The sequence below is a fragment of the Pseudomonas sp. FYR_5 genome (assembly GCF_043106315.1).
Lineage (GTDB): Bacteria > Pseudomonadota > Gammaproteobacteria > Pseudomonadales > Pseudomonadaceae > Aquipseudomonas > Aquipseudomonas putida_Y.
Genome location: NZ_JBICMK010000040.1, coordinates 1 through 57,419, shown reverse-complemented (window position 1 = coordinate 57,419; position 57,419 = coordinate 1). Strand labels below are relative to the sequence as shown.

The window sequence follows — 57,419 nt, the reverse complement described above, 5'->3', positions numbered from 1 at the left end:
TGTCGAAATTTTATGCGTTGACATATCTCTGACTCCGTCAGATCTGGCACTTGGCATCAGTGATTACCCATTAGCCATTCGTGCTGTTTCGACGTCTTTTCGCTGCCAGGCCTGCAGGCTTCAAAGTAAGGTGAGCTCCTACAGTCCTGCCCGATCTTTCACTGCCAGGGATCAAGGCGGACATTCCGATGAAGTACCCAAGGCGCCGGCAAATTTTTTAGTGCGCGAGGGCGCAACCTACGCACAAGAGCAGGTTGGTGAGACTCAATCGTTCGCGGGATACGCTGCCTCCGATATTAGCTTTGTTGCCGAACACGAACACGTTAGAGACGTGCTGCATAGCCTTTAGAAGGCTTATTCTCCCTCAAGCTCGTTACTGCTATACCGAGCGACTCAAGATGGGCTTGCGCGGGTTTCAACTGCTCAACCGAAGGCATATAGTGTCCGGAAGAGCTGTCTAAAGTATAACCGTTGCCGTCTTTCATGATGCTTCCTGCACTGACAACGTCACTCTTGGTTCCGGTTATCCATTGACCAAGATGGGCGATACTTGGATGGCTGGGTTCATCTGCGCTGTAACTGCCTATGAAGAAATTTTTAGCGCGTGTAAAGATAAATTTATGTTTGAATTGAGAATCATTAAGTCTGGATAAGCTGGCGGGGTTTTCGACCAGGGTGATGTGGGTTGTTTGATTTTTTATTGATTGGATTGCGAGCTTTACGTCCTCACTCAACTCATCGGCATACCAGTTGCCAAGTGCTTTCCAGTGACTGGTGTTTTCTGTCCTCGATGAAAGATTTTTCTTAAATTTGACCGCTGCCAAGGCTACAGTGCCCGCCGTCTTGAATCGGGATTTTCCGCTAGGGTCTGTTGCATTGATTGGGTCGTTCAGGCAGTAGGCATAGCAATTTAGACCGCCACGATAAAAAGGGCTCAGTGTGTCTGCGCTTATGAATCGCATCAAACGGGGGCTATAGATTCGGTGTCCATTACCGAGGGCGTAGCATTCCCTCAGGATAGATAGAGGCTCGCCATTGTAGCCTAAGATTCCGATCGGCTGCTTTTCGGCGTTTCGATAGCCATAGGGCAAGTAGTTGTTTGGCACGCGTTTTGATATATGCCTGGAGTAAGTGTCTGTAGACATGGTCTTGAGGAACCCAAGCTGAAGGAGGTATGAGTGTGCCTCACAGGCCACAAGTTCGACACTGATAAAATTGTCAGGTGATTCCGGTTTAACGATGTCGTGATTGCCTCGCGCTACCACCTCAACGTCTATCAGCAGCCAGGGGGTGCCAGCAACATTCTGCTGCCATGCCTGTTGACCTCAAGTTAAGTTGAGCTCTTATAGTCCTGCCCGATCTTTCCTGCAACTGCTTTCCCTGTGATCGGAGCTGTGCATGAACAAACGGATGTTACTGGCCTGGGCTGGCGCTGTTGCCGGTGCGCTGGCCGCTGCCTATGCGCTGGTGGGAAGCGGCTCGGCGCCACCCGCCGCGGCGGTGTGGCCGGCGACCAAGGTGGCGCTGGCCACGGTCGAGCAGGTGCAACTGGCGCGGCAGCGCTTTGCTTCGGGGGAGTTGGAGGCGGTCAACCAGGTGCAGGTGGCGGCCGAGATGGCAGGGCGTATTACCCGCATCGCCTTCGAGTCGGGGCAGACAGTAGCGGCCGGGCAGTTGCTGGTGCAGCTCAACGACGCACCCGAGCAGGCCCTGCGCGTGCAGTTGCAGGCCAGGTTGCGTAACGCTGACGTGGTGCTGCAGCGTAGCCGCAAACTGCGCGCGATGAATGCCGTGTCGCAAGAGCTGCTGGACAACGCCGCCACTGCCGTGGACGTGGCCCGCGGTGAGCTGCAGCATGTCGAGGCGCTGATCGCGCAGAAGGCCATTCGTGCACCGTTTGCCGGCAAGCTCGGCATCCGCCGTGTGCATCAGGGGCAGTACCTGGGCGCTGGCGAGACCATCGTCAGCCTGGCCGACATCAGCCAGTTGCATGTGAACTTCGCCTTGGGCGAGCAGGCCGCCCCCGAAGTGCACGCCGGGCAAGTGCTGGCACTGACGGTGGACGCGGTGCGTGGGCAAGACTTCCAGGCCCGGGTGGTGGCGGTCGACCCGGTGGTCAGCAAAGCGCGCCTTGTGCAGGTACAGGCGGCCTTGGCGAACCCGCAAGGGCAGTTGCAACCGGGTATGTACGCCGGCGTGCGGCTGGAAGCTGCGCAGCCGTCGACCGTGCTGGCCGTGCCGGAAACCGCGATCACCTACACCGCCTACGGGCAGACGGTATTTGTCGCGACCCAGGACCCGCAGCATGGCACCCGGGTTAACCGGGTGCAGGTAACCACCGGTGAGCGTTGGCAGGGGCGGGTGGAGATTACCTCCGGCCTGACACCCGGTGACCGGGTGGTGGTTTCCGGCCAACTGAAACTGAGTGATGGCATGCCGGTCGAGCCAGTGGCGCAGGACAGCCTGCAGGTCAGCCAGGGAGGGCGGCAGTCGTGAGGTTTACCGATGTCTTCGTGCGCCGCCCGGTGCTGGCGCTGGTGGTCAGCAGCCTGATCATCCTGATGGGGCTGTTTGCCATGGGCAAGTTGCCAATCCGCCAGTACCCGTTGCTGGAAAGCTCGACCATTACCATCAGCACCGAGTACCCCGGTGCCTCCGCCGAGTTGATGCAGGGTTTCGTGACGCAGCCGATCACCCAGGCGGTGTCGTCGGTCGAAGGCATCGATTACCTGTCCTCGTCGTCGCAGCAGGGGCGCAGCCTGATCACCTTGCGCATGGTGCTCAACCGCGATTCGACCCAGGCGCTGGCCGAAACCATGGCCAAGGTCAACCAGGTGCGCTATCGCCTGCCGGAAAAAGCCTACGACCCGGTGGTGGAGCTGTCGGCAGGCGACTCCACTGCCGTGGCCTATGTGGGGTTTGCCAGCGACAGCCTGTCGATACCGGAACTGAGCGATTACCTGTCGCGGGTGGTGGAACCGCAGTTCTCCGGTATCGACGGCGTGGCCAAGGTGCAGTCGTTCGGCGGGCAGCGCCTGGCCATGCGCCTGTGGCTGGACAGTGAGCAGATGGCCGGGCGTGGGGTGACGGCGGCGGACGTGGCGCAGGCGGTACGTGCCAACAACTACCAGGCAACGCCGGGCCAGGTGCGCGGGCAGTACGTGCTGGCCGATATCCAGGTGGACACCGACCTGACCCGGGTCGAAGACTTCCGCGAGCTGATCATCCGCAACGATGGCACCGACCTGGTGCGCCTGCGCGATATCGGCACTGTCGAGCTGAGTGCGGCGGCCACGCAGACCAGCGCCACCATGGACGGCAAACCTGCCGTGCACCTGGGGCTGTTCCCCACGCCCAGCGGCAACCCTCTGGTGATCGTCGAGGGAATTCGCCAACTGCTGCCACAGATCCAGCAGACCTTGCCGCCTGGCGTGAAAGTGGCGCTGGCCTATGAAACCGCACGCTTCATCGATGCGTCGATCCATGAAGTGCTGCGCACCTTGGTGGAGGCGATGCTGATCGTGGTGTTGGTGATCTGGCTGTGCCTGGGTTCGCTGCGCAGCGTGCTGATCGCGGTGGTGGCCATTCCGCTGTCGATGCTGGGGGCCGCGGGCCTGATGTTGATGTTCGGTTTCAGCCTCAACCTGCTGACCTTGCTGGCGATGGTGCTGGCCATCGGCCTGGTGGTGGACGATGCGATTGTGGTGGTGGAAAACGTGCACCGGCATATCGAGGAGGGCAAATCGCCGGTCGCGGCAGCATTGGCCGGGGCGCGGGAAATTGCCGGGCCGGTGATCGCCATGACCCTGACCCTGGCGGCGGTGTATGCGCCCATTGGCTTGATGGGCGGACTGACCGGCACGCTGTTCCGTGAGTTTGCCTTGACCCTGGCGGGGGCGGTAATCGTGTCCGGCATTGTGGCGCTGACCTTGTCGCCGGTGATGAGCTCGCTGTTGCTGCAATCCGGTCAGCAGCATGGCGCAATGGCCACTCTCGCCGATCGGTTGTTTGGTGCGCTGAGCGGGGCCTATGGACGGGTACTGGCCTACACACTGGCACACCGTTGGATCAGTGGCGGCGTGGCGTTGCTGGTGTGCCTGAGCCTGCCCTGGCTGTACCTGCTGCCACAGCGCGAGCTGGCGCCGCCCGAGGACCAGGCGGCGGTGCTGACCGCCATCAAGTCGCCGCAGCATGCCAGCCTCGAATACGCAGAACGCTTCGCGCTGAAGCTCGACCAGATAATGAAGTCCATTGCCGAAACCACCGACACCTGGATCATCAACGGCACCGACGGCCCGGCCGCCAGTTTCGGTGGCATCAACCTCAGCGCCTGGCAGGCGCGCGAGCGTTCCGCCGCACAGGTGCAGGCGCAGTTGCAGCAGGCCGTTGCGGATATCGAGGGCAGCAGCATCTTCGCCTTCCAGGTCGCGTCGCTGCCGGGCTCCAGCGGTGGCCTGCCGGTGCAGATGGTGCTGCGCAGCGCCCAGGATTACCCCGAGCTGTTCCAGACCATGGAAGTGCTCAAGCAACGCGCCCGCGACAGTGGCCTGTTCGCCGTGGTGGACAGCGACCTCGACTACAACAACCCGGTGGTCAAGGTACGCGTGGACCGGGCCAAGGCGGCGAGCCTGGGCATCAGCATGCAGGCCATTGGTGAGTCGCTGGGCGTACTGGTGGGCGAGCAGTACCTCAACCGCTTCGCCCTGTTCGGGCGCTCTTATGACGTGATCCCGCAGAGTATCCAGGACCAACGCCTGACGCCTGCGGCGCTGAGCCGCCAGTATGTGCGCGCCGAGGATGGCAGCCTGGTGCCGCTGGCCACGTTAGTGCGCCTGGATATCGAAGTGGCACCCAACCGCCTGTTGCAGTTCGATCAGCAGAACGCCAGTACCCTGCAGGCGATCCCGGCCCCGGGTGTATCGATGGGCAACGCCGTGGCATTTCTGGAACAGCTCACCGCCGAGCTGCCACCGGGCTTCAGCCACGACTGGCAATCGGAATCGCGCCAGTATGTGCAGGAGGGCTTTGCCTTGATGTGGGCATTTCTCGCCGCCCTGGTAGTAATCTACCTGGTGCTGGCGGCGCAGTACGAAAGCCTGATCGACCCCCTGATCATTCTGGTGACCGTGCCGCTGTCGATCTGCGGTGCGCTGCTGCCGCTGGCGCTGGGCTGGGCCACGCTGAACATCTACACGCAGATTGGCCTGGTGACGCTGATCGGCCTGATCAGCAAGCATGGCATCCTGATGGTGGCGTTCGCCAACGAGATTCAGGTGCGCGACAACCTCGATCGTGCCGCCGCCATTGTTCGTGCGGCGCAAATACGCTTGCGGCCAGTGCTGATGACCACGGCGGCGATGACTTTTGGCGTGCTGCCACTGCTGTTCGCCAGCGGCGCCGGCGCCAACAGCCGTTTCGGGTTGGGGGTGGTGATTGTGTGCGGGATGCTGGTGGGGACCTTGTTCACCTTGTTCGTGCTACCGACGATCTACGCCTGGCTGGCACGCGATCACCGGGTGAGCACGGCGCGGGCGAGGCAGTTGGTCGAAGCTGAAAGGCAACTGGGGGCGCTTTAGGGGCAACGGCCTGTTCATTGGCTGAAAGTTGCACCATCCCTGTACGAGCGGGTTCAGGCGGGGGAGCGGTCGCGGCGCATCTGGGTGACCAAGGTAAAGCGGTCATCCGGGTGCACGGTCTCGGAAACCGCCATCAAATCACCATTTTCCTCGCGGTAGTGGCGGATGATCTTCAGCCCCGGCGAGCCCGCCTCGGCCTTCAGCACCCGGGCCATTTCCGCTGTCAGCAACACCGCGCGTACCTGCTGGTCGACCACTGCGATTGCCCGGCCATAGTGCTGCTCGATCAAGCCGGCAATCAGCTGGTCAGGGTGCTCGCGGGCCAGCTCGATGACCGCGGTGTAGTCGCGCTGTGCATACACGTCGGTCCAGCACAGCGGCGCGCAATCGTGCTGCCGGTCGACGCGGATGCTCGACACGCAGAAGTAATGCTCCCCCGGCACCAGCCCCAGCCTCGCCGCCTCGCTCAGGTCGGCGACAAAGTGGCGCACGCCCTGGATTTCCCGCTGCTGGGTGTCCGCCAGGTGCGCCAGCTCAGCCACACTGGCCAACGATTGCGAATAGCCGCCGCGTGGGCTGCTGGCCTCCACCCGGGTGCCCACGCGCTTGCGCCGCGACACCAGCCCTTGGGTGAGCAACTGGTCGATAGCGGCACGCACCGTGTGCCGGCTCACATTGTAAAGGTCGCACAGCTCGAACTCGGTCGGCAGCAGGCTGCCCACCGGGTAGCGGCCGCTGGCAATCGCTTGCATCAAGTCCTTTGCCACGGTGGAGTAGCGCGTTGGGTTCATACCTTTGCTCGGGCTCGCCAATTTCATCGGTTGACAGTGTAACAGCGGCCGAATGCCGAACGCTCCGGCCGCCCACAGAGGTCAATGCTGCTGCCTGGCCCGGAGCAGCAGCGCTGCCAGGGCACACCCGACCAATGCCAGGCACGCCAGGTAGAACGCATCACTGTAGGCCATCAGGTAAGCCTCTCGCCGAATGGTCGCCGCCAACGCTTCCAGCATTTGCTGCTGATGCGGCAGCCAGCTTTGCACCGTCTGGTTGATGCGCGCCTGCACGCTTGGCTCGAACAGCGTCACCTGCTCGTGAATGCGCTCACTGTGAAAGCGTTCACGGGTCGCCACCAGTTGCGTCAACCCGGCCGTGCCGATGGCGCCACCCAGGTTGCGCAACATCGAGAACACCGCCGAGGCTGAGCCGGCTTCACGCTTGTCCAGCCCGGCCACCGCCAGCACCGATAACGCAACCATGATGAAAGGCTGGCCAATACCACGCACCACCGTGGACGGGATGATCACGTTGTCGGCACTGTCGGCGCTCAGGCTGGCCCCCAGCCAGCAGCCCAGCGCCATGATCAAAAAGCCGCTGGCGACCATGAACTTGGCACTGGTCCAGCCCATCAGCCGGGGCATCAACGGCGCCAGCAGCAACTGCACCACGCCATAGGCGATCAGCGCTACGCCCACGTCGTGCGCGCTGAACCCCTGCAACTGCGAGAGGTAGTTGGGCACCAGGAACACCAGGCCGAACGTGGCAGCGCCAAAGATGAACATCGCCACGCTGGCAACGCCGAAGTTGTAGTGCCCCAGCAAGCGCAGATTGATGAACGCGCGCTGGCCGAACAGCTGGGTCACCACGAACACCACCAAGGCAATGGTGGCGACCACGCTCATGCCGACGATGAGCGGCGAGCCGAACCAGTCCAGCCGGCCGCCTTCTTCCAGCACGATCTGCAAGCCGCCCAGGCCGATCACCATGGCCGCGATACCCAGCCAATCACCTTTGCGTAACAGTTCGAGCTTCATCGGCTTGGCCTCGATCGACCAGGCGATGGCCAACAGCAGCGCAATGCCGGGGAAAAGTTGCAGATAGAAGATCCAGCGCCACGAATAGGCATCGGTCAGCCAGCCGCCAATCGACGGCCCGGCGGCCTGCGCCACGCTGTTGGCCAGGCTGAACAGCGCCATGCCCATGGCCATCTTGCTGGCCGGCAGTTCGGTGATGATCAGCTGGAACGACAGGGGAATCAGCACCGCGCCCGCAGCCCCCTGGATCACCCGGATTACGATCATCGCCTCCAGGTTGGGCGCCCATGAGCAGGCCACCGAGGCGATCAGAAAGATGAGCGAGCCGGTCCACATGACCCGGCGCAGCGAGAACACGTCCACCAACCAGGCCGTCAGCGGAATCATCACGATTTCCGCCACCAGGTAGGCGGTGGAGATCCATGAGCCTTCCTCGAAGCTGGCACCCAGCGAGCCGCGGATTTCTGGCAGTGCGGCGCTGGTGACATGCACGTTCATGCCCGCCATGAAGCAGCCGAACAGGCCGCCAAGCACCGCTACCCAGGCGCGCAGCGAGACCGTTTGCTCAGTGCGCATCGGCGACCTCTGCGGGGCGTGTGTCGACTGTACTGACCACTGACATGCCGGGCAGTACCTGCGGGCCGTCCAGCGGTTTGTCGAGCAAAATGCGCACCGGGAAACGCTGGACGATCTTGGTGAAGTTGCCGGTGGCGTTGTCCGACGGCAGCAAGGCGAAGACATTGCCCGAGGCTGGCGAAAAACTGGCCACATGGCCATGCAGTGGCTGGCTGGCGAAGCTGTCGACCCGTATTTCTACCGGTTGCCCGGGGCGCATGCGGGCCAGTTGGGTTTCCTTGTAGTTGGCCACCACATAGGCTTGCTGCAGGGGCACCACAGCCAACAGCGGCTGGCCCGGCACCACGTACTGGCCGGTGCGCACGCGGCGCTGGCCGACCACGCCAGTGATCGGCGCGCGGATCACGGTGTCCTGTTCGTCCTGCTCGGCGAGCTGCTGGTGGGCCTGGGCGCGTGCCAGGGCCGCTGCCCGTTGTTGCAGTTCGGCCTCGGCCTGGGCTGACCGGGCCTTGGCCATGGCCAGTTGTGAGCGTTGCTGGCGCAGCGCGGCCTGGGCACCTTGCAGCGCGGCTTGTGCCTGGCTGGCATGGGCACTGGCGGTTTCCAGGCGCTGCACGGTCGCTGCGTCGTCACGCACCAGGCCACGGTAGCGTTGGACATCCAGTTCACTGCGACGCTGTTCGGCGGTGGCGCTGCGCACGACGGCCTCGGCCTGCAGGATGGCTTGCTGTTGCTGGTCGATGCGCTCGGTCGCTACCTGTTGGCTGGCCTGGGCGGCGGCCAGTGCCGCCTGTGCCTCGGTCACACCAGCCCGGGCCTGGTCGAGGCGGGCGCGGTAGTCGCGGTTTTGCAGGCGCACCAGCACATCGCCGGCTTTCACCGGCTGGTCGTCAGCCACCTCGACCTCGGCTACGTAACCCGCCACGCGTGGGCTCAGGGCCACCCAGTCGGCGCGGACGTAGGCATCGTCGGTGGTTTCCAGATAGCGGCCGGTGCTGAACCAGTAGCTGGTGAAGGCCAGCAGGGTGATTGCGGCCAGGCTGCCGCTGGCGATGACTGCCAGGCGGCGACGGGTTTTAGCGCTCGGCCGCTGTTCAGTTTCGGCGGGTGAGGGTTTGTCTACGGCAACATTCATGGTTGGTTTCCAATCTCGAATTGGGCCTGCTGGCTGTCGGTTGTGGGAGCCACTGTCTTGCTCAATTTCTAAAAGCTGGCGCGATTGGGAGCGGGCTTGCCCGCGAACACGGGCGAAGCCCGTGCCATCCACCGCGGTGTATTCTTCGCGGGTAAACCCGCTCCTACAGTGGGCGGTGCTCGCTGCTGGTCTTGCTTCTCGCTACCACCGCCCGCCCAGCGCGCGGAACAGGTTTACCTGCGCTTGCGCCAGGCGCCCTCGGGCTTCTGTGTGGTTGGCCCGCAGGCTGATCATTTCGCGCTCGCTGTCGAGCAGGGCCAGCCCGTCCACGGTGCCGGCACGGTAGTTACCCTGGGCCAGGGCAAAGCTGTGCTGGCTGTGCGCCAGGGCTGCGTCCAGCGCCTGCAACCGTTGTCGCTCGCCGTCGTAGCGGGCCAGTGCCTGGCGCACGTCTTTCAGCGCGCTCAGCGCTACGCCGCGGTAACGGGCGACCTGCGCCCGCTGCAATGCCTCGGCCTTGCTCACCCGTGCGCGGTTGGCTTTCAGGTTGGGAAACTCCCAGCGGATCAGCGGGCCAATGCCGAACATCACCGCGCGGCTGTCGCCGAGGTTGGCAAGGTGATGGTCCGAAGACGTCAACGAAGCGCCGAAGCTGACCTTTGGGTAAAGGTCGGCCCGCACGATGTCGGTCTCCAGGGTGGCCGCCTGCAGTTCCCGTTCGGCCTGGCGCACATCTGGCCGGCGTTCGAGCAAATGCCAGCCATCGCCAGCCGGCAGCGGCACCGACAGCGTGGGGATGGCTACGCAGGTCGTGGCCTCGGCCACCGAGGCCTGGCCACTGAGCATGCTCAGTTCGTAAATCGCCATCTGCCGCCGGGCTGAGAGCATCGGCAGTTGCGCACGCACCTGTTCCCGCAAGCCCAGCAGGCGCTCGCTGTCGAGGGCAGTGGCCACACCGGCCTGGCGCTGACGCTGGCGGAGTTGCACGCTGTGGTCGAGGGTTTGCAAGGCCTGCTTCGCTGCCTCCAGGCGCGCCGCGTAGGTGCACTGGTCGATGTAGGCGCGGGTGGTCTGGGCGACCACCTGCAGGCGCACCAGGTCTAGCGCCGCAGCGCTGGCTTCGGCTTGCACCCTGGCACGTTGGATGGCGGCGCGTACCTGGCCCCAGATATCCACCTGATAGGCCAGTTCGATGCCCGGGTTGAATTGCCATTGCGACGGCGCGTTGCTGTCGGTCGCCTCGGCCAGCGTCTGGTCATCGGCGCGCCTGCCATAGGTAGCGGCAACGCCCATCTCGGTAGACGGCCAGCGCCTGGCGTCGAACTCGCCGATGCCGGCCAGCATGGCCTGCACGTTGGCCTCGGCCTGTGCCAGGCCTTGGTTGTGCGCCAGGGCTTGCTGTACCCAGCGATTGAGTTGGGGGTCTTGATACAGTGCCCACCAGCGTTCGGGCAGGGGCTGTTTGCTGACGCCGGCCGGCATGTTCGCCAGCGGGTCTGCCTGCAGCGCTACAGCGGGTTCGGCAGGTGTGGGTTGGTGGCCGCACGCCGCGAGTGCAGCAAGCATGCCGAGGGCTGTGGCAAGCCGGGCAGGGCCGGGAAATGAGTGCAGTAAGGGCATCACGATTGTCGCTCAAAGGTTGTGATGCGAGGTTAACGAGGGTTGCATGGGCGTCGCTGTCGCAAGCGGGACAACCCTGCGCGCAAGCGGGACAACCTGAGGCTCAGTACTCGCGCGCGGTACCGTTTTGCCAATCACTCGGCGCATAGCCGAGGATGCGCTTGAACATGGCAGTAAAGGCGCTGGCGCTCTGGTAGCCGTGCTCCAGCGCAACGTTCAGGATCGGCTTGCCATCGGCCAGGCACTGCTGGCTGAGCATCACCCGGGCACGGGCGCGCCATTGGCCATACGACATGCCCACCTCGCGCTGGAACAGCCTGGCCACACTGCGGGCACTCATGTTCAGTTGTGCGCCGCATTGCTCCAGGGTCAGGTCCTGGGCCGGGTCCTGCAGGAAGCGCTCGCACCAGGCACGCAGGCGTGCGTGCTGCGGCGTCGGGACGAAGGCATCGATGCGCCGGGCGGCGGCGAGTTCGTACAGGATCAGCGCCCGAGCATGCGCACCGTCGCGCAGGTTCAGCACCCGTGACGCCGCCAGGATCAGTTCGCGCAGCAGGCCGGACACGACGATGACCTGGCAGCGTTCGATGTGTGCGTCGAGCAGCAAGGTGCGCATGCAGACCACGCCTTCCATGCGGATGGCATGGCTGACCCCGGCGGGCATCCACAAGGCATGCCCGCCGGGGATCACCCAGCTGCCGCCTTCGCTGCTGACCCGCATCACGCCGCTGGCGGCGTAGATCAGCTGGTCTTCGGCGTGGCAGTGGCAGGCCACTTCATCGCCGTGTCCGTAGTCCCTTTCCAGTGCTTGCATGCAGGCCACCCTCGTTATTGGATCCAATTATATCGAGGCGAACCTGTGCCGGGTTGCGAAGTGTGGGCTGCGAGCGAATTGCCATGGTTACAAATGGCTGTAAGGCGATTTTTTATGGTTAATTATTGCTGTGAAGTCAGCGACTACAGCTTGAAAGTTGTGAGTGTTGTTAAATCCAGACATCGCTCTCTGCTGTGCGATTCCCCCCTTCATGACCGGTATTCAGAATGCCCCGCGGTTCGATCATCATCAGTTTCGCTTCGCCTTGCGCAGCGGTCCGGTGCTCGACGCCGCGGGGCACAACATAGAGTTCCCCGGGGTTCACATGCACGCAGCCATCCGGCAGGTCGATACGCAGGGTGCCTTCCAGCACCAGGAATGCTTCGTCGGTCTCCGGGTGCGCGTGCCAGATGAATTCGCCTTCGATGCGCACGACCTTCAACTGGTAATCGTTCATCTCGGCAACGACCCTGGGGCTCCATTGCTGTTCGATAAGCGCTGCCTTGTGGACCAGGTTCACTGGCAGGGAGGGATGTGGGTGACGGGATTCAGGCATGACAGTTCCTCGGAAAGTGGAGTGTTCAGCCTATCGCTCCGGGCGAGTCCGGTTCTTGTACGATCCTGCAAGCCTGTTCTCACGGGGTGCGCGGGCGCCTGCGGTAACTCAGCGTGACGCTCGCAAACGCTCCAGCCAGCGTAACGGCGGTACGCCATAGCAGCGGGTGAAGTGCCGGGTCATGTGGCTCTGGTCATGAAAGCCTGCGGCAATGGCGGCGTCGACCAAGGTGAAGCCGTCCAGGATCATTCGGCGCAAGCAGTCGAGGCGGCGCAGGGTGACAAAGCGATAGGGGCTGGTGCCGTACAGCGTGCGAAAGTCCCGCGACAGGCTCCAGCGTTCGCGGCCACTGGCCTGTTCCAGCATGTCCAGTGTTATGCCCACATGCAGGTGTTCCATGATGAAGGCTCGGGCGCGTTCGGCTGCCTGGTAATCCAGGCGCTTGCGCCCGCGCGGCTTGCCGCCGACGGCCCGCAAGGCGATCGCCAGGTCATACAGGGCGTCCTGTTCTTCCAATGGTTCCAGCGCGTGGTCCACTGCCTGTACGAACGCTTCGCTGGCGTGGTACAGACGCGGGTCGCTGGACAGCCCGCCAGCGATGAAGGGCAAAGGCTGACCACCCAGCACGTTCTGGATCAGTGCCGGGTCGACGTAGGCCATGCGGTAGCGAAAGCCTGCGTCGGTGCCTGCCATGCCGTCATGCTGTTCGTCCGGGTGCAGCACCAGCGTGTTGCCCGGTATGCCGTGGCGCAGCGAACCCTTGTAGTGGAAGCTTTGCACGCCGGCCAGCGTACGGCCGATCGAATAGGTATCGTGGCGATGCGGGTCGTAGCCGTGGCTACCGAACCAGGCTTCGATACGCTCGATACCGCCCGGTTGGGCACTACGGATGACCCAGTCGGACGGCGGTAGGGGCTTCGCTTTGCGGGCCATCGCGGTCAGTGCCTCCTGCTCACGCCCGGGTGGGCAGGCTCATGTGCAGCAAGGGGAACGGGCGACCTTCGCCATCCAGTGGTGAACGGCCAGTCTGGACGAAGCCATAGTGCTGGTAGAACGCTGTTGCCTGTGGGTTCTGCTCGTTGACATCGACACTCATCGCACTGCGTGACTGGCGGCCGAAATCCAGCAATGCACGGCCAATGCCCTGGCGGTGGCGCGCTGGGTCGACGAAGAGCATTTCCACATGGTTTTCATTGAAGCCAATAAAGCCCAGTGGCTGGTCATCGGTGTCTACCGCAACCCACAGCTCGACGGCCGGGAAGTACACGTCGCGCAGCTGTGGCAATAGTGCGTCGATGTCGGAGGGTTGCAGAAAGTGGTGCGTCGCGCGAACCGCGCGCAGCCAGATGTCGAGCAGCTGCGGGTAGTCTGCAGCGATGCCTTGGCGAATGATCATGTTGTCATCCTGAGTGCATTGATGGCGGATGGGCGCGCCAGTGAGCGGCGGCCATGCAAGTGTCGGCATCATGAATGACCGCTTCGCGAGTCAACGCCTGGGCGGTGCACGGCAGGGGAGGCCGGAAGGGAAGAAAGCGGAAGATTACCCCGGTCGCTCAGTAGAGGGCAATGGCGATTGGGTAGGGTGCAGTGCAGGTTTCGACTCGGCTAGGATGCATGTCGATGCTGGAATTGAACCCGAACAACAAGAACGGCCCGGGAGCACCCATGAACCGCAACGAACTGCGCAAAGCCGATATCAACCTGATGGTGGTGTTCGAAGCGCTGATGCAGGAACGCAACCTCACCCGTGCCGCGGAGAAGCTGTTCGTCGCCCAACCCACGGTCAGCGCCGCGCTGGCCAGGTTGCGTGCGATGTTCAACGACCCGTTGCTGGTTCGAGTGGGCAACCGCATGGAGCCCTCGGCCAGGGCCGAAGAGGTGATCAAGTACCTCACGCCAGCCTTGGATGCGATGTCCGTCGCCCTCAGCATGACCCATGATTTCGACCCGCTGACCAGCAAGATGACCTTCCGCATCGGCTTGTCCGATGATGTCGAGTCGGGCCTGTTGCCGCCGCTGTTGCGGGCGCTGCGGGTGGAGGCGCCAAACGTGGTGGTGGTCGTGCAGCATGTGGACTACTGGCGCATTCCGGACCTGCTGGCGGCGGGCGACGTGACGGTGGGTATCAGCCAGACCAAGGGCCTGCCCGCCAATGCCAAACGCAAGGTGCTACGCACCCTGCAAGCCAGGGTAGTGCGGGCCGACAAATCCACCACGCCGCTTTCGCTGGATGAGTTTTGTCAACGCCCGCATGTTCAGGTTTCGCCGACCGCCAACACCCAGGGTGTGGTCGACGACTGGTTGAAAGACATCGGCCGTGAACGCAAGGTGGTGTTGTCGGTGCCGCAGTTCAGTTCGCTGCCGGCGATTCTGGCCGGTACCGACCTGCTGGCCTGCTGCCCGGACTATGCCGCACAAGGCATGGAGCGTTGGGGCAACCTGCAGGCCGAGACGCTGCCGTTCGAGACTGCTGCACTGGAGCTGGCCATGGTCTGGTTGAGCACCACCGACAGCGACCCGGCCGAGCGTTGGCTGCGTAGTCGCCTGGAGCACTATATGGGCGGACTACGGGAAGCGGTCATGGGATGATGTCGGTCTCCAGGCTCAGCAGATCCTGCACCGTCTGCCGCCGGCGGATCATCCGCAACTCCCCGCCCTCGATCAGAAACTCCGGCAGCAGCGGCCGGCTGTTGTAGTTCGACGACATCGACGCGCCATAGGCGCCGGCATCGTGGATCACCAGCAGGTCGCCTACCTGTGCCTGAGGCAGGTCCTGCGGGGTCAGTTCCTGGTCATTCTGAGTGAACACGTCACCCGATTCACACAACGGCCCGGCCACCACGGTCGGCTGCCGTGGGCGGTCCACCGGCTGACCGTTGGCATCGAGCAGGGTCATGCCGTGGTAGGCGCCGTACATCGCCGGGCGCATCAGGTCGTTGAAGCCGGCGTCGATCATGACGAAGGTATTGCGGCCCACTTGCTTGACAGCGCGCACTTCGGCCACCAGGTAGCCCGACTCGGCCACCAGGAAGCGCCCTGGCTCGATTTCCATGCGCACGGGGTGGCCGAGCAGCGCTTCGATTTCCTTGCGCGCTATCGCCCAGGTCTGCGCATAGCGCTGCAGGTCGACCGGTTTGTCGGTGCTGCGGTAAGGGGTAGAAAGCCCACCGCCGATGGAGAACGCCTCGATGTCCACGCCCAGGCGGCCGATCAGCTCGATCATCGAGCGGGCCACCTGTTCCAGGTGCTGGTAATCCACCCCGGAGCCAATGTGCATGTGCACGCCCACCAGGTGCAGGCCATGGATCTTGATGCACGCCAGCGCCTCGTCCAGTTCTTCGTGCCAGATACCATGCTTGCTGTTTTCGCCGCCGGTATTGGTCTTGCGGCTGTGGCCATGGCCGAAGCCTGGGTTGATGCGGATCCACACGCGGTGGCCGGGCGAGCGTTCACCCAGTTGGCGCAGCATGTCGATGGAGCCGGCGTTGACTTCGATCTTCGAGGCCACCACCCGCTCCAGGGTGGGGCGGTCCAGTGCGTCACAGGTCAGCACCACGCCGGCAGGGTCACCGTCAACGCTCGCGCCGGCGGCGAAGGCCCGCTCCATCTCACCCAGCGACACTGCATCCAGCACCAGGCCATGGGCGCGCATCAGGCGCAGCACATGCACGTTCGGGTTGGCTTTCTGGGCGAAACGTACGGTGTCGAATACGTTCAACTGCTCGACGCGATCGGCGATGGTGCGGGTGTCGTATGCCCATAGCGGCGAGCCGTGCTGGCGAACAGCCTCGGCCAGGAGGGTGAAGGGTGCGGTCATGGTGGCGTCACTCGTATAAGGAAGGCCACGAGGATGAGCCAAAGGGTGAATTCAGAAAAATAGCTATTCTTCTGCCAGCCATTCATATCTGATATACCTATTGTCAACGCTTCGGGTATTTGCCGTGAAACTGTCCGTCCGCCACATCGAAGTGTTCCGCGCCATCATGGCCGCTGGCAGTGTCACGGGTGCCGCGCGCCTGCTGTTCACCTCGCAGCCCACCGTCAGCCGCGAGTTGGCCCGGTTGGAGCAAGTGACCGGCCTGAATCTGTTCGAACGCGAGGGAGGGCGCCTGGTGGCCACCGCCCAGGCGTTGCTGCTGATCGAGGAGGTCGAGCGCGCCTACGTCGGGCTGGAGCGGATCGATCGCTTTGCCCAGGCCATCCGCAACTTCGAGCAGGGCCGGCTGGCCATCACCTGCCTGCCGCTGTTCTCGCAAACCTTGTTGCCCAAGGCTTGCCAGCGCTTTCACCAGCAGCACAGGGGCGTGAGCGTGAGCATTCTGGCGCAGGAGTCGCCTTTGCTGGAGGAGTCACTGGTTGCCCAGCAGCATGACCTTGGCCTGACTGAAGTCGAACAGATACCGCGTGGCGCGTATGGAGAATTGCTGTTCAGTGCCAACATGGTGTGCGTGTTGCCCGAGCATCACCCGCTGCAGGTGAAGGCTGAACTGGAGCTGAGTGATTTCCATGAGGTCGATTTCATCAACCTGGCCAGCCTGGATACCTACCGGCAGCGTCTTGATCAGCACTTTCGTGCGGCCGGGGTCAACCGCCGCACGGTTATCGAGACCACCAGTGCCGCGTCGGTGTGCGCCATGGTCAGGCAAGGCCTTGGGGTGGCGATCATCAACCCGCTGAGCGGGCTGGAGGCGGCGCAAAGCGGGTTGCCGATCCGCCGGTTACGGGTATCGGTGCCCTATCAGGTGATGCTGATACGCCCGGACCATCGGCCGGCATCGGCAGCGGTGGAGCCGTTTTGCGAGGCGTTGCGGGTGCAGGCGCAAGAAATGCAGGCAGCATTGGGCTAGGGCTTTCCGGGGCACTCAGATTCCATGCCACCCACCGCTGTACCTGCTTCGCGGGTAAACCCGCTCCTACAGCTCGCAGACCAAGGTTCCAGTACCGGCCAGGATGTTTTCAAGGGTTTCTTTCACTTCATCCATGTCACTCAACTCGCTGGTCAGGTTGATCTCCAGCACTTCATCCCCCTTCAGCGCGTCCCGGTCACCGGCCGCCACTTCAATCAGCAGGCGCTTGGCGCTCAGGGTCACTTTAAGGCCATCCAGCGTCGACGGCTCATCATCCAGGGTCAGGTCGACGGTGTCCTCGTCCGGGTAGCGGGTAAGCAGGAACATCTGACCTTTGTCGCTGTGGCAACACAGGGTCGCCATGTTGTCTTCCTCGTCATCGCAAGGGGTGGCGAACAGCAGGGCGGTGTTGATTTGCATGAGCAGGCTCGAATCAAAGGAAACGGAAGGGGATTCTGACAGTCTTGCGTACAGGCATAAACGTAAAGTTACCCCCCCTTGACCGAAATTGTCGCAGCGCTGCAAGCGTAGATGACCGATCAGTCGTTAAGCTTCGGCGAGCCCTGGGCGTGCCTGCGCACGTTCAACGTCTGGTTTTTTACCGTCCGCCATGCCACGGGTTGGCTATCGTTGATCCGTACACGGCGCACGCAGCGACGCTTCAATTATTACAAAGCCCAAGCGGAGTACCACAGATGGCGTTCTTCACCGCAGCCAGCAAAGCCGACTTTCAGCATCAACTGCAAGCGGCCCTGGCGCAGCACATCAGCGAGCAGTCCCTGCCACAAGTGGCGCTGTTCGCCGAGCAGTTCTTCGGCATCATCTCTCTGGACGAACTCACCCAACGCAGGCTTTCCGACCTGGCCGGCTGCACCCTGTCAGCCTGGCGCATCATCGAGCGTTTCGACCCCGAATATCCGCAAGTACGGGTGTACAACCCTGATTACGAACGCAATGGCTGGCAGTCGACCCATACCGTGGTCGAAGTGCTGCACCATGACCTGCCGTTCCTGGTCGATTCGGTGCGCACCGAGCTCAATCGCCGTGGCTACAGCATCCACACCCTGCAAACCACCGTACTCAGCGTGCGCCGTGGTGCCAAGGGCGAGCTGTTGGAACTGCTGCCCAAGGGTACCCAGGGCGAGGGCGTGTGCTACGAGTCACTGATGTACCTGGAGATCGACCGCTGCGCCAACGCCGCCGAGCTGACAGTGCTGACCCGCGAAATCGAGCAGGTGCTGGCCGAGGTACGGGTGGTGGTGGCCGACTTCGAACCGATGAAGGCCAAGCTGCGTGAAGTGGTGGCGCAGGTGGAGCAGACTGCCTTTGGCCCTGCCCAAAACGAGAAGGGCGAAGTCAAGGCCTTCCTCGAGTGGCTGCTGGATAACCACTTCACCTTCCTGGGCTATGAAGAATTCACCGTCAAGGGCGACGCCGATGGCGGCCAGATGGTCTACGACGGGCAGTCGTTCCTCGGCTTGCCGCGTCGCCTGCGCGTGGGTTTGAAGGCAGAAGAGCTGCGCATCGAAGACTATGCCGTGGCCTACCTCAACGAGCCGCTGTTGCTGTCGTTCGCCAAGGCCGCGCTGCCCAGCCGCGTGCACCGCCCGGCCTACCCGGACTACGTGTCGATCCGTCAGCTGGACGCCGATGGCAAGGTGATCAAGGAGCACCGCTTCATGGGGCTGTACACCTCGTCGGTGTATGGCGAAAGCGTGCATGCCATTCCGTACATCCGCGTGAAGGTGGCCGAAGTCGAGCGCCGTTCGGGCTTCGATCCCAAGGCCCACCTGGGCAAGGAACTGGCCCAGGTGCTGGAAGTGCTGCCGCGCGACGACCTGTTCCAGACGCCGATCGACGAGCTGTTCAGCACAGTCATGGCAATCGTGCAGATCCAGGAGCGCAACAAGATCCGCGTGTTCCTGCGCAAAGATCCGTACGGCCGCTTCTGCTACTGCCTGGCCTACGTCCCGCGGGAAATCTACTCCACCGAAGTGCGGCAGAAGATCCAGCAGGTGCTGATGGAGCGTCTGAAGGCCAGCGACTGCGAGTTCTGGACCTTCTTCTCCGAATCGGTTCTGGCCCGTGTGCAACTGATTCTGCGGGTCGACCCCAAGAACCGCATCGACATCGACCCGCAGCAGCTGGAACGCGAAGTCATCCAGGCCTGCCGCTCGTGGCATGACGATTACTCGGCACTGGTGGTAGAGAACTTCGGCGAAGCCCAGGGCACCAACATCCTTGCCGAGTTCCCCAAAGGCTTCCCGGCCGGGTACCGCGAGCGCTTCGCTGCACACTCGGCGGTGGTCGACCTGCAGCATGTGTTGAGCCTGTCGGAAAGCAAGCCGCTGGCAATGAGCTTCTACCAACCATTGACCCAGGTTGGCGAGCGCACGCTGCACTGCAAGCTGTACCACGCCGACACCCCGCTGGCGCTGTCCGATGTGCTGCCGATTCTGGAAAACCTTGGCCTGCGCGTGCTCGGCGAGTTCCCGTATCGCCTGCGCCATGCCAATGGCCGGGAATACTGGATTCACGACTTCGCCTTCACCTACAGCGAAGGCCTGAGCCTGGAGATCCAGCAACTCAACGACACCCTGCAGGACGCTTTCATCCACATCGTCCGTGGTGACGCCGAGAACGACGCCTTCAACCGCCTGGTACTGACTGCCGGCCTGCCATGGCGCGACGTGGCCCTGCTGCGCGCTTACGCCCGTTACCTGAAGCAGATTCGCCTGGGCTTCGACCTGGGTTACATCGCCAGTACCCTGAACAACCACACCGATATCGCGCGCGAGCTGACCCGGTTGTTCAAGACCCGCTTCTACTTGGCACGCAAGCTCACCCAGGACGACCTTGACGACAAGCAGCAGCGCCTGGAGCAGGCCATTCTGGCTGCGCTGGACGACGTTCAGGTGCTCAACGAAGACCGCATCCTGCGGCGCTACCTGGACCTGATCAAGGCCACCCTGCGTACCAACTTCTACCAGCCCGACGCAAACGGCCAGAACAAGTCGTACTTCAGCTTCAAGTTCAACCCCAAGCTGATCCCCGAACTGCCCAAACCGGTGCCAAAGTTCGAGATATTCGTCTATTCGCCACGCGTCGAGGGCGTGCACCTGCGCTTTGGCAACGTCGCCCGTGGCGGCTTGCGCTGGTCCGACCGGGAAGAAGACTTCCGCACCGAAGTGCTGGGCCTGGTCAAAGCCCAACAAGTGAAAAACTCGGTCATCGTGCCGGTCGGCGCCAAGGGCGGCTTCCTGCCACGACGTCTGCCGATTGGCGGTAGCCGTGACGAGATTGCCGCCGAAGGCGTGGCGTGCTATCGCATCTTCATTTCCGGCCTGCTCGACATCACCGACAACCTCAAGGACGGTGGCGTGGTGCCGCCGGCCAACGTGGTGCGTCATGACGATGACGACCCGTACCTGGTGGTGGCGGCCGACAAAGGCACCGCGACGTTCTCCGACATCGCCAACGGCATTGCCATCGACTACGGCTTCTGGCTCGGCGACGCCTTTGCCTCGGGCGGCTCGGCCGGTTACGACCACAAGAAAATGGGCATTACCGCACGCGGCGCCTGGGTGGGCGTACAGCGTCACTTCCGCGAGCGTGGCATCAACGTGCAGGAAGACCCGATCACCGTCATCGGGGTGGGCGACATGGCGGGCGACGTGTTCGGCAATGGCCTGCTGATGTCCGACAAACTGCAACTGGTGGCAGCGTTCAACCACCTGCATATCTTCATCGACCCCAACCCCGAGCCAGCCGCCAGCTTTGCCGAGCGCAAGCGTTTGTTCGATCTGCCGCGTTCGGCCTGGAGCGACTACGACACCAGCATCATGTCCGAAGGCGGCGGGATCTTCCCGCGCAGTGCCAAGAGCATCGCCATCAGTGCGCAGATGAAGGAGCGCTTCGCCATCGAAGCCGACCGCCTGACCCCGACCGAGCTGCTGAACGCGCTGCTCAAGGCCCCGGTGGACTTGCTGTGGAACGGCGGCATCGGAACCTACGTGAAGGCCAGCACTGAAAGCCACGCCGATGTGGGCGACAAGGCCAACGATGCGCTGCGGGTCAACGGTAACGAACTGCGCTGCAAGGTGGTGGGCGAGGGTGGCAACCTGGGCATGACCCAGCTCGGCCGGGTCGAGTTCGGCCTGAACGGCGGCGCCACCAACACCGACTTCATCGACAACGCCGGCGGCGTGGACTGCTCCGACCACGAGGTCAACATCAAGATCCTGCTCAACGAAGTGGTGCAGGGTGGCGACATGACCGAGAAGCAGCGCAACCAGCTGCTGGGCAGCATGACCGACGAAGTGGCCGGCCTGGTGCTGGGTAACAACTACAAGCAGACCCAGGCGCTGTCGTTGGCCGCCCGCCGCGCCCGCGAGCGGATTGCCGAGTACAAGCGCCTGATGGCCGACCTCGAGGCGCGTGGCAAGCTGGACCGCGCCATCGAATTCCTGCCGTCCGAAGAGCAGTTGGCCGAACGTCTGGCTGCCGGTCAGGGCCTGACCCGCGCCGAGCTGTCGGTGCTGATCTCGTACAGCAAGATCGACCTCAAGGAGCAACTGCTCAAGTCGCTGGTGCCGGACGACGACTACCTGACCCGTGACATGGACACCGCTTTCCCGCCGTCCCTGGTCAGCAAGTTCGCCGAGGCCATGCGCCGCCACCGCCTGAAGCGCGAAATTGTCAGCACCCAGATCGCCAACGACCTGGTCAACAACATGGGTATCACCTTCGTCCAGCGCCTGAAGGAGTCGACCGGCATGAGCCCGGCCAACGTGGCCGGCGCTTATGTGATCGTGCGCGACATCTTCCACCTGCCGCACTGGTTCCGCCAGATCGAGGCACTGGACTATCAGGTACCAGCAGAAATCCAGCTCACCCTGATGGACGAGCTGATGCGCCTGGGCCGCCGTGCCACCCGCTGGTTCCTGCGTAGCCGCCGTAACGAACAGGACGCTGGGCGCGATACCGCGCACTTCGGGCCGAAGATCGCGCAGTTGGGTCTGAAACTTGATGAGCTGCTCGAAGGCCCCACCCGCGAACGCTGGATGGTGCGCTACCAGGGCTTTGTCGAGGCCGGTGTGCCGGAGTTGCTGGCGCGTATGGTGGCAGGTACCAGCCACCTGTACACCCTGCTGCCGATCATTGAAGCGGCCGACGTTACCGGCCATGAGCCGGCGCAGGTGGCCAAGGCATTCTTCGCCGTGGGCAGCGCGCTGGACCTGACCTGGTACCTGCAGGAAATCAGCAACCTGCCGGTGGAAAACAACTGGCAGGCGCTGGCCCGCGAGGCATTCCGCGACGATATCGACTTGCAGCAGCGGGCGATCACCATTTCGGTCCTGCAGATGGTCGATGCACCGGAAGACATGGATGCTCGTGTGGCGCTGTGGGCAGAGCAGCACCGGGGAATGGTGGAACGCTGGCGCGCCATGCTCGACGACCTGCGCAATGCCACGGGTATTGACTATGCGATGTACGCGGTGGCCAACCGCGAGCTGGTCGACCTGGCCATGAGTGGGCAGGCAGCCGTGGTGCCGTCCTGAGCCTTGTAGTGAGGTAAAACAAAGCCCCGGCAGTGATGCCGGGGCTTTTTTGTATGCCTGGGCTGGCCCTTTCGTGGGTGAACCCGCTCCTACAGGGGAGCGGGCCCGGACAGGTTTACTTGAACCGCCTCTCCACGCCTTTTTCGACCAGGATCTTGGCGGAAATTTCTTCCACCGAAAAATGCGTGGAATTGATGTTGGGAATGTTCTCCCGGCGGAACAGGCTTTCCACTTCACGTACTTCGAACTCGCACTGGGCAAAGCTGGAATAGCGGCTGTTGGGCTTGCGCTCGTGGCGGATGGCGGTGAGGCGGTCGGGGTCGATGGTCAGGCCGAACAGCTTGTTGTGGTGCTTTTTCAGCACCGCCGGCAGTTGCAGGCGCTCCATGTCGTCCTCGGTCAGCGGGTAGTTGGCGGCACGGATGCCGAACTGCATGGCCATGTAAAGGCAGGTTGGGGTCTTGCCGCAACGCGAAACGCCAACCAGAATCAGGTCGGCTTTGTCGTAGTAGTGGGTGCGTGCACCGTCGTCGTTATCCAGGGCGAAATTCACCGCCTCGATGCGTTCCATGTAGTTGGAATTGCCGCCGATCGAGTGGGATTTGCCCACGGAATACGACGAATGGGCAATCAATTCCTGCTCAAGTGGGGATAAAAACGAAGAAAAGATGTCGATCATGAAGCCATTCGAGGTCGCCAGGATCTCGCGGATGTCCTGGTTGACGATGGTGTCGAAGATGATCGGACGGACCCCATCCCGCTCGGCCGCAGCGTTGATTTGCTGGACCATGGCCCGCGCTTTGTCCGGTGAATCGATGTAAGGACGGGTGAATTTGTTGAAGGGAATGCTCTCGAATTGCGCGAGCAAACTCTGGCCCAGGGTTTCGGCAGTGATACCCGTGCCGTCGGAGATGAAGAACGCGGTTCGTTTCATTTGCGATCTGGGCCTTAAGCTGATGACGATTCTTGGATATGATAAGTTCGGTTTGCCGAATGCGGCTGTCGACATTCTGCCACATTTGCAGAGCCTATTTTCCAGGTACAGGCCACAAACGCCCGGCCAAGTCAAAGAAGACAGGCGGGCGCCTTTTGAGCTTTTCCAACACAGTTAGTGGAGAGATCACCTTGGTAGAGTACGTAGTTTCCCTCGATAAGCTCGGCGTCCATGATGTGGAGCATGTGGGGGGCAAGAACGCATCCCTGGGCGAGATGATCAGCAACCTTGCCGGTGCTGGTGTATCGGTGCCGGGCGGCTTTGCCACTACGGCGCAGGCGTACCGCGATTTTCTCGAACAGAGTGGTCTGAACGACAGGATTCACGCTGCGCTCGACGCACTGGACGTAGATGACATCAACGCCCTGACCAAGACCGGCGCGCAGATTCGCCAGTGGGTCATGGAAGCCGAATTCCCGCCACGTCTGGATTCGGAAATCCGTACGGCCTTCGCCGAAATGGCCGCCGGCAATGACAACATGGCCGTTGCCGTGCGTTCCTCGGCTACCGCCGAAGACCTGCCGGACGCCTCGTTCGCCGGCCAGCAGGAAACCTTCCTCAACATCCGCGGCGTCGATAACGTGATCCGCGCGGCCAAGGAAGTGTTCGCTTCGCTGTTCAACGACCGCGCCATCGCCTACCGCGTGCACCAGGGCTTCGATCACAAGCTGGTTGCCCTGTCTGCCGGTGTGCAGCGCATGGTCCGCTCCGAAACCGGCACCGCCGGCGTCATGTTCACCCTCGACACCGAGTCGGGCTTCCGCGATGTGGTATTCATCACTGGTGCCTATGGCCTGGGCGAAACCGTCGTACAGGGTGCAGTCAACCCTGACGAATTCTACGTGCACAAGAACACCCTGCAGGCCGGCCGTCCGGCCATCCTGCGCCGCAACCTGGGCAGCAAGGCGATCAAGATGGTCTATGGCGACGAAGCCAAGGCCGGCCGTTCGGTCAAGACCGTCGAAGTCGACCGCGCCGAGCGCGCACGCTTCTGCCTGACCGATGCCGAGGTCAGCGAGCTGGCCAAGCAGGCCATGATCATCGAACAGCACTACCAGCGCCCGATGGACATCGAGTGGGCCAAGGACGGTGACGACGGCAAGCTGTACATCGTCCAGGCCCGCCCTGAAACGGTGAAGAGCCGTTCCAGCGCCAACGTCATGGAACGCTACCTGCTCAAAGAGAAAGGCACCGTGCTGGTCGAAGGCCGTGCCATTGGCCAACGTATCGGCGCTGGCAAGGTTCGTGTCATCAACGACGTATCGGAAATGGACAAGGTCCAGCCGGGCGACGTGCTGGTCTCCGACATGACCGACCCGGACTGGGAACCGGTGATGAAGCGCGCCAGTGCCATCGTCACCAACCGCGGTGGCCGTACCTGCCACGCGGCGATCATCGCCCGTGAGCTGGGTATTCCGGCGGTAGTCGGTTGCGGTAATGCTACCCAGGTACTGAAAGACGGCCAGGGCGTGACCGTTTCCTGTGCCGAAGGCGATACCGGCTTCATCTTCGAAGGTGAGCTGGGCTTCGACATCAAGCAAAACTCGGTCGATGCCATGCCGGAACTGCCGTTCAAGATCATGATGAACGTCGGCAACCCGGACCGCGCCTTCGACTTCGCCCAGTTGCCCAACGCCGGTGTCGGTCTGGCACGCCTGGAGTTCATCATCAACCGTATGATCGGCGTGCACCCCAAGGCGCTGCTGAACTATGCGGGCCTGCCTGCCGACCTGAAAGACAGCGTCGACAAGCGCATCGCCGGCTACAACGACCCGGTCGGCTTCTACGTCGAGAAGCTGGTAGAAGGCATCAGCACCCTGGCGGCGGCCTTCTACCCGAAAAAGGTCATCGTGCGCCTGTCGGACTTCAAGTCCAACGAGTACGCCAACCTGATCGGCGGCAAGCTGTACGAGCCGGAAGAAGAAAACCCGATGCTGGGCTTCCGCGGTGCTTCGCGTTACATCAGCGAATCGTTCCGTGACTGCTTCGAGCTCGAGTGCCGTGCACTGAAGCGTGTGCGCAACGAGATGGGCCTGACCAACGTCGAGATCATGGTGCCGTTCGTGCGCACCTTGGGCGAAGCCAGCCAGGTTGTCGACCTGCTCGCAGAAAACGGCCTGGCCCGCGGCGACAACGGCCTGCGCGTGATCATGATGTGCGAACTGCCGTCCAACGCCATCCTCGCCGAAGAGTTCCTGGAATACTTCGACGGCTTCTCGATCGGCTCCAACGACCTGACCCAGCTGACCCTGGGGCTGGACCGTGACTCGGGCATCATTGCCCACCTGTTCGACGAGCGAAATCCTGCGGTGAAGAAGCTGCTGGCTAACGCCATTGCCGCGTGCAACAAGGCCGGCAAGTACATCGGCATCTGCGGCCAAGGCCCATCGGACCATCCGGACCTTGCCAAGTGGCTGATGGAACAGGGCATCGAAAGTGTATCGCTGAACCCGGACTCGGTACTCGAGACCTGGTTCTTCCTGGCCGAAGGCCAAGGCGCGGCCTGAGGCTGTAAAACGCAGGGGGACGTCTGGCGTCCTCTTGCCTGGTTTTTTCCAGGGCGAGCTCCAGCAATGGAACCCGCCCTTTTTTGTGCACCAAGCAACCTTATGCAAAGCAGCAGCACTCTATTCCCCGTGGCCCTGCTCAGTGCCGAGCGCCGCGGCGATCTCAGCGAAGACGTGTATCGGATCAAGGCCGGTAATGGCCCGGACCCCAGCGTCGAGCTCGCCATCACCCGTCTGGGGCTGGCCGACCAGGGTCAGGCCCAAGGCGTGCCGGTCATTCTCCTGCACGGCAGTTTTTCCAATCGGCGCTTCTGGTATTCGCCCAAAGGGGTTGGCCTGGGTGCCTATCTTGCGCGCGCCGGTTTCGATGTCTGGATCCCGGAAATGCGCGGCCATGGCCTGTCGCCGCGTAACCAGGACTGGAAGCACAACAGCGTTGCCGCCTACGCCCGTGATGACCTGCCGTTGATCAACGCATTCGTGCGCGAGCAGTCGGGCCAGGCGCCGCACTGGGTTGGCCATTCCTTGGGTGGCACCACCCTGGTAGCTGCGCTGGGCGGTGGTTTTCTGGCTGCCGAGCAAGTGGCCAGCGTGGCGTTGTTCGGCACCCAGATCAGCCGTGTCTATTGGCCGTTGAAAGTGCCACCGCTGGCTTGGGGTGCGAAGCTGGTGCTCAAGCGTTGGGGGCAGATATCCGGGCCACGCTTCAAGCGTGGGCCTGAAGACGAGCCGATAGGCCTGGCCCTGGAGAGCATGCGCTGGCACGGCCTGTTCGGGCGCTTTGGCGACAAAAAGCACGATTGGTGGGCGGGGCTGGCAGAGGTGGATGTGCCGCTGCTGGCGGTGGCCGGCGCTGGGGACTTCCAGGACCCGGTGTGGGCCTGCCGCAAGCTGTTCGAGCAGTTGGGCGGCGAGCGCAAGCAGTTCCTCCGGCTGGGGCGTGAGGAGGGCTTCGAGGCCTTCGGGCATGTCGACATGCTGGTGAGCAAGGCCGCGCAGGTGCAGGTGTGGCCGCTGGTGGAGCGCTGGCTGCGCAATCCGCTGCTGCCGGTGCATGCGTCCACTGCGGTTGCGGAACCTGTGCCTGCCAGCTGACTTTGCTGCACCTGTCATGGCCTCTTCGCGGGTGAACCCGCTCCTACACAGATTGGTGGTGGACACAGGCCGTCGTAGGAGCGGGTTTACCCGCGAAAGGGCCGGCCCTGCTGGCCAATTTCCCTCCGCCGTTCACCGTTGACGCCGCCACCGTATTCGCGGGTAAACCCGCTCCTACACCTGGATAACGGCGTGTTCCTGTGCAGGCGCGGGTCTCGCGTGAGTGGGCCGGTACAGGATGAATACAAATGACTGCCCGGTCCCGGATGACTGCGACAGCCTCCAAGGTGTAGCCTTGGCCGATACCCGCTTTCGTTGTGACTGACAGGAGCTTCCCATGCAGCATTACGTAACGCCCGACCTGTGTGACGCCTACCCGGACCTGGTACAAGTACTGGAGCCGATGTTCAGCAATTTTGGTGGCCGCGACTCGTTCGGTGGTCAGATCGTCACCATCAAGTGTTTCGAGGACAATTCGCTGGTCAAGGAGCAGGTTGAACTCGACGGCAAGGGCAAAGTACTGGTAGTCGATGGCGGGGGGTCGCTACGCCGTGCGCTGCTCGGCGACATGCTCGCCGAAAAAGCCGCAAAAAACGGTTGGGAAGGCTTGGTGATCTACGGCTGTGTGCGTGATGTCGACGTGCTGATCCAGACCGACGTCGGCGTGCAGGCCCTGGCCAGTCACCCCATGAAGACTGACAAACGCGGTATCGGCGATCTCAACGTGGTGGTGACCTTCGCCGGGGTAACCTTCCGTCCGGGCGAGTATGTATATGCCGACAACAATGGCGTGCTGGTTTCGCCGAGCCCGCTGAAAATGCCGGAGTAATGCGCTGCACGCGCTGATGGAGCTTTGATGCTGGAGGAAGACAACGCGCAGTGGGGGCTGGTGCATGCCCTGGTGCTCGATGGCAAAGGCGGCGCGCGCTCGATTGCCCGTACCGAACTGGATGACCTGCAGCTGCAACCGGAGCAGAGCCTGTGGCTGCACTGGGACCGCAGCCATCCGCAAACCCGTACCTGGCTGTTGCACGACAGCGGCCTGAGCGAGTTCGCCTGCGAGCTGCTGCTGGAGGAAAACACCCGGCCGCGCCTGCTGCCCTTGGCGGACGAACAGCTGTTGCTGTTCCTGCGGGGCGTCAACCTCAACCCGGGTGCCGAGCCCGAAGACATGGTTTCGGTACGCATCTTTGCCGAGGCGCAGCGGGTTATCTCGCTGCGCCTGAGGCCGTTGCGCGCCAGCGATGAAATTCTCCAGCTGCTGGAACAGGGCAGGGGACCGAAATCGGCCTCGGAACTGTTGCTGTTGATGGGTGAGTTGCTGACCGAAAAGGTTCAGGGCCTGGTCAGCGACCTGGCCGAGCTGGTCGACCTGGAGGAAGAAAAGGTTGAATCCGACGAGCGGTATACCCCGGAACAGGGCAGCCTGCAGCAGATCCGCCGTCGCGCCGCTGGCTTGCGCCGCTTTCTCGCCCCGCAACGGGAAATCTACGCGCAGTTGTCGCGCAGCAAATGGAGCTGGTTCGCCAATGCCGACGCCGATTACTGGAATGAACTCAACAACAGCCTGATCCGTTATCTCGAAGAGCTGGAGCTGGCCCGCGAACGCGCTGCACTGGTGCTGGAAAGCGAGGACCGGCGGCGCAGCGAGCGGATGAACCGCACCATGTACCGCTTTGGCATCATCACCTGCATCTTCCTGCCCATGAGCTTTGTCACCGGGCTGCTGGGCATCAATGTCGGCGGCATCCCCGGGGCGCAAAACCCTTTGGGCTTCCTGTTCGCCTGCATCGTCGTGCTGGGGTTGGCCGTGGGGCAGTGGTGGCTGTTCCGGCGGTTGCGGTGGGTATAGCTGTGCAATTTGAAACATTCGTCCCAACGGGATGTGTGACCCGTTGCCCGGCCATCTCGTCTCTTGCTGACACTGCGCGAGGTGCCCATGCACGATCCGTTTGAAGAATCCCTGCGCGACCTGCTCAAGGCGTCACCCTCCGGCAATGACCGGGACGACCGGGATGACGCCGCTTGCCTGGGTCGCGTGCTGAAAACCGCCAACCGCCAGGTTGGCGCGGGTGATCTGTTCAGCTTGCTTGGCCGCTGGTGCCAGGCGCTGCTGATTGCCGTGAACAATGGCTCGGCGCACGTTGCGCCGGTGCGTCGACACTCTTCCCGCAACGCTGCCAGCGGCAGCAAAGCAGATAAGGCCGATTGAATATGGAACTCGATCTCTGGACCCAGAGCCTGGTCACCGCGATGACTGCCCTTTGGACCAAGGTAGCGAACTTCATCCCCAACCTGTTCGGCGCGCTGGTCGTGGTGCTGCTCGGTTTCGTGGTGGCCAAGCTGCTCGACACGCTGCTGTCCAAACTGTTGGCCAAATTTGGCCTGGACCGCCTGATGGCCGGCACCGGCCTCACCAAAATGCTCGGTCGGGGCGGTATCCAGGTGCCGATCTCGACCCTGATCGGCAAGATCGTCTACTGGTTCGTGCTGCTCATTTTCCTGGTCTCGGCCGCGGAATCGCTGGGCCTGGAGCGGGTTTCGGCAACCCTCGACATGCTCGCCCTGTACTTGCCCAAGGTGTTCGGCGCGGCCCTGGTGCTGCTGGCCGGCGTGCTGCTGGCGCAGGTGGCCAACGGCCTGGTACGTGGCGCTGCCGAAGGTATCGGCCTGGAATACTCGGCGGGCCTGGGGCGTATCACCCAAGGTCTGGTGATCATCATCAGCATCTCGGTGGCCATCAGCCAGTTGGAAGTGAAAACCGACCTGCTGAACCACGTCATCGTTATCGGGCTGATTACCGTTGGTCTGGCCGTTGCCTTGGCCATGGGCCTTGGCAGTCGCGAAATCGCCGGGCAGATCCTGGCCGGCATCTACGTACGCGAGCTGTACCAAGTGGGCCAGCAGGTGCGGATTGGAGAGGTCGAAGGGCATATCGAGGAGATCGGTACGGTGAAGACGACGCTGCTGACCGATGATGGCGAACTGGTGTCGCTGTCTAACCGCGAGCTGCTTGAACAGCGAGTCAATAGCCGCTAACCGCACAAAAGCTGTTAATGTATGCCGCCGCGAAATTCGACCCACGGGGTCGCGCGGCGACATTGACCTGACTGTCGGCCAGATCCGTTTTGAATAAAGTTCATTCGCCGCCCATGCGCTATGACCCCCGCGAGCTCACAGACGAAGAGTTGGTGGCGCGTTCGCATGAGGAGCTGTACCACGTTACCCGCGCCTATGAGGAGCTCATGCGGCGCTACCAGCGGACCCTGTTCAACGTCTGTGCGCGTTATCTGGGGAACGACCGTGACGCGGACGATGTCTGTCAGGAAGTGATGCTGAAAGTGCTGTACGGGCTGAAAAACTTCGAGGGTAAGTCGAAGTTCAAGACCTGGCTCTACAGCATCACCTACAACGAGTGCATTACCCAGTACCGCAAGGAGCGCCGCAAACGTCGGTTGATGGATGCCTTGAGTCTGGACCCTGTTGAAGAGGCGTCCGAAGACAAGGCTCCGAAACCGGAAGAAAAAGGCGGGCTGGACAAGTGGCTGGTGCATGTGAACCCGATTGACCGGGAAATTCTGGTGCTTCGTTTTGTCGCAGAGCTGGAGTTTCAGGAAATTGCCGACATCATGCACATGGGCCTGAGCGCCACGAAAATGCGTTACAAGCGTGCGCTAGACAAGCTTCGGGAGAAATTTGCCGGCCTTGATGAAACTTAGAGGCGTGCAAGTATCTCTAACGAACCGGCGAGTTCTGCTAGACTCGCCGTCGAGTTGTCCCTCTTGTTTGTGGTGGGACTGCTTAACTATCACCAGATGGGGATTTAACGGATGAAATTGAAAAACACCTTGGGCTTGGCCATTGGTTCGCTTGTAGCCGCCACTTCGATTGGCGCTATGGCACAAGGTCAAGGCGCCGTCGAGACTGAAATCTTCTACAAGAAAGAATTCTTCGACAGCCAGCGCGACTTCAAGAACGACGGCAACCTGTTCGGCGGTTCGATCGGTTACTTCCTGACCGACGACGTCGAGCTGCGTCTGGGCTACGACGAAGTGCACAACGCTCGTGGCGAAGACGGCAAGAACATCAAGGGCTCGAACACCGCCCTGGACGCCGTTTACCACTTCAACAACCCGTACGACGCTATCCGTCCATACGTTTCCGCTGGTTTCTCGCACCAGTCGCTGGGCCAGACCGGCCGTGGCGGTCGTGACCACTCCACCTTCGCCAACGTTGGCGCTGGTGCCAAGTGGTACATCACCGACATGTTCTACGCCCGTGCCGGCGTAGAAGCTCAGTACAACATCGACCAGGGCGACACCGAGTGGGCCCCGAGCGTTGGTGTTGGCCTGAACTTCGGCGGTAGCCCGAAGCAAGCTGAAGCTGCTCCGGCTCCAGTTGCTGAAGTCTGCTCCGACTCCGACAACGACGGCGTGTGCGACAACGTCGACAAGTGCCCAGACACCCCGGCCAACGTTACCGTTGACGCCGACGGCTGCCCGGCTGTTGCCGAAGTCGTTCGCGTTGAGCTGGACGTCAAGTTCGACTTCGACAAGTCGGTCGTCAAGCCTAACAGCTACGGCGACATCAAAAACCTGGCTGACTTCATGAACCAGTACCCACAAACCACCACCGTGGTTGAAGGTCACACTGACTCCGTGGGTCCAGACGCTTACAACCAGAAGCTGTCCGAGCGTCGTGCCAACGCTGTCAAGCAAGTCCTGACCCAGCAGTACGGCGTAGAATCCAGCCGTGTTGACTCGGTTGGCTACGGCGAAACCCGTCCGGTTGCTGACAACGCTACCGAAGAAGGCCGTGCTATCAACCGTCGCGTTGAAGCTCAGGTAGAAGCCCAGGCCAAGTAATTGGTGTGAAGCTTCATGAAAAACCCGGCCTCGGCCGGGTTTTTCTTTGCCTGGGTTCTAACCGACCTCAAAGGCTGCCCCCAGGTCAGCCAGCGATTGCGATGCGCCCCGGAGCCAGTTGCTCTCCGACCACCTCCCCAATCACCAAGATCGCCGGGCTACGTAAGCCAAACCCGCGCGCAGCTTCCACCATTCCCTGCACATCGCTTCTGCACTCCCGCTGCTGCGGCAGCGAGGCATTTTCGATCATCGCCACCGGCATCCCCGGCGCCATGCCTCCCGCCAGCAATCCCTGGCGCACCTGCTCCAGCCGCGCTACCCCCATGTATACCACCAGCGTTGTTCCGCCCTGAGCCAAGGCCGCCCAGTTCAGCTCGCTATCGTCCTGTGTGTGCGCCGTCACCAGCGTCACCCCTCGGCTCACACCCCGTGAAGTCAGGGGAATCCCACATTGGGTGGCCCCGGCAAGGCCGGCGGTGATGCCGTTGATCACCTCTACCTCGATGCCATGCCCCTGCAACCACAGCGCCTCTTCACCGCCACGGCCAAAGATGCAAGGGTCGCCGCCCTTGAGTCGCACCACGCAACGACCCTGTCGCGCGTGGCGCAGCATCAGGCGCTGTATGAACGCTTGCGGTGTAGAGCGGCAACCGCCGCGCTTGCCCACGGTCATCACCCGGGCCTGCGGGCAATGCTCAAGCACTGCCGGGTTGACGAGGTCGTCGACCATGACCACGGCGGCTTGCTGCAACGCACGCACTGCCTTGAGGGTGAGCAGTTCAGGGTCGCCAGGGCCGGCACCGACCAGCCATACTTTTGCATTCATCAGGGGTTCCTCATCGGCAAGGTGCGGTCAGCCCTTGAGCAGGGTGAACAGCAGTATCAGGTTGATCAGCAACGACAGCAGGGCCAGGGTGCGCCACACCTTCAGCGGCTCGCGTTCCAGCAGCGGCCGTGGTCGGCTGGGCAGATCCTGGCGGTCGCCGCGCTCGAGCAGCAGCAACCAGTGTTCGGCGGTTTCGAAGCGCTGCGCCGGGTCGCTCGCCACAGCCTGCAGCAGATTGTGCTGCAGCCATTCCGGCAGGTCGGGTCGGTAGCGCGCGGCGTTGACCGGCTGGCCGAAGCGCGGGCGCTGAAAGGCCTCGACCTCGCCGTACGGGTAGTGTCCGGTCAGCAGGTGGTACAGGGTTACGCCGACTGCATACAAGTCCTGACGCGGGCTGGGCGGGTGGCCATCGAATGCTTCCGGGGCGATGTACGAGGGCGTGCCGGGCAGCTCGTGCAGCGGGTCTTCGGACAGGCCCGGGCAATAGGCCAGGCCGAAGTCCAGCAGGCGCAGTTGCCCATCGCGGCCCAGGTGCAGGTTGTCTGGCTTGATATCGCGGTGCAGCAAGTTGCGCCGATGCAGCACGCCGACTGCCTGCAGCAGTTGCCGGGCGACCTCCAGCCATTGCGGCAGGGGCAGCGGGCCTTGTTCGGCCAGTAACGCCGCCAGGTTTTGGCCGGGATATTCGCGCATTACGTAGTACAGGTGCTGGCGCTGACTGGCGGTGTGTAGCTCGGGGAAGTGCCGGCCGGCGATGCGGCGCAGAAACCACTCTTCCAGCAACAGCCCTTGGGCCGCCCCCGGCTCCTGTTCGCGTGCAGTGGGGAGGGTCTTGAGCAGCCAAGGCTGGGTCTTGCTATCGCGTACTTTGTACAGCAAGGACTGGCGGCTGTGCGCGTGCAGTGTTTCGACCTGCCAGCCGTCGATCACCTGGCCCTCGCGCAGGGGGCCGGGCACTGGCCACTGTTGCAGTTGCGCCAGGGTATCGCCCAGGTTGGCCGTGCCCAGTTGTTCGACTTGCACCAGCAAGGCGCTGGCGTTGTCCTTGCTACCGTTGAAGTGGGCGCTGGCCACCAAGGTGTCGGCGGCCAGTTGCAGGTCAGTTTGCTCGCGCAGCACGGCCTGTATGTGTTGTTCGCCCAGGCTGGCCCAGACCCCGTCGCTGAGCAGCAGGAAGCACTCGCCCGCTTGCAGCTCGCCCTCCAGATAATCCACCAGCAGGTGCTGGTCCAGGCCCAGCGCCCGTTTCAGTACATGCTGCATGCCCGGTTGGTCCCATACATGGTCTTCGCTCAGGCATTGCAGGTGCCCCTCGTGCCAGCGGTACACCCGGCAGTCGCCGACATGGGCCAGGGTAAAGCGCCTGCCGCGCAACACCAGCGCGCTAAGCGTGGTCAGCAACGGCTGGCCGCTGCCCTGGGCGCGCAACCAGCGGTTCTGCGCCAGCAGCAGGCGGTCGAGGGCCTGGGCCACGCTCCAGGTGGCCGGGGTGGCGTAGTAATCCAGAGCCAGTGCCTGCAGGCTGGCCCGCGCCGCGAGGCCGCCATCGGCACATTGGCTTACGCCGTCGGCCAAGGCGAACAGGTAGCCTTTGCTGGCGGCCAGCTCTGGTGCCGGCGTGACCAGGCGCAGGGCGTCCTGGTTTTCCTCGCGCGGCCCGGTGGCGCTGGCCTGGGCAAAGCTCAGTTGCAGACTCATCGGCGTGCCTCAGACCCGCGCTGCGGTGACTGCAGTCGAGCCCCAGGTGGTGCGCCAGCGCTGTTTCACACCGTGCAGGCCGAACCAGGCCAGCAGGCCCAGGCTGGCGAACAGCCACAACCCCATCTGGTAGTCACCGGTGTGCTGTTTGATGGTGCCCAGCCCGGCCGCCAACAGGAAGCCGCCGATGCCGCCGGCCATGCCGATCAGGCCGGTCATTACCCCGATCTCTTGGCGGAAGCGTTGCGGTACCAGTTGGAATACCGCGCCATTGCCCGCCCCCAGGCCGAGCATGGCGCTGACGAACAGCGCCAGTGCGGCCGCGGCAGAGGGCAGGTTGAAACCGACTGCGGCAATGCAGATGGCGGCCACGCCGTACATGCCCAGCAGGGTGCGGATGCCGCCAAAACGGTCAGCCAGGGCGCCGCCGAGCGGGCGCATCAGGCTGCCGGCGAACACGCAAGCGGCGGTGTAGTAGCCGGCGGTGACCGGGCTCAGGCCGTATTGGTCGCTGAAGTAGCCGGGCAGGGCGCTGGCCAGGCCGATGAAGCCGCCGAAGGTGACGCTGTAGAAGAACATGAACCACCAGCTGTCACGGTCGCCCAGTGCCTTGAGGTAGTCGGCCATGGCTTTCGGCTTGGGCCGTTGTGGGGCATTGCGCGCCAGCAGGGCGAACACCACCAGCGCCAGTGACAGCGGGATCAAGGCAAAGCCGAATACATTGTTCCAGCCAAAGGCCGCTGCCAGTGCCGGTGCCAGCAAGGCAGCGAACACCGTGCCGGAGTTGCCCGCGCCGGCGATGCCCATGGCCTTGCCCTGGTGCTGTGGCGGGTACCACTGCGAGGCCAGCGGCAGCGAGACGGCGAAGGAAGCACCGGCAAAGCCCAGGAACACGCCTAGCAGCAGTGCCTGTTCATAGCTGTGCACGCCAAGGTGCCAGGCCGCAGCCAGGGCGACGATAACCACCACCTGGGCGATCAGGCCGGCAGTCTTGGGCGACAGGCGGTCGACCAGAACGCCCAAGGCAAACCGCAGGAGCGCCCCGGCCAGGATCGGCGTGGCGACCATCAGGCCCCGTTGTTGTGCGCTCAGTTGCAGGTCGGCAGCAATCTGCACCGCCAGCGGGCCCAGCAGGTACCAGACCATGAAGCTGAGGTCGAAGTACAGAAACGCGGCGAACAGCGTGGGCACATGCCCGGATTTCCAGAAGCTGGTACTCATCGAACACCTCACTCGGTAGTACAACGGAACGAAAAAGACGTCGCCACCCGCTCCACGAGGTGGAGGGGCGAGCGACGTCTTTGTCGGGATTCAAGTGGGGTAACCGCCGTTGGCTACCGGTACGATTTGTCGAGCAAGAGATGGGCCAACTTCTGGCGCGGCCGGCAAGAGATTTTCAGCGCGTCAGCCGAGCATCTCATGCATGGCAATGATCTGTTCGGCCACCTGGATCAGCTTCTGCTGCCGGCTCATGGCCTGGCGACGCATCAGGGTATAGGCCTGCTCTTCGTTGCAATCCTTCATCTTCATCAGCAATCCCTTGGCTTGCTCGATGCGCTTGCGTTCGGCCAATTGCTGATCGCGCGCCAGCAACTGCGCCTTGAGTGCCTGGTCGCTTTCGAAGCGGGCCATGGCCACATCCAGGATCGGCTGCAGCCGCGCAGCGTGGATGCCCTCGACGATATAGGCGCTGACCCCTGCCTGAATCGCCTGGCGCATCATCCCGGGGTCGTGCTCGTCGGTGAACAACACGATGGGCCTGGGCTGGTCACGGCTGACCAGCACCACCTGTTCCATCACATCGCGGTCTGGTGAGTCGGTATCGATCAGCACCACGTCCGGGCGCACCGTTTCGACGCAGGCGGGAAGGTCGATGGTCAGGTCCGGGGCTTCGATGACCTCGAAGCCGGCCTCACTCAACGCCGCCCTGAGACGACCAAGCTTGCTCTGGGTATCGTCGATCAGCAGGATGCGCAACATGTTCGTCCCCCCCCTCACGCGCCGACACGGGCATCGGGCAGGTCGCCCAAGGCATGCAAGCTGAAACTGCGGGCATAGCCGAAGGGGTCGCTGCCGTCCCAGCGGGAGCCATCGATCAGCAGGCTGCTGCGCATCGGTTGGTCCGGGCAAGCGATGCCCAGGCTCTGTGCGGCCTCGCTGTACAACTGCAGTTGCTGGACCTGCCGGGCCACGCCGAGGTAGTCGGGGTCTTCGCGCAGCAGGCCCCAGCGGCGGAACTGGGTCATGAACCACATGCCGTCGGACAGGTAGGGCAGGTTGGCCCGGCCTTGGTCGAACAGGCGCAGGGCGTGTGGGTCTTGCCACTCATTGCCCAGGCCATCCTCATAGTGGCCGAGCAGGCGGGGGGCTATGCTGTCCAGCGGGGTGTCCAGGTAGGCGCTTGCGCTCAGCAGTTGCGCGGTGCTGCGGCGGTTTTCCGGGCTTTGCTCGATGAACCGGCTGGCGGTGAGGATCGCCTTGATCAGCGCACGGGCGCTGTTGGGATATTGCCCGGCAAAGGCGCGTGTGCAGGCCAGGACCTTTTCCGGGTGATCCGGCCAGATCGACTGGCTGGTGGCCAGGGTGAAGCCTTGGCCTGTGGCCACGGCGTCGGCGGCCCAGGGCTCACCGACGCAGAAGCCGTCAATGCGCCCGGCTTGAAGGTGTGCAGCCATCTGCGCCGGTGGCACCACGACGCTGTCGACGTCGCGCAGCGGGTGGATGCCCTGGCTGGCCAGCCAGTAATACAGCCACATGGCGTGGGTGCCGGTGGGGAAGGTCTGGGCGAACGTCAGGCGCGCGCCATGCTGGTGCACCAGGCGTGCCAGTGCCTCAGGGTTGGTCACGCCCTTGCGCTGCAGGGCAGGGGACAGGTTGATAGCCTGGGCGTTCTGGTTCAGCCCCATGAGCACGGCCATGTCGTTGGCAGGTACGCCGCCAATGCCCAGGTGCACGGCGTAGACCAGGCCATACAGGCAGTGCGCGGCGTCCAGTTCGCCGCTGACCAGCTTGTCGCGCAGCCCGGCCCACGAGCCTTGGCGCTTGAGGTTGAGGGTAAGGCCGTGCTGCTGGGCGAAGCCCTGGGTGGCGGCGACCACTACCGAGGCGCAGTCGGTCAGGGCCATGTAGCCGATGTTCAGGCTGGTTTTTTCCGGCGCGTCGCTGCCGTTGACCCAGGCCAGGGGCGTTGCTCGGGGTACAGTGTTCACAAGAGTCCTCGCCCTTACTGATAAGGCTGTGGGCTGAAAGGGTGCAACCGATGTGCCAAGCGCTCCACGATTTGCTGTCCTGCCAGCTCCTCGCTGGCTATAATCGCCCCCTCACTCACCCTGAGCCTTGCCCGCCCATGTATACCCTGGCCCGCCAGCTGCTGTTCAAGCTTTCCCCGGAAACTTCCCACGACCTGTCCCTGGACCTGATCGGCGCCGGTGGCCGTATGGGCCTCAACGGCATGCTGTGCAAGCAACCGGCGTCATTGCCGGTTTCGGTCATGGGCTTGAACTTCGCCAACCCGGTGGGGCTCGCAGCCGGCCTGGACAAGAACGGCGCGGCCATCGACGGCTTCGCCCAGCTGGGCTTCGGTTTTGTCGAAATCGGCACTGTCACCCCGCGTCCGCAGCCTGGCAACCCCAAGCCGCGGTTGTTCCGTCTGCCGGAAGCCACGGCCATCATCAACCGCATGGGCTTCAACAACCTGGGCGTTGATCACCTGCTCGAGCGCGTACGCGCTTCGCGCTACAAGGGGGTACTGGGCATCAACATCGGCAAGAACTTCGATACACCGGTCGAGCGTGCCGTCGATGACTACCTGATCTGCCTGGACAAGGTCTACACCGCCGCCAGCTACATCACGGTCAATGTCAGCTCGCCAAATACCCCGGGCCTGCGCAGCCTGCAGTTCGGGGACTCGCTCAAGCAGTTGCTCGACGCCCTGGCCGAGCGCCGCGAGCAACTGGCCGGTACACATGGCAAGCGCGTGCCGCTGGCAATCAAGATTGCGCCGGACATGAGCGACGAAGAAACGGCGCTGGTGGCCGCCGCGCTGATGGAGTCGGGCATGGATGCGGTGATCGCCACCAACACCACGCTGGGCCGTGAAGGTGTCGAAACATTGCCGTACGGTGGCGAGGCGGGTGGCCTCTCGGGCGCACCGGTGCTGGAGAAAAGCACTCATATCGTCAAGGTGCTGGCAGGTGAGCTGGGCGGCAAGTTGCCGATCATTGCCGCCGGTGGCATTACCGAAGGCCGCCATGCTGCCGATAAGATCGCGGCCGGGGCGAGCCTGGTGCAGATCTACTCGGGCTTCATTTACAAGGGGCCGGCGCTGATTCGCGAAGCGGTGGATGCTATCGCGGCAATGCCGCGGTGACCTGACAAGCCCGCCCCAGCAGGGACAGTGTGGGTACAGCTGATGAGATTTGCCAAGGCATAAAAAAGGGCCCCTTCAAGGGGCCCCTGGGCCTTCGCCCGCCGCCCGGATGGGGCGTGCATGGTAAATCGAATTCAGTGTCCTCGTTCAGCCAACGGCGTGATTTTCGTTGAGTCTATGGATGCCAGCGGTGCCAGTCATTCCGTCCCAGTTATCACCGCGACCTTCACGCCAGCCGTTGATCCAGGCTTGGCGAACAGAAGGAAGATTGAAGGGGCAAAGTTCGCGGGATTTGCCGGTGACCCCGTATTGGTAACCACGTGAATATGCTCTTTCCAACGGATCACGCTTAAGTCTTCTCATAGGGTGTTGCCCTCACTTGTTGACTGTAATGTCCCGTCGGCCTCTCCGAGGCCGGGCAGAGTCGTTCTGCCGGTTTGCGCTCGCTGCCGGCGTGGCGAGCTGAAAGTGCCGCCTCGTTGCGAAGTGGCCTGAGACCAGTTCTATCGAATGCGAGTCACGGTGTGAATGACCGATTTGTCATAAGCACGTAACCTTTCCAAGGGTGAGGGGATAAGTAAATAAATGCGACTCAACCTTGTTTGCTGTTTAGCCCCGTATTGATCGGGTTTTGCCGTTCTTTGACGTCATTTCGCCAGCGTTGATGCGGATGACAGAAATAATTTGAAATGCGACGAAGGGTCACATCGGCCCGCAGATCGCCAGAATTTCTCGTACTGCCTGATGATCTAAGCTGTCTTTGCCACTGGGCCAAGCACGGATCGGTCAGGCGGCCCGGCTTTTCTGCCGCACGTTGTGTGCCGCAGAAGGCCACCCGCACGCCTGCTGGAAAGGTGTACGGGCAAACATCGCGGGGCGATGCGTCGCCCCGTCAGTCAAATAGCCCAAGGCGCTGGAATACTCATGTCGGACCGTTTCGAACTTTACCTCACCTGTCCCAAAGGCCTTGAAAGCCTGCTCGCCGAAGAGGCCAAAAGCCTCGGCCTTGACGAGGTGCGCGAGCACACCTCGGCCATTCGCGGCGCCGCCGACATGGAAACTGCCTACCGCCTGTGTGTCTGGTCGCGGCTGGCCAACCGCGTATTGCTGGTGCTCAAGCGCTTCTCGATGAAGAACGCCGACGACCTTTACGACGGTGTGCACGCGGTTGACTGGGCCGACCACCTGGCAGCCGACGGCACCCTGGCTGTGGAGTTCAGCGGCCATGGCTCCGGCATCGACAATACCCACTTCGGTGCGCTGAAGGTCAAGGATGCCATCGTCGACAAGCTGCGTAACCGTGAAGGCCTGCGCCCGTCCGTGGAAAAGATCGACCCTGACGTGCGTGTGCACCTGCGCCTGGACCGCGGCGAGGCCATTCTGTCCCTCGACCTGTCCGGGCACAGCCTGCACCAGCGTGGCTACCGCCTGCAGCAAGGTGCCGCGCCGCTGAAGGAAAACCTGGCGGCAGCGGTGCTGATCCGTGCTGGCTGGCCGCGTATCGCGGCCGAAGGTGGTGCCCTGGCCGACCCGATGTGCGGTGTGGGTACCTTCCTGGTCGAGGCCGCGATGATCGCCGCCGATATCGCCCCCAACCTCAAGCGCGAACGCTGGGGCTTCAGCGCCTGGCTCGGCCATGTGCCGGCGCTGTGGCGCAAGGTGCATGACGAGGCTCAGGCGCGCGCGCAGGCCGGCCTGGCCAAGCCACCATTGTGGATCCGTGGCTACGAGGCTGACCCGCGGCTGATCCAGCCGGGTCGCAACAACGTCGAGCGTGCCGGCTTGGGCGACTGGGTGAAGATCTACCAAGGCGAAGTCAGCACCTTCGAGCCACGCCCGGACCAGAACCAGAAAGGCCTGGTCATCAGCAACCCGCCCTACGGTGAGCGTCTGGGTGACGAAGCCAGCCTGCTGTACCTCTACCAGAATCTGGGCGAGCGCCTGCGCCAGGCCTGCATGGGCTGGGAAGCAGCGGTATTCACCGGCGCGCCGCAACTGGGCAAGCGCATGGGCATTCGTAGCCACAAGCAGTACGCGTTCTGGAACGGCGCATTGCCATGCAAGCTACTGCTGTTCAAGGTGCAGCCTGACCAGTTCGTCACGGGTGAACGCCGCGAAGCGCAGCCTGAAGGCAGCGAAACCCGTCAGCAGGCGCCGCAGGCCAGTGAGCCAGCGCGGCTGTCGGAAGGGGCGCAGATGTTCGCCAACCGCCTGCAGAAGAACCTCAAGCAACTGGGCAAGTGGGCCCGTCGCGAGCAGGTCGACTGCTACCGCCTGTACGATGCCGACATGCCCGAATATGCCTTGGCGGTCGACCTGTACCAGGACTGGGTACACGTGCAGGAATACGCCGCGCCACGTTCGGTCGACCCGGACAAGGCTCAGGCGCGTCTGCTCGATGCACTGGCGGCCATCCCGCAGGCGCTGGGCATTTCGCCGCAGCGTGTAGTGCTCAAGCGTCGCGAGCGGCAAAGCGGTACGCGCCAGTACGAACGTCAGGCTACCGAGGGCCGCTTCCAGGAGGTGAACGAAGGTGGCGTCAAGCTGCTGGTCAACCTCACCGACTACCTGGATACCGGCCTGTTCCTCGACCACCGCCCGATGCGTATGCGCATCCAGCGCGAGGCCGCTGGCAAGCGCTTCCTCAACCTGTTCTGCTACACCGCCACGGCCACCGTGCACGCGGCCAAGGGCGGTGCGCGCAGCACCACCAGCGTCGACCTGTCGAAAACCTACCTGGACTGGGCACGGCGCAACCTGGCGCTCAATGGCTATTCCGAGCGCAACCGCCTGGAGCAGAGCGATGTAATGGCCTGGCTGGAAGGCAACCGTGACAGCTACGACCTGATCTTCATCGACCCGCCAACCTTCTCCAACTCCAAGCGTATGGAAGGCGTATTCGACGTGCAGCGTGATCATGTGCAACTGCTGGACCTGGCCATGGCCCGTCTGGCGCCGGGTGGCGTGCTGTATTTCTCCAACAACTTCCGCAAGTTCCAGTTGGACGAACACCTGATGGCGCGGTACGTGGTAGAAGAAATCAGCGCCCAGACCCTGGACCCGGACTTCGCCCGTAATAACCGTATCCATCGCGCGTGGCGTATGCAGCTTCGGTGAGGCGACGAGGTACATTGCGCGGCTAATGGCCAATAGCTATAACTGAGGGCAGGGCAAGATAATCCGCAGGACGCTGACGTGACGAGATGGGTGTATGTCAAAGTGTGGCGTGCGTGCGCGGTTGCTTGGCTTGTGCACAGAGAGGGCGTCCGCCTGGGTGATGGCGCTGATCGCACTGGTGGCCGGCGGCTTGTTGACCGCTGTCTTGGCATTTGCCGCGCACACCTTCTACAAGCAGCAGCTGCGCCAGCGCTTCGAGTTGCTGGCCAGCGAGCGCTTCAGCCGTATTGCCGAGCGCTTTGACGAACAGCAGCAGCGCCTGGATGGGCTTCGGCGGTTTTTCAGCTTTTCCAACGAAATCACCCCGCGCGAATTCGAAGGCTATGCTCGGCCATTGCTGCAACGCACCCTGGCCTATGCCTGGGCGCCCCGCGTCGAGGCTGTGCAACGCGCCGAATTCGAGCGTCTGGCCAGTGCCCATACCGGCCCAGGCTATGTGATCCGTGACCAGGACGCGCAAGGCCAATGGCGCCCGGCGTCGCAGCGCGACCATTACTTTCCGGTGCTCTATACCCAATCGGGCGAACGGCCTGGGTTGCCTTATGGCCTGGACCTCGCTGGTCAAAGCGGGCCCCAGGCGGCCCTGGCGCGGGCGCTGGGGCCGGGCAGCATGGCGGTGTCCGAGCCATTGGCCCTGTTCGATTCCCGCTCGGCAGAGCGCGGCCTGCTGATGGTGGCGCCGGTATTTTCCGATGCCGATCCTCGCGGTGCGGCAGCCGGTTATGTGGTGGCCTTGCTGAGCATGCGCGAGCTGGTCGGCGACGGTCGGCCGGTCGCGGCTGATGACAACCTTGTCGTGCGCATCACGGACCCGTCTGGGTTACAAGGCCCGGTCGTGATGTTCGATTCGCAAAATCCGGTCGCGCCCTTGGCCCTGGCCAGCAATCAGTTGTTGCGCCTGGCCGATCACCATTTCCAGCTGAGCATTCAACCGAGCCAGGCGTTCGTGCAGTGGAACCGCTCCTCGGCAGTGCTGGCGGTCGGTTTGTTGGGCGGATTGTTGAGCCTGTTGCTCAGCGTGCTGCTCTACAGCCTGTTCAGCCAGCGTCAGCGCGCCCTGGCCCTGGTGGCGCAGCGTACTGCAGAGTTGCAGGTCAGCGAGCAGTCGTTGCGTGGCACCCACAACCAACTGCGCAGTGTGCTGGATGCCGCGACCCAGGTGGCGATCATCGCCACCAACCTCAAAGGGGTGGTCAGCACGTTCAACGCCGGTGCCGAACGCATGCTCGGTTACGCGGCCAGCGAAGCGATCGGCCGGTTGCGCCTTGAAGACCTGGTACTGCCGGAGGAGCTCAACCTGCGTGCCCAGGCCTTGAGCTTGCGCTTTGGCCGCGCCATTGCTGGCGGCCAGGCGATGTTCGCTGAAACGGTGCAGGCGCACGGGGCCGAGCCCGGCGAGTGGACCTTGCTACGTGCCGATGGCAGCCAGCTGGTCGCCAACATGCTGGTGACTGCCATGCTCGACGAACAGGGGTTGTGGGTTGGCTACCTGGCCATCTGCATTGACGTTACCGAGCGGTGCCGGGTGCATGAGGCGTTGGCTGCACGTGACCGGTTGCTGGAAAAGCTCAGCGCCGAGGTGCCGGGCGGCATCTACCAATACCGCCTGGACGCCAATGGCCATTCGTGCTTTCCATACGCCAGCATGGGCCTGTATGACATTTACGAGGTCGACCTGATGCAGTTGCGTGAGGATGCCGCGGCGGTGTTCGAACGTATCCACCCTGATGACCTGGAGCGTGTGCGCCGCTCGGTGCGCTATTCGGCCGAACACCTGTCACCCTGGCGCGAGGAGTATCGTGTCTGCCTGCCACGGGCGGGGCTGCGCTGGGTGCGTGGCGAGGCAACGCCGGAAGTGGGCGAGCAGGGCTGCACCCTGTGGCATGGCTACCTGACAGACATCTCCGACCTGAAGGGCGTGGAGGAAGAGTTGCGGGCGCTGTCGGTCACCGACTCGCTGACCGGAATCCATAACCGTCGCTACTTCCAGGAGCGGCTCAAGATCGAACTGGAACGGGCCCAGCGCGATGGCTTGGCACTGTCGGTGATCATGCTCGACATCGATCACTTCAAGCGCATCAACGACCGTTTTGGTCATGCCGTCGGCGACCGGGTGTTGCGCAGCCTGTGCCAGCGCATCGGTCAGCGTCTACGCCGTACCGATGTGTTCTGCCGCTTGGGCGGGGAAGAGTTCATGGTGCTTTGCCCGGGCAGTGATGTCGACCAGGCGCGGCTGCTGGCGTTGGAGTTGTGGCAAGGGGTGCGCAATGTGCCGGTGGAAGGTGTGGGCCAGGTGACCGCGAGCTTTGGTGTGGCGCAGTGGCGGTCGGGCGAGGGCGCCGATGCCTTGCTGTTGCGCGCCGATGCCGGCGTGTACGCGGCCAAACAGGCCGGCCGGGACCGGGTGGAGGGAGAGCCGGTATAAAACAGTGCGCGCGGTCGGCGTAGGGGCCGCTTTGCGGCCCTTGCGCGACGCAAGGCCGCTCCCGCGTCGACCGCGGAAGCCGGCCCGGGTAATGCCGGTGGAGTCAGTTGGACGCTGTGCTGCCAGCCAGCTTCGGCTGGCGATACAGGTCAAGCAACACCTGGTCCAGCACCTGCGAGGCTCCCCACGGTTTCGGGTCGTTGAGGATCGCCGCCACCGCCCAGGTATGCCCGTTGCGGTCACGGCTGAAGCCGGCAATCGCGCGCACAGTGTTCAGTGTGCCGGTCTTGATATGGCCTTCACCGGTCATCGCAGTGCGCTTGAGACGCTTGCGCATCGTGCCGTCCATGCCCACCAGCGGCATCGAGCTCATGAACTCGGCCGCGTAAGGGCTCTTCCAGGCGGCTTTGAGCATCTCGGCCATTTCCCGGGTACTGACCCGTTCGGCACGCGACAGGCCAGAGCCGTTTTCCATCACCAGATGCGGCGCGGTAATGCCCTTTTTTGCCAGCCATTGGCGTACCACGCGTTGGGCAGCACGGCCGTCGTCGCCATCGGCATCGGTGCGGAACTGCGCGCCAAGGCTCAGGAACAGCTGCTGGGCCATGGTGTTGTTGCTGTACTTGTTGATGTCGCGGATCACTTCCACCAGGTCGGGCGAGAAGGCGCGGGCCAGCAGGCGAGCGCTCTTGGGCACATTCTCGATGCGGTCGCCACCCTGGATGTTGCCACCCAGTTCGCTCCAGATCGCGCGCACGGCACCGGCGGCGTAGGTTGGGTGGTCGAGCAGCGACAGGTAGGTTTGCGAGTTGCAGCCGTCACCCAGTTGGCCGCTGACCGTTACACTGATGCCGTCGGCCTGAGGCACCGGGTTGTAGCGCACATCACCGGTGCATTTCTTCGAGGCTACCGCCTTGACCTGGTTGTCGATGCGGATGCGGGCAATAGGCGGCTCGACTGCGACGGTGACTTTGCCACCGTCATTGCGGGCCACGAAACGCAGGGCCTTGAGGTTGACCAGCAGCGAGTCGGGCTTGACCAGGAACGGCTTGTTCTCATCACCGCCGTCGTCGTTGAACTGCGGCAGGTTGGGTTGCACGAAGTGGCTGCGGTCCAGTACCAGGTCACCGGTGACGGTGCGCACGCCATTGGCGCGCAGGTCACGCATCAGCAGCCACAGCTTTTCCATGTTCAGTTTGGGGTCACCGCCACCTTTAAGGTAGAGGTTGCCGTTAAGCACGCCGTTGTTCAGGGTGCCGTCAGTGTAGAACTCGGTTTTCCACTGGAAGGTCGGGCCAAGCAGCTCGAGGGCGGCGTAGGTAGTAACCAGTTTCATGGTCGACGCCGGGTTCACCGACACATCGGCATTGAATACGGTCGGGGTGCCGGGGCCGTCCAGCGGCAGCATCACCAGCGACAGCGCTGTGTCCTGCAGTTTGTTGGCCTTGAGCGCCTGCTGCACTTTGGCAGGCAGGGTGGTATTGACGGCGGCGTGGCTGGGCAAGGCAAGCGGCAACAGCAGGCCGGCAAGAACGAGGGGACGAAGCATTTTGATCATAGTGAGCGAATACCCTGCGGCGAGGGAAAAGGGCTTTGGGGCTGTAAGAGATGATGGCCCCACGACGTAAACAGTACGCATTATGCCCCAAGCGCAGCCGCGATGCGTCACGTTCGACGGAAAAGCATCGTCAATAAAAAGGCCACCCGAATGGGGTGGCCTTTTCAGCAGTCAACCTTCTCAGCCCGAAGCTGACAAGTATCACTCAGCCTTGTTGATCGGCTTTTCCGGGTACCAGGCGTCCAGCAGCGGGCTGACTTCGACCTTGGTCAGTTCGCCACGGCCCTTCAGCCAGGCCTCAACGGCAGCGCGCTGTTCTTCGCTGACCGAGCCGCGCTTGACCGAGCACACCAGGCCGAAATCGTCACCGCCTACATAATCCAGGCCGTTGGCGTCCATGGCTTCTTCCAGGAACGCGTCGAGGAAAGCATCGATTGCCTGGTCGTCCAGATCTTCCTTGAATTCCAGGTTCAGCTCGAAGCCCAATTCCTGAAACTCGTCGACACACAGCTTCTTGCGCAGACGACGGGAGCGGTTTGTGGCCATGAAACAATCCTCTTAGGTAATAACGCCGCGCAGTCTACCAGTTAACATGGCTGGCTGCCTGCCTGAGTGTCTGTGCTTGTGGCCAATTCCTTGGCCAGCGCACGTTCCACTCGGCACATATGCCGTGCCAGCGCCTGGCGCCGCAGGCGCACCTGGGCAGTGGACAAGCCGCTGGCCTCGAGGGCTTCACAGGCCGCCATCAGGTCAGGGGCTTCCAGCATCCGCGCGGCGCTGAGCACCTTGTGGGCCTGCTCGGCAATGGCGCCGCTGTCATGCTGCGGGTGCAGCGCCATCAGGCTGGCCAGGTCGGCCTGAAGGCTCTGATGCAAGGCTTCCAGGAAGCGCTGACGGTCGACCGGGTCAGGCCCGACCACGGCGGCCAGGCCGTCCAGCTGGTACAGCCTGCGGCGGGGGCGGCGCTGGCGGCGCGGGCGAATGCCAGCCAGGCGCTGGCTGAGGGTGCTCAGGCTGATGGGCTTGAGCAGGCAGTCGTCCATGCCGGCGGTCAGGCACTTGCGGCGTACTTCGGGCTGTGCGTTGGCGGTATAGCCGAGGATGGTGCAGCGTGGCCGCTTGCCATGGCGTTCTTCGGCGCGCACGGCAGTCGCCAGCTGGTAACCGTTCATGTGCGGCATGTTGCAGTCGAGTACCAGTACATCGAACTCGCCTGTGCGCCAGGCGGCCAGGCCTTCTCGCCCATCGCGGGCGCTGGCGTGCTCCAGGCCCAGGTAGCCAAGTTGTTGCGCCATCAGTTGCAGGTTGGCCGGGTGGTCATCAATGACCAGCACGTTCAGCCGTGGGTCGGGCACGTCGAGCTGCTCGGGCAGCGGTGTCGGCTGCGCTGCGCCATCAACCCGTTGCAGCGGCATCTTCAGGCGTACCTGGGTACCGACATCCTCCAGGCTTTTCATGGTCAGGCTGCCGCCCATCATTTCGCACAGGTTGCGGCAGATGGCCAGGCCCAGCCCGGTACCTGCACGGGCGCCCTGGCTGTGCGGGTTGGCCTGGATGAACGGGTTGAACAGGCGCTGCAGGTCATCGGGGTGGATGCCAATGCCACTGTCGCGCACCTCCAGCTCCAGTACTGCCGGTGTGCTGGTACCATCATCCAGCAAGCCGACGCAGATGCGCACCTGACCATGCTCGGTGAACTTGATGGCATTGCTCACCAGGTTGGACAGCACCTGCTTGAAGCGCAGCGGGTCAAGCAGGACATGGCAGCGTGCGGCCGGGGCGATCTGCACCTCCAGGGCCAGGCCTTTCTGCCGCGCCTGGCCATCGAACATGCGCCCCACCGATTCGACCAGCGCCGCCAGGTCGACCACCTCCGGGGCCAGGGACAAGTGCCCGGACTCGATGCGTACGATGTCGAGAATGTCACCGATCAGGCCTAGCAGGTCTTTGGCCGAATGGTGCGCCAGTTCCAGCGCGCTGCGGTCCACCCGGCCCTGGTCGGCGCGCTTTACCGCCAGTTCCAGCATGCCGATCACGGCGTTCATCGGGGTACGGATTTCGTGGCTGATGGTTGCCAGGAACGTGCTCTTGGCGCGGTTGGCATCGTCGGCCTGCTGCTTGGCCTGGCGCAGCTCCATGACCAGTTGGCGGCGTTCGCTGATGTCGATCCAGCCACCGATGATCCCCTGCACCTCACCCAGGGAGTCGCGGTACGGCAAGATCCAGTGGTAGATGGTCAGGTCCCGGCCCTTGATCCGTAATGGACGGTCCTTGATCAGCGGCGAGCCAGCAGCCATGACTTTCTGGTAATCGGCCTGGATCTGCAGGGCCTGCTCGGAATCGGCAAACAGGCTGTCGTTCAGTTTTCTGCCGATCACTTGATCGGAGCGGGCCTGCACCGCTTCAAGGTAGCTGTAGTTGCAACTTTTCAGGCAACCCTCGCGGTCACGCACATACATGGGGTGGGGCGTACCGTTGAGCAGGGCGCGCATGAATGCCAGTTGGTCGTTCAGCGCGCGTTCGGCGCGCTGGCGTTGGCGAATCTGCAGGCGCAGGCGGGCATTCCAGAGCAAGGCCAGCAGCAGAAGTACGGCCGTGGCCAGCACCACCTGCAGGGCAAGCCGGCTGTAGCCTTTGGTGTTGTCATCCTCATGCCTGCCAAAGCCGCGCCAGCGGTTGTTGATTATCCCCAGCTCCTCCGGTGAGATGCTCAGCAAAGCCTTGTCGAGGATAGACAACAGCGCCGGTGACGGGGCTGTGGTGGCCATGGCGAAGTTGGCGGGTTCGCTGTCGACCGAGGTGCGGATGACCAACTCGGGGTTGCTGGCCAAGGCGTGGTTGGCGTCGATCAGGGTGGTGATCACCGCATCGACGGCCCCGCTGTTGAGCAACGCCATGGCGTAGAACGCGCTTTCGGTCTCGACCCAGCTTATCTTTGGATAGTCCCGGGACAGCATGGCGTTCAGGGTGCTGTAGCGGGTAATGGCGATGCGATGCCCCTGCAACTGCTCCAGTGAACTCAGTGTGTTGTTGCCCTTGCGGTTCACCAGCACATAGGCGCTTTCGAGGTAGGGGCGGCTGATTTGCAGATCGTCCCCTGCTTTCCCGGCACTGGCCAGTGCGGCGATGACATCAGCCCGGCCATCCTTGAGGCGGGCGACCATGTCGGCAATGCCATTGGCGCGCTGCACTTCGAAACGCAACCCGGTGCGCAGGCGAATGAGCTCCAGTAGGTCGGCGGTGATGCCTCGGAAATGCCCCGAATCATCGAAATAGGACAGAGGCGCAGCCGCGTCATCTGCCGCCACCCGCATCACGGGATGCTTTTGCAACCACTGTTGCTCGGCCTCGCTCAACTGCAGTTGGCGATCGCTCAGCAGCAGGTCGCTGCCAGCACTCCAGCGTTTGAAGATACTGGAGCGTATGGCCGGGCTCTGCCTGTCCAGGATGGAGTTCACCAGGTCCAGCAGCACGGTATCTTGCTGGCGCAAGGCAAAACCGAAGCCGATGGCCTCGTGCTTGCCGAAGTTGGCCATGCGCAGGCCGGGCAGATGGCCGCGGTTGAGCTGATAGTGCGTGGAGATGGTATCGCCGATGAACACGTCGGCCTGGCCGAACGCGACGGCATTCAGTGCCTGGCTGGAAGAACCGAAGGCCAGTAGGTCGGCCTTTGGGTAGACGCTGAGGACTTCCTGTCTGGGCAAATAGTGGTAGAGCATGCTCAGGCGCATGCCGGCAAGGTCCATGTCCAGCGCCCGGTTCTCGTCTTCACGCGTTACCAGTACGGGCTGGTCGACGGCGTAGGGCTGCGACAGTACCAGGCCGTCACTGGCCGCTTCGTAGCCATTGGCGCTGCCCAGCAGGTCGATATCGCCGTGTCGTAGCGCCTCCACTGCTGCCTGCCGGCTGGAGAAACGCAGCACCCTCACTGGTAACTGCAAGGCCTTGCCGATCAGGCTTGCATATTCGGCGGTCAGGCCCTGGTAGTCGTTGCCGCCACCGGTGATGTCGAACGGCGGATAGTCGGGTGCCGAGGTGCCCAGCACCAGTTCCTGACGGTCTTCGAGCCATTGTCGTTGTTCGGACGTGAGCACGGGCTGGACCGGTCGGGCCGATGAGCGCGCGATCAACGTAAAGGAAGCGGCTTCGCGGTGGCTGGCCTGTGCTGCGCCGCTGAACAGCAGCAGGGCGAGCAGCAGACGATTGATAGATCGGGCCATGACCACGTTAGACCAGCGCGTTGCGCTTGGCCATCTCGATCAGGTCGACCAGCGTATTGACTTGCAGCTTGTGCATGAGGCGTTTCTTGTAGGTACTGACAGTCTTGCTGCTGAGGAACATGCCCTTGGCAATTTCCTTGTTGCTGCGGCCTTGGGCGAAGAGTTGAAGTACCATCAGTTCGCGGTCATTTACCTGGCGGAAAAGTTGCAGGTCACTGTCGGTCGCCTGGTTGTTTTTTATTGCCTGGCTGGGGAAGTAGTTATAACCGGCCAGTACGGCCTTTATTGCGCTGAGCAGTTCACTCAGGTCTTCCTGCTTGCAGACATAACCTGCTGCGCCCGAGTGCATGCAACGTACCGCAAACAATGCCGGGGACTGTGCAGTCAATACCAGAACCTTCAAGGGCAGGGCCATGCTCTGAAAGCGGGCCAGCACCTCCAGGCCGTCTAGCTTGGGGATGCTGATGTCCAGGATGACCAGGTCGGGGTTGCTCTCGCGGATCATCTGCATGGCGTCTACGCCGTTGTCCGACTCGCCGACAATCTTGTAATTCTGGTTTTCCAGCAACATACGGACGGCCAGGCGAATGACCGGGTGGTCGTCAACGATAAATATGGAGTGCATGTTCAACTTCCCTGCGATCGATTGAGGGTGACAGAAGGCACCTTATCGCAGTTGGAAGTCCTCGGGCGTGCGAGGAATGGCTGTTAGGCTCATATGGGAAACGGCTTACAGGATAAAACAAAATAGACTACGTAATAGGCGCGTTTAACTAGATGTCAAAGCGATTTTGGTAACTTTTCATTAGTTTTTATTCGTGCTGTTTAGTCTGGCCCCCGTTGGTGTAGGAAGTTTCCTGCAAGTGTGGTGCAGCGTCTGGCCTGGCCCGCGCTGCACCTACGCGTTTCAGGTCGGGCTGGAGCGCCCGGTCATCTCCCGGGCCATTTCGCTGGCATAGCTGTCGGTCATGCCGGCGATGAAGTCGATCATGCGCAGGAAGGCGCTGTGCAACGAGGCATGCGGGTCTGGTGCATTGTTGCCGATCAGGTCCAGCACCCTGCGACTCTTGAACGATGGCGTACGTCCACCGTGCTGTTCCAGGGCTGCACCGCAGAACGTGTTCAGCAGAATCTCCAGGGTGGTGTAGGCGCCGATTTCGTGCAGGGTCTTGCGCTTGTCCTGGAAGATCTTGTTGCGTGCCATGCCCTTGGCTTGCAGTACGCAGCGTTTGGCTGGGCCATGCATGTGTTCCACCAGGTCGCCCGCCAGTTGCCCGGCCAGCAACGCCTGCTGTTGTTCGACGAAGGCGTGGGCGGCGGCGTTGGTCAGGTGTTCGATGGCCTTGCCGCGCAGGATGGCCAGTTTGCGTCGGCGGGAGTCGCGTGGGCCGAGCTGGCGGTAGGTTTCTGGCAGGTCATCGCCGACCAGATCGAGCAACAGCGCTTCGACTTCGGCGTATTGCAGCAGCTCCATTTCCAGGCCGTCTTCCAGGTCGATCAGCGCGTAGCAGATGTCATCGGCAGCCTCCATCAGATACACCAGTGGGTGGCGCGCCCAGCGCTGGTGTTCCAGCTGCGGCAGGCCGAGCTTGCGGGCGATCTGTTCGAGCAGGGGCAGTTCGCTCTGATAGCTGCCGAACTTGTGTTTCTTGTAGCCCAGGGCGTCGGCATGGCGGGCGCTCCAAGGGTACTTGAGGTAGGTGCCGAGGGTGGCATAGGTCAGCCGCGTCCCCCCATCGAACTGGTGGTATTCCAGTTGGGTGAGCACGCGAAAGCCTTGGGCATTGCCTTCGAAGTTGAGAAAGTCGGCCCGTTCGTCATCGCTCATGTCGTCCAGCCAGCCACGCCCGGCGGCCTGCTGGAACCAATGGCGAATGGCGTCCTCGCCGGAGTGGCCGAATGGCGGGTTGCCGATGTCGTGGGCCAGGCAGGCTGACTGCACGATCATCCCCAGGTCACTGGGGGCGCACCAGTCCGGCAGGTTGTCGCGCAGGGTTTCGCCGACGCGCATGCCCAGCGAGCGGCCGACGCAGCTGACTTCCAGCGAATGAGTCAGGCGCGTATGGATATGGTCGTTGCTCGACACCGGGTGCACCTGGGTCTTGCGGCCGAGGCGGCGGAAGGCGCCGGAGAAAATGATGCGGTCATGGTCTTTGTGGAAGGGGCTGCGCCCGAGTTCATCGGCGCTGTACAGGGCTTTGCCCAGCCGTTCGCGGGTAAGCAAGGTGTGCCAGTCCAAGGCGCGTTCTCCTGTAGTTTGAAGGCAGCAGCATAACCCGCAGCAAGGGCATTGTGCTGCCGGGACGCGCACTGGTCAGGGGCGGCGGCTGCCTTGCAGGTACAGGCGTACCAGCGGCAGCAGGGTGCTGCCCAACCGTACCAGGCGCGTCAGGTTGCCGCTGCGTACGCCCTTGCCGGTGAGAAAGCCCAGCGCCACCACGGCGCCGATGCCCCACAGTGGCGCATGCTTGATACCCAGGCCTTCATGTAACGAGCTGCCCATACCGCGCACGCGGCGCAGTGGTTCAAGCAACTGCCCGGACTCATGGCGGATTTCCTGGCGGTGCATCTCCATGCGCAGGCGCAGCAGCGCCTTGCGCAGTTCGCGCGGGTTACGCGTGTTTGGCAGTTCTGGCAGGCTCATGGCAACAGGCGCTCCCTGTCCTTGGCAAGTTCTTCGAGGGTGGCGCCGAAGGGCGATGATTCGTCGAACACCGCCGCCTTCAGGCGCATGGCACAGTACAGTGCGGCAATGCCATAGAACACGCACAGGCCAATGATACCGGCCAGTCGATAGCTGTCCCACAGCAGCACCAGCAGCAGCCCGGACAGTGCGGTCAGCAGCAGCAGGGCGAACACCAGCGCCAGGCCAGCGAACAGCAGCAGGCTCAAGGTGCGGCCCTTCTGCTCCTGTAACTCGATACCGAACAGCTCGATGTGACTGTGCAGCAGCCCCAGCATGGCTGCGCCCAGGCGCTTGCCCGAAGCGCCGGCGCCGTTGGCGTCATTCTCCATGGGTTCCCCTTAGCGCCGGTTGGCCAGCAGACCGATCAACAGGCCGACACCGGCCGCGATGCCGATCGCCTGCCACGGGTTTTCCTGCACGTACTGCTCGGCGCTGCCCAGCGCCGCCTGACCGCGTTCTCGTACCGAGTCCTGGGTCAGCTGCAGGGTTTCGCGGGCCTGGGCCAGGCGCTCGTGAATCTGCTCGCGCAATTCGTCGGCCTGGTCGCCGGCCAGGTTGGCGGTGTCGGCCAGCAGCTTCTCGGTGTCGCGCACCAAGGCCTGGAAGTCAGCCATCAATATCTCTTGTGCATTCTTTGCCGATTTGCTGGCCATGGGTCTCTCCCTGTCGATGAGTGTTGGTAGTTCGAGTGACAGCACGCATTGAAGGTTCAAGTGCGGGTGCTGGTATGGGCCTTGCTAAGTCTTTGCCACGTTGCGGAGCGCCTGTGACCGGTTTTGCGCCGATTCAGGGCGCCCACGCAGCGGATACCGATAAACCTTAACCCAATCCACGACAAACCCAAGAAAAAACCACGCAGGCTTCACCCCGCTCACCTGAACAGGGTAGGGGCTGGCACCGTTTCGGTGCAGGGATGCAGGTTCTTGAACTGTCCTGGTGCCTTTTTCAGCAGGTCTGCCTATTTCATGGAAAACATGCACAGCGCTATGGACTCTCTGGTCCACGGTTCCAATACCCTGTTCATTCTCATGGGCGCCATTCTGGTGCTGGCCATGCATGCCGGCTTTGCGTTTCTTGAAGTGGGCACGGTGCGCCACAAGAACCAGGTCAACGCCTTGTCGAAGATCCTCAGCGACTTTGCCATCTCGGCGCTGGTTTACTTCTTTATAGGCTACTGGATCGCCTATGGGGTCAACTTCTTCCAGCCGGCGACGACGCTGGCTGTCGACCATGGCTATGCGCTGGTCAAGTGCTTCTTCCTGCTGACCTTTGCGGCGGCGATTCCGGCGATCATTTCCGGGGGCATCGCCGAGCGGGCGCGATTCGTGCCGCAGTTGTGCGCCACGGCGTTGATCGTGGCGTTCGTCTATCCGTTCTTCGAGGGTGTGGTGTGGAACGGCAACCTGGGCGTGCAGGCTTGGCTGCAGGCACGCTTCGGCGCACCGTTCCATGACTTTGCCGGGTCTGTCGTGGTACATGCCATGGGGGGCTGGCTGGCGCTGGCGGCGGTACTGCTGTTGGGAGCGCGCCGTGGGCGTTACCGCGATGGCCGCTTGGTGGCGTTCGCGCCGTCGAGCATTCCCTTTCTGGCGCTGGGCTCGTGGATCCTCATCATCGGCTGGTTCGGGTTCAACGTCATGAGTGCTCAGACCTTGCAGGGCGTCAGCGGCCTGGTGGCGATCAACTCGCTGATGGCCATGGTGGGGGGGACCCTGTCAGCGTTGCTGGCCGGGCGCAACGACCCGGGCTTCCTGCATAACGGCCCGCTGGCCGGGCTGGTGGCGATCTGCGCAGGTTCCGATCTGATGCACCCGGTTGGAGCGCTGGTCACCGGCCTGGTGGCGGGGGCTCTGTTTGTCTGGACCTTCACCGCAGCGCAAAATCGCTGGAAAATCGACGATGTCCTGGGTGTGTGGCCGTTGCATGGCCTGTGTGGCGTGTGGGGGGGCATCGCCTGCGGTGTGTTCGGCCAGGTGGCGTTGGGTGGCATGGGCGGTGTCAGCCTGGTCAGCCAGCTGCTGGGCAGCCTGATGGGTGTGCTGGTGGCCTTGGCTGGTGGCTTTGCCGTGTACGGAGCAATTCGTGCGCTGCATGGCCTTCGCTTGAGCCATGAGCAGGAGTTCCAGGGCGCGGACCTGTCGCTGCACCGAATCGGTGCTACCAGCCAGGATTGAGCCAGGTCAGGTGCAGGGTGGGCGTAGCGGGCCTAGAATAGGCTTCTGTGTACGCCAACCCGGGACCTGCCCCATGCTGCCTGAATGTCAACTGTTCGGTACCCTCGGCTGCCACCTGTGCGAAGTGGCCGAGGCCGTGTTGATGCCTCTCGTCGATCATGGCCTGCTGGTAGAGCTGGTCGACATCGCCGAGAACGAGCTTTTGTTCGAGCGTTATGGCCTGATCATTCCGGTGCTGAGGCGCTGTGACAACGGCGCCGAGCTGCACTGGCCGTTCGATACCGAACAAGTGGTGGCCTTTCTTGGGCAATGATGGCTGCAGAGGAGTTGCAACCCTGCTCCATGATCTGTGAAGCGAGCTGATGATCGGGTGGAGGCGCACCGTCGCCGGTAACCTTCTCCATCATCGGAATAGCTCGCCATGTTGATCACTCCACATTTCACCTTCGATGAAATGACCGTCTCCCAGCTCGCTGCCCGGGACGGGTTCGATAATGCACCGCCCCTCGAAGCCAGGGCCAACCTGCAGTTGCTGTGCTGTGCGCTGGAACAGGTACGTGCATTGTTCGACGCGCCCATCATCATCAGCAGCGGGTATCGCAGTGAAAGGGTCAATCAGTTGATCGGTGGCGCCTCCGGCAGCCAGCACGTGCAAGGGCTGGCGGCGGACTTCACGGTGATCGAGGTCAGCCCGCGCGAGACCGCCCGGCGCATCAGCGAAAGTGCGGTGCCCTTCGATCAGTTGATCCTGGAATTCGACAAATGGGTGCATCTGTCGGTGACGCGCGGCACGCCGCGCAGGCAGGTGCTGACCCTGCGCAAAGGCAGCGGCTACCTGGCGGGTCTGCAATGACGCGCATTGACGGCAGCAAGGGGATGTTCGTATGCTGTATATAAATACAGTATCGAGGTAAAGCCATGCTCAATGTCGAGCAACTCAAGTACAGCGTCAACCGCATGCCCGTGGAGCGGGTGGCTGACGCCGTTCTGGAACTGCGCCTCGAAGGCCTGGTGACCGGCGACTGCACGCCGTTCGGCAAAGTCCACTTCAACACCTGCTTCGCCGAGATCGAGGCCTTGTTCCAGCGGGCCGGTTACCATCGAGGACTGGATGTGGTGGGCTATCAGGGGTTGCTCTATGCACTCTACGACCCTGGGCGCTGGGAGCCGGTGCAGGTGCTGCGCTGGCTGAAGGAACGCTGCGAGGCGATGGCCCGGGCTGGTTGAGGGGGCGGGCTTGGGCGATAATGCGCGGCCATGAACGTCTCGAGCCCAGCCATGATCACGCCTTTCGACCCTGCCCGCCAGCAAGCCAGTACGGTGTGCCTGCCACCTGGTAACTGGGTGACGGTGCTCGATTGTTTGTGTGACCATTTCAAGGCCATCGACCGCGCCCAGTGGCTTGACCGTTTTGCCCGTGGCCGAGTGCTGGATGCCGCGGGGCAGGCAGTTGCCGCTGACCTGCCTTACAAGCGTGGCATGCGTTTGCATTACTTTCGCGAGGTGCCGAACGAACGGCCGATCCCGGTGCAGGAGGTGGTGCTGCATGTGGACGAGCACCTGGTGGTGGCCGATAAACCGCATTTCCTGCCGGTGACACCGACCGGTGAATACGTCGAGCAGACCTTGTTGCGCCGCCTGATCCGTCGCCTGGATAACCCGCACCTGGTGCCATTGCACCGCATCGACCGGCACACCGCGGGGCTTGTGCTGTTCTCCGCCAACCCGCACAGCCGCAGCGCCTACCAGCGGCTGTTCCCCGAGCGGCGTATCGACAAGCGTTATCAGGCCATTGCCGCTGCCATGCCGCAGCATGCCTTTCCGCTGGTGCACAAAAGCCGCCTAGTGCATGGCGAGCCATTTTTCCGCATGCATGAGGTGGAGGGTGAGGCCAACAGTGAAACCCTGGCCGAGGTGCTGGAGAAGAACGGTGAACGATGGCGCTATGGGCTGTCGCCAGTGACCGGCAAGACCCATCAGTTGCGTGTGCACATGGCAGCCTTGGGGGCAGGGATCAGCAATGACCCGTTCTATCCGCAATTGCTCAACGAAGAGGATGACTACCAGCGGCCGCTGAAACTGTTGGCGCAGAGCCTGCGTTTCGAGGACCCGCTGAGTGGCGAAGAGCGCTACTTCGAGAGCCGCTTGCGGTTGGACTGGTAACACAGCAAGCGGGCTTGCCTGCGAAAGGGCCCGACCTGCGGGCCAATCTCCACCCGCCGTTCACCGTTGCCGGCGCTACCGTATTCGCGGGTAAACCCGCTCCTACATACGCATCGGTGGTTCGGCACAGCCGTTGTAGGAGCGGGTTCACCCGCGAATGGGCCGG

At 62.8% G+C, this 57,419-nt stretch carries 48 protein-coding genes (1 of these 48 running past the window's edge); 21 read left to right on the top strand and 27 right to left on the bottom strand.

Annotated features, from left to right (window positions below; all coding sequences use genetic code 11):
* A protein-coding gene (locus ACF8RA_RS04415; protein ID WP_392514763.1) for an RHS repeat-associated core domain-containing protein crosses the window boundary here: on the bottom strand, positions 1-24 show its start. It extends 855 nt beyond the left edge of the window; the window shows 24 of its 879 coding nt (coding positions 1-24); it begins with the start codon at positions 22-24; its stop codon lies off the left edge, out of view.
* A 299-nt stretch (positions 25-323) separates the two neighbouring features.
* Complete coding sequence (locus ACF8RA_RS04410; RefSeq protein WP_176684450.1) at positions 324-1,145, bottom strand: RHS repeat-associated core domain-containing protein; 822 nt, start codon at positions 1,143-1,145, stop codon at positions 324-326.
* Positions 1,146-1,398: 253 nt separating this feature from the next.
* On the opposite strand from ACF8RA_RS04410, the gene ACF8RA_RS04405 reads away from it, so the two are divergent.
* Positions 1,399-2,496, top strand: a complete 1,098-nt coding sequence (locus tag ACF8RA_RS04405; protein ID WP_176684449.1) for an efflux RND transporter periplasmic adaptor subunit — start codon at positions 1,399-1,401, stop codon at positions 2,494-2,496.
* Positions 2,493-5,576: a MexW/MexI family multidrug efflux RND transporter permease subunit gene (locus ACF8RA_RS04400; RefSeq protein ID WP_392518827.1), complete on the top strand. Its 3,084-nt coding sequence runs from the start codon at positions 2,493-2,495 to the stop codon at positions 5,574-5,576. The genes ACF8RA_RS04405 and ACF8RA_RS04400 overlap by 4 nt, the downstream gene beginning before the upstream one ends.
* A gap of 53 nt (positions 5,577-5,629) precedes the next feature.
* Here ACF8RA_RS04400 and ACF8RA_RS04395 read toward each other — a convergent pair whose 3' ends face one another.
* From ACF8RA_RS04395 to ACF8RA_RS04360, 8 genes are all read right to left on the bottom strand, one after another.
* Positions 5,630-6,367 (bottom strand): GntR family transcriptional regulator, encoded by a 738-nt coding sequence (locus ACF8RA_RS04395; RefSeq protein ID WP_176684447.1) that lies wholly within the window; start codon positions 6,365-6,367, stop codon positions 5,630-5,632.
* 81 nt (positions 6,368-6,448) lie between these two features.
* Positions 6,449-7,963, bottom strand: coding sequence for a DHA2 family efflux MFS transporter permease subunit (locus ACF8RA_RS04390; RefSeq protein WP_176684446.1), 1,515 nt, complete (start codon positions 7,961-7,963; stop codon positions 6,449-6,451).
* A complete protein-coding gene (locus ACF8RA_RS04385; RefSeq protein WP_104887278.1) occupies positions 7,953-9,098 on the bottom strand; it encodes an HlyD family secretion protein in 1,146 nt (381 codons plus the stop codon). The genes ACF8RA_RS04390 and ACF8RA_RS04385 overlap by 11 nt, the downstream gene beginning before the upstream one ends.
* A 201-nt stretch (positions 9,099-9,299) precedes the next feature.
* On the bottom strand, positions 9,300-10,718 hold the full coding sequence (locus ACF8RA_RS04380) for an efflux transporter outer membrane subunit (protein WP_392518826.1): 1,419 nt from the start codon (positions 10,716-10,718) through the stop codon (positions 9,300-9,302).
* Positions 10,719-10,821: 103 nt separating this feature from the next.
* On the bottom strand, positions 10,822-11,532 hold the full coding sequence (locus ACF8RA_RS04375; protein WP_392518825.1) for an AraC family transcriptional regulator: 711 nt from the start codon (positions 11,530-11,532) through the stop codon (positions 10,822-10,824).
* Positions 11,533-11,701: 169 nt separating this feature from the next.
* On the bottom strand, positions 11,702-12,088 hold the full coding sequence (locus ACF8RA_RS04370) for a cupin domain-containing protein (RefSeq protein ID WP_392518824.1): 387 nt from the start codon (positions 12,086-12,088) through the stop codon (positions 11,702-11,704).
* Between the two features lie 108 nt (positions 12,089-12,196).
* A complete protein-coding gene (locus tag ACF8RA_RS04365) occupies positions 12,197-13,021 on the bottom strand; it encodes an AraC family transcriptional regulator (protein WP_392460983.1) in 825 nt (274 codons plus the stop codon).
* Between the two features lie 19 nt (positions 13,022-13,040).
* Positions 13,041-13,484 (bottom strand): acetyltransferase, encoded by a 444-nt coding sequence (locus ACF8RA_RS04360; protein WP_020191951.1) that lies wholly within the window; start codon positions 13,482-13,484, stop codon positions 13,041-13,043.
* A gap of 269 nt (positions 13,485-13,753) precedes the next feature.
* On the opposite strand from ACF8RA_RS04360, the gene ACF8RA_RS04355 reads away from it, so the two are divergent.
* A complete protein-coding gene (locus ACF8RA_RS04355; RefSeq protein WP_209964571.1) occupies positions 13,754-14,677 on the top strand; it encodes a LysR family transcriptional regulator in 924 nt (307 codons plus the stop codon).
* Here ACF8RA_RS04355 and lysA read toward each other — a convergent pair.
* Positions 14,667-15,905, bottom strand: a complete 1,239-nt coding sequence (lysA, locus tag ACF8RA_RS04350; protein WP_176684440.1) for a diaminopimelate decarboxylase — start codon at positions 15,903-15,905, stop codon at positions 14,667-14,669. The genes ACF8RA_RS04355 and lysA overlap by 11 nt on opposite strands.
* Before the next feature lie 124 nt (positions 15,906-16,029).
* On the opposite strand from lysA, the gene ACF8RA_RS04345 reads away from it, so the two are divergent.
* Positions 16,030-16,935, top strand: coding sequence for a LysR family transcriptional regulator (locus tag ACF8RA_RS04345; RefSeq protein ID WP_392488406.1), 906 nt, complete (start codon positions 16,030-16,032; stop codon positions 16,933-16,935).
* 66 nt (positions 16,936-17,001) lie between these two features.
* Here ACF8RA_RS04345 and ACF8RA_RS04340 read toward each other — a convergent pair whose 3' ends face one another.
* On the bottom strand, positions 17,002-17,355 hold the full coding sequence (locus ACF8RA_RS04340; RefSeq protein ID WP_014591821.1) for a hypothetical protein: 354 nt from the start codon (positions 17,353-17,355) through the stop codon (positions 17,002-17,004).
* Positions 17,356-17,630: 275 nt separating this feature from the next.
* On the opposite strand from ACF8RA_RS04340, the gene ACF8RA_RS04335 reads away from it, so the two are divergent.
* Positions 17,631-22,496, top strand: a complete 4,866-nt coding sequence (locus ACF8RA_RS04335) for an NAD-glutamate dehydrogenase (protein ID WP_392460981.1) — start codon at positions 17,631-17,633, stop codon at positions 22,494-22,496.
* Positions 22,497-22,611: 115 nt separating this feature from the next.
* Here ACF8RA_RS04335 and ACF8RA_RS04330 read toward each other — a convergent pair whose 3' ends face one another.
* Positions 22,612-23,430: a pyruvate, water dikinase regulatory protein gene (locus ACF8RA_RS04330; RefSeq protein WP_021785502.1), complete on the bottom strand. Its 819-nt coding sequence runs from the start codon at positions 23,428-23,430 to the stop codon at positions 22,612-22,614.
* A 191-nt stretch (positions 23,431-23,621) separates the two neighbouring features.
* Between ACF8RA_RS04330 and ppsA the strand changes: the two genes are divergently transcribed.
* The 8 genes from ppsA to ACF8RA_RS04290 all read left to right on the top strand — a co-directional run bounded on the left by ppsA (position 23,622) and on the right by ACF8RA_RS04290 (position 31,957).
* Positions 23,622-25,997, top strand: a complete 2,376-nt coding sequence (gene ppsA, locus ACF8RA_RS04325; protein ID WP_019752139.1) for a phosphoenolpyruvate synthase — start codon at positions 23,622-23,624, stop codon at positions 25,995-25,997.
* 102 nt (positions 25,998-26,099) lie between these two features.
* Positions 26,100-27,092, top strand: a complete 993-nt coding sequence (locus ACF8RA_RS04320; RefSeq protein ID WP_392518823.1) for an alpha/beta fold hydrolase — start codon at positions 26,100-26,102, stop codon at positions 27,090-27,092.
* Positions 27,093-27,429: 337 nt separating this feature from the next.
* Positions 27,430-27,921 carry a ribonuclease E activity regulator RraA gene (gene rraA / locus ACF8RA_RS04315; protein ID WP_003248652.1) on the top strand — a complete coding sequence of 164 codons (492 nt, stop codon included), beginning with the start codon at positions 27,430-27,432 and terminating at the stop codon, positions 27,919-27,921.
* A 27-nt stretch (positions 27,922-27,948) separates the two neighbouring features.
* A complete protein-coding gene (locus tag ACF8RA_RS04310) occupies positions 27,949-28,944 on the top strand; it encodes a zinc transporter ZntB (protein ID WP_176684436.1) in 996 nt (331 codons plus the stop codon).
* A gap of 87 nt (positions 28,945-29,031) precedes the next feature.
* Positions 29,032-29,304: a hypothetical protein gene (locus ACF8RA_RS04305; protein WP_028697557.1), complete on the top strand. Its 273-nt coding sequence runs from the start codon at positions 29,032-29,034 to the stop codon at positions 29,302-29,304.
* Between the two features lie 2 nt (positions 29,305-29,306).
* Entirely contained in the window at positions 29,307-30,131 is an 825-nt protein-coding gene (locus ACF8RA_RS04300; protein ID WP_003248659.1) for a mechanosensitive ion channel domain-containing protein, read from the top strand.
* Between the two features lie 113 nt (positions 30,132-30,244).
* Positions 30,245-30,811: an RNA polymerase sigma factor SigX gene (sigX, locus tag ACF8RA_RS04295; RefSeq protein ID WP_003248665.1), complete on the top strand. Its 567-nt coding sequence runs from the start codon at positions 30,245-30,247 to the stop codon at positions 30,809-30,811.
* Positions 30,812-30,922: 111 nt separating this feature from the next.
* The gene (locus ACF8RA_RS04290; protein ID WP_176684435.1) at positions 30,923-31,957 is read left to right on the top strand and encodes an OmpA family protein; all 1,035 of its coding nucleotides are present in this window, start codon (positions 30,923-30,925) and stop codon (positions 31,955-31,957) included.
* 85 nt (positions 31,958-32,042) lie between these two features.
* On the opposite strand, the gene cobA is transcribed toward ACF8RA_RS04290, so the two are convergent.
* From cobA to ACF8RA_RS04265, 5 genes are all read right to left on the bottom strand, one after another.
* On the bottom strand, positions 32,043-32,783 hold the full coding sequence (cobA, locus tag ACF8RA_RS04285) for a uroporphyrinogen-III C-methyltransferase (protein WP_176684434.1): 741 nt from the start codon (positions 32,781-32,783) through the stop codon (positions 32,043-32,045).
* A gap of 27 nt (positions 32,784-32,810) precedes the next feature.
* Positions 32,811-34,481, bottom strand: a complete 1,671-nt coding sequence (locus ACF8RA_RS04280) for a protein kinase (protein WP_392460979.1) — start codon at positions 34,479-34,481, stop codon at positions 32,811-32,813.
* A 9-nt stretch (positions 34,482-34,490) separates the two neighbouring features.
* On the bottom strand, positions 34,491-35,702 hold the full coding sequence (locus tag ACF8RA_RS04275; RefSeq protein WP_392488404.1) for a nitrate/nitrite transporter: 1,212 nt from the start codon (positions 35,700-35,702) through the stop codon (positions 34,491-34,493).
* Positions 35,703-35,885: 183 nt separating this feature from the next.
* Positions 35,886-36,461 carry an ANTAR domain-containing response regulator gene (locus ACF8RA_RS04270; RefSeq protein WP_176684431.1) on the bottom strand — a complete coding sequence of 192 codons (576 nt, stop codon included), beginning with the start codon at positions 36,459-36,461 and terminating at the stop codon, positions 35,886-35,888.
* A 14-nt stretch (positions 36,462-36,475) separates the two neighbouring features.
* The gene (locus ACF8RA_RS04265) at positions 36,476-37,690 is read right to left on the bottom strand and encodes a CmpA/NrtA family ABC transporter substrate-binding protein (protein WP_392460977.1); all 1,215 of its coding nucleotides are present in this window, start codon (positions 37,688-37,690) and stop codon (positions 36,476-36,478) included.
* 137 nt (positions 37,691-37,827) lie between these two features.
* Between ACF8RA_RS04265 and ACF8RA_RS04260 the strand changes: the two genes are divergently transcribed.
* A complete protein-coding gene (locus tag ACF8RA_RS04260; protein WP_176684429.1) occupies positions 37,828-38,850 on the top strand; it encodes a quinone-dependent dihydroorotate dehydrogenase in 1,023 nt (340 codons plus the stop codon).
* Positions 38,851-38,997: 147 nt separating this feature from the next.
* Here the strand turns inward: ACF8RA_RS04260 and rmf are convergent, their stop codons facing one another.
* A complete protein-coding gene (rmf, locus tag ACF8RA_RS04255) occupies positions 38,998-39,213 on the bottom strand; it encodes a ribosome modulation factor (RefSeq protein ID WP_003248687.1) in 216 nt (71 codons plus the stop codon).
* A gap of 561 nt (positions 39,214-39,774) precedes the next feature.
* Here rmf and rlmKL point away from each other — a divergent pair.
* Positions 39,775-41,967 (top strand): bifunctional 23S rRNA (guanine(2069)-N(7))-methyltransferase RlmK/23S rRNA (guanine(2445)-N(2))-methyltransferase RlmL, encoded by a 2,193-nt coding sequence (rlmKL, locus tag ACF8RA_RS04250; protein WP_392488402.1) that lies wholly within the window; start codon positions 39,775-39,777, stop codon positions 41,965-41,967.
* 94 nt (positions 41,968-42,061) lie between these two features.
* Entirely contained in the window at positions 42,062-44,452 is a 2,391-nt protein-coding gene (locus ACF8RA_RS04245) for a diguanylate cyclase (protein WP_392488401.1), read from the top strand.
* Positions 44,453-44,555: 103 nt separating this feature from the next.
* On the opposite strand, the gene dacB is transcribed toward ACF8RA_RS04245, so the two are convergent.
* From dacB to ACF8RA_RS04205, 8 genes are all read right to left on the bottom strand, one after another.
* On the bottom strand, positions 44,556-46,010 hold the full coding sequence (dacB, locus tag ACF8RA_RS04240; RefSeq protein WP_392488400.1) for a D-alanyl-D-alanine carboxypeptidase/D-alanyl-D-alanine-endopeptidase: 1,455 nt from the start codon (positions 46,008-46,010) through the stop codon (positions 44,556-44,558).
* Between the two features lie 201 nt (positions 46,011-46,211).
* Positions 46,212-46,556, bottom strand: coding sequence for a YggL family protein (locus ACF8RA_RS04235; RefSeq protein ID WP_176684425.1), 345 nt, complete (start codon positions 46,554-46,556; stop codon positions 46,212-46,214).
* Between the two features lie 41 nt (positions 46,557-46,597).
* Positions 46,598-50,230 (bottom strand): ATP-binding protein, encoded by a 3,633-nt coding sequence (locus ACF8RA_RS04230; protein ID WP_176684424.1) that lies wholly within the window; start codon positions 50,228-50,230, stop codon positions 46,598-46,600.
* Between the two features lie 7 nt (positions 50,231-50,237).
* Positions 50,238-50,855: a response regulator transcription factor gene (locus ACF8RA_RS04225; RefSeq protein ID WP_176684423.1), complete on the bottom strand. Its 618-nt coding sequence runs from the start codon at positions 50,853-50,855 to the stop codon at positions 50,238-50,240.
* 282 nt (positions 50,856-51,137) lie between these two features.
* The gene (locus ACF8RA_RS04220; RefSeq protein WP_392518822.1) at positions 51,138-52,469 is read right to left on the bottom strand and encodes a deoxyguanosinetriphosphate triphosphohydrolase; all 1,332 of its coding nucleotides are present in this window, start codon (positions 52,467-52,469) and stop codon (positions 51,138-51,140) included.
* A 75-nt stretch (positions 52,470-52,544) separates the two neighbouring features.
* Positions 52,545-52,874: a hypothetical protein gene (locus ACF8RA_RS04215; protein WP_014591805.1), complete on the bottom strand. Its 330-nt coding sequence runs from the start codon at positions 52,872-52,874 to the stop codon at positions 52,545-52,547.
* Positions 52,871-53,245: a phage holin family protein gene (locus ACF8RA_RS04210; protein ID WP_021785454.1), complete on the bottom strand. Its 375-nt coding sequence runs from the start codon at positions 53,243-53,245 to the stop codon at positions 52,871-52,873. The genes ACF8RA_RS04215 and ACF8RA_RS04210 overlap by 4 nt, the downstream gene beginning before the upstream one ends.
* A gap of 9 nt (positions 53,246-53,254) precedes the next feature.
* Positions 53,255-53,569, bottom strand: coding sequence for a YqjD family protein (locus ACF8RA_RS04205; protein WP_021785453.1), 315 nt, complete (start codon positions 53,567-53,569; stop codon positions 53,255-53,257).
* Between the two features lie 312 nt (positions 53,570-53,881).
* Between ACF8RA_RS04205 and ACF8RA_RS04200 the strand changes: the two genes are divergently transcribed.
* From ACF8RA_RS04200 to ACF8RA_RS04180, 5 genes are all read left to right on the top strand, one after another.
* Positions 53,882-55,090 carry an ammonium transporter gene (locus ACF8RA_RS04200; protein ID WP_176684421.1) on the top strand — a complete coding sequence of 403 codons (1,209 nt, stop codon included), beginning with the start codon at positions 53,882-53,884 and terminating at the stop codon, positions 55,088-55,090.
* 73 nt (positions 55,091-55,163) lie between these two features.
* A complete protein-coding gene (locus ACF8RA_RS04195; RefSeq protein WP_176684420.1) occupies positions 55,164-55,403 on the top strand; it encodes a glutaredoxin family protein in 240 nt (79 codons plus the stop codon).
* A gap of 108 nt (positions 55,404-55,511) precedes the next feature.
* Positions 55,512-55,943, top strand: a complete 432-nt coding sequence (locus ACF8RA_RS04190) for a D-Ala-D-Ala carboxypeptidase family metallohydrolase (protein ID WP_176684419.1) — start codon at positions 55,512-55,514, stop codon at positions 55,941-55,943.
* 65 nt (positions 55,944-56,008) lie between these two features.
* Positions 56,009-56,317: a transcriptional regulator gene (locus tag ACF8RA_RS04185; RefSeq protein WP_103443928.1), complete on the top strand. Its 309-nt coding sequence runs from the start codon at positions 56,009-56,011 to the stop codon at positions 56,315-56,317.
* Between the two features lie 51 nt (positions 56,318-56,368).
* Positions 56,369-57,253: a pseudouridine synthase gene (locus ACF8RA_RS04180; protein ID WP_176684418.1), complete on the top strand. Its 885-nt coding sequence runs from the start codon at positions 56,369-56,371 to the stop codon at positions 57,251-57,253.
* Positions 57,254-57,419 lie beyond the last annotated feature (166 nt).

Coding starts and splice junctions, on each gene's coding strand:
- ACF8RA_RS04410 (WP_176684450.1), bottom strand. CDS start 1,145: ATGTCTACAGACACTTACTCCAGGCATATATCAAAACGCGTGCCAAAC.
- ACF8RA_RS04405 (WP_176684449.1), top strand. CDS start 1,399: ATGAACAAACGGATGTTACTGGCCTGGGCTGGCGCTGTTGCCGGTGCG.
- ACF8RA_RS04395 (WP_176684447.1), bottom strand. CDS start 6,367: ATGAACCCAACGCGCTACTCCACCGTGGCAAAGGACTTGATGCAAGCG.
- ACF8RA_RS04390 (WP_176684446.1), bottom strand. CDS start 7,963: ATGCGCACTGAGCAAACGGTCTCGCTGCGCGCCTGGGTAGCGGTGCTT.
- ACF8RA_RS04385 (WP_104887278.1), bottom strand. CDS start 9,098: ATGAATGTTGCCGTAGACAAACCCTCACCCGCCGAAACTGAACAGCGG.
- ACF8RA_RS04380 (WP_392518826.1), bottom strand. CDS start 10,718: ATGCCCTTACTGCACTCATTTCCCGGCCCTGCCCGGCTTGCCACAGCC.
- ACF8RA_RS04375 (WP_392518825.1), bottom strand. CDS start 11,532: ATGCAAGCACTGGAAAGGGACTACGGACACGGCGATGAAGTGGCCTGC.
- ACF8RA_RS04370 (WP_392518824.1), bottom strand. CDS start 12,088: ATGCCTGAATCCCGTCACCCACATCCCTCCCTGCCAGTGAACCTGGTC.
- ACF8RA_RS04365 (WP_392460983.1), bottom strand. CDS start 13,021: ATGGCCCGCAAAGCGAAGCCCCTACCGCCGTCCGACTGGGTCATCCGT.
- ACF8RA_RS04360 (WP_020191951.1), bottom strand. CDS start 13,484: ATGATCATTCGCCAAGGCATCGCTGCAGACTACCCGCAGCTGCTCGAC.
- ACF8RA_RS04355 (WP_209964571.1), top strand. CDS start 13,754: ATGAACCGCAACGAACTGCGCAAAGCCGATATCAACCTGATGGTGGTG.
- lysA (WP_176684440.1), bottom strand. CDS start 15,905: ATGACCGCACCCTTCACCCTCCTGGCCGAGGCTGTTCGCCAGCACGGC.
- ACF8RA_RS04340 (WP_014591821.1), bottom strand. CDS start 17,355: ATGCAAATCAACACCGCCCTGCTGTTCGCCACCCCTTGCGATGACGAG.
- ACF8RA_RS04335 (WP_392460981.1), top strand. CDS start 17,631: ATGGCGTTCTTCACCGCAGCCAGCAAAGCCGACTTTCAGCATCAACTG.
- ACF8RA_RS04330 (WP_021785502.1), bottom strand. CDS start 23,430: ATGAAACGAACCGCGTTCTTCATCTCCGACGGCACGGGTATCACTGCC.
- ACF8RA_RS04320 (WP_392518823.1), top strand. CDS start 26,100: ATGCAAAGCAGCAGCACTCTATTCCCCGTGGCCCTGCTCAGTGCCGAG.
- rraA (WP_003248652.1), top strand. CDS start 27,430: ATGCAGCATTACGTAACGCCCGACCTGTGTGACGCCTACCCGGACCTG.
- ACF8RA_RS04310 (WP_176684436.1), top strand. CDS start 27,949: ATGCTGGAGGAAGACAACGCGCAGTGGGGGCTGGTGCATGCCCTGGTG.
- ACF8RA_RS04305 (WP_028697557.1), top strand. CDS start 29,032: ATGCACGATCCGTTTGAAGAATCCCTGCGCGACCTGCTCAAGGCGTCA.
- ACF8RA_RS04300 (WP_003248659.1), top strand. CDS start 29,307: ATGGAACTCGATCTCTGGACCCAGAGCCTGGTCACCGCGATGACTGCC.
- sigX (WP_003248665.1), top strand. CDS start 30,245: ATGCGCTATGACCCCCGCGAGCTCACAGACGAAGAGTTGGTGGCGCGT.
- ACF8RA_RS04290 (WP_176684435.1), top strand. CDS start 30,923: ATGAAATTGAAAAACACCTTGGGCTTGGCCATTGGTTCGCTTGTAGCC.
- cobA (WP_176684434.1), bottom strand. CDS start 32,783: ATGAATGCAAAAGTATGGCTGGTCGGTGCCGGCCCTGGCGACCCTGAA.
- ACF8RA_RS04280 (WP_392460979.1), bottom strand. CDS start 34,481: ATGAGTCTGCAACTGAGCTTTGCCCAGGCCAGCGCCACCGGGCCGCGC.
- ACF8RA_RS04275 (WP_392488404.1), bottom strand. CDS start 35,702: ATGAGTACCAGCTTCTGGAAATCCGGGCATGTGCCCACGCTGTTCGCC.
- ACF8RA_RS04270 (WP_176684431.1), bottom strand. CDS start 36,461: ATGTTGCGCATCCTGCTGATCGACGATACCCAGAGCAAGCTTGGTCGT.
- ACF8RA_RS04260 (WP_176684429.1), top strand. CDS start 37,828: ATGTATACCCTGGCCCGCCAGCTGCTGTTCAAGCTTTCCCCGGAAACT.
- rmf (WP_003248687.1), bottom strand. CDS start 39,213: ATGAGAAGACTTAAGCGTGATCCGTTGGAAAGAGCATATTCACGTGGT.
- rlmKL (WP_392488402.1), top strand. CDS start 39,775: ATGTCGGACCGTTTCGAACTTTACCTCACCTGTCCCAAAGGCCTTGAA.
- ACF8RA_RS04245 (WP_392488401.1), top strand. CDS start 42,062: ATGTCAAAGTGTGGCGTGCGTGCGCGGTTGCTTGGCTTGTGCACAGAG.
- dacB (WP_392488400.1), bottom strand. CDS start 46,010: ATGATCAAAATGCTTCGTCCCCTCGTTCTTGCCGGCCTGCTGTTGCCG.
- ACF8RA_RS04235 (WP_176684425.1), bottom strand. CDS start 46,556: ATGGCCACAAACCGCTCCCGTCGTCTGCGCAAGAAGCTGTGTGTCGAC.
- ACF8RA_RS04230 (WP_176684424.1), bottom strand. CDS start 50,230: ATGGCCCGATCTATCAATCGTCTGCTGCTCGCCCTGCTGCTGTTCAGC.
- ACF8RA_RS04225 (WP_176684423.1), bottom strand. CDS start 50,855: ATGCACTCCATATTTATCGTTGACGACCACCCGGTCATTCGCCTGGCC.
- ACF8RA_RS04215 (WP_014591805.1), bottom strand. CDS start 52,874: ATGAGCCTGCCAGAACTGCCAAACACGCGTAACCCGCGCGAACTGCGC.
- ACF8RA_RS04210 (WP_021785454.1), bottom strand. CDS start 53,245: ATGGAGAATGACGCCAACGGCGCCGGCGCTTCGGGCAAGCGCCTGGGC.
- ACF8RA_RS04205 (WP_021785453.1), bottom strand. CDS start 53,569: ATGGCCAGCAAATCGGCAAAGAATGCACAAGAGATATTGATGGCTGAC.
- ACF8RA_RS04200 (WP_176684421.1), top strand. CDS start 53,882: ATGGAAAACATGCACAGCGCTATGGACTCTCTGGTCCACGGTTCCAAT.
- ACF8RA_RS04195 (WP_176684420.1), top strand. CDS start 55,164: ATGCTGCCTGAATGTCAACTGTTCGGTACCCTCGGCTGCCACCTGTGC.
- ACF8RA_RS04190 (WP_176684419.1), top strand. CDS start 55,512: ATGTTGATCACTCCACATTTCACCTTCGATGAAATGACCGTCTCCCAG.
- ACF8RA_RS04185 (WP_103443928.1), top strand. CDS start 56,009: ATGCTCAATGTCGAGCAACTCAAGTACAGCGTCAACCGCATGCCCGTG.
- ACF8RA_RS04180 (WP_176684418.1), top strand. CDS start 56,369: ATGATCACGCCTTTCGACCCTGCCCGCCAGCAAGCCAGTACGGTGTGC.